Annotated in this window: 39 protein-coding genes and 1 pseudogene; 10 read left to right on the top strand and 30 right to left on the bottom strand. The window is 70.4% G+C overall.

Annotated elements, in window-relative coordinates:
* Positions 1 to 352: 352 nt before the first annotated feature.
* Positions 353 to 1,432 carry an LLM class flavin-dependent oxidoreductase gene (locus tag EAO75_RS32390; protein WP_147998737.1) on the top strand — a complete coding sequence of 360 codons (1,080 nt, stop codon included), beginning with the start codon at positions 353 to 355 and terminating at the stop codon, positions 1,430 to 1,432.
* 204 nt (positions 1,433 to 1,636) lie between these two features.
* Here EAO75_RS32390 and EAO75_RS32385 read toward each other — a convergent pair whose 3' ends face one another.
* A complete protein-coding gene (locus tag EAO75_RS32385; protein ID WP_261989504.1) occupies positions 1,637 to 3,706 on the bottom strand; it encodes a S8 family serine peptidase in 2,070 nt (689 codons plus the stop codon).
* A gap of 508 nt (positions 3,707 to 4,214) precedes the next feature.
* On the opposite strand from EAO75_RS32385, the gene EAO75_RS32380 reads away from it, so the two are divergent.
* Positions 4,215 to 5,006 carry a hypothetical protein gene (locus EAO75_RS32380; protein ID WP_187284666.1) on the top strand — a complete coding sequence of 264 codons (792 nt, stop codon included), beginning with the start codon at positions 4,215 to 4,217 and terminating at the stop codon, positions 5,004 to 5,006.
* Between the two features lie 196 nt (positions 5,007 to 5,202).
* Positions 5,203 to 6,738 carry a tyrosinase family protein gene (locus tag EAO75_RS32375; protein WP_187284665.1) on the top strand — a complete coding sequence of 512 codons (1,536 nt, stop codon included), beginning with the start codon at positions 5,203 to 5,205 and terminating at the stop codon, positions 6,736 to 6,738.
* A 330-nt stretch (positions 6,739 to 7,068) separates the two neighbouring features.
* On the opposite strand, the gene EAO75_RS46140 is transcribed toward EAO75_RS32375, so the two are convergent.
* The 6 genes from EAO75_RS46140 to EAO75_RS32350 form a co-directional block, all read right to left on the bottom strand.
* Complete coding sequence (locus EAO75_RS46140; RefSeq protein ID WP_187284664.1) at positions 7,069 to 7,242, bottom strand: hypothetical protein; 174 nt, start codon at positions 7,240 to 7,242, stop codon at positions 7,069 to 7,071.
* A 251-nt stretch (positions 7,243 to 7,493) separates the two neighbouring features.
* On the bottom strand, positions 7,494 to 8,342 hold the full coding sequence (locus EAO75_RS32370) for an endonuclease/exonuclease/phosphatase family protein (protein ID WP_147998734.1): 849 nt from the start codon (positions 8,340 to 8,342) through the stop codon (positions 7,494 to 7,496).
* A 457-nt stretch (positions 8,343 to 8,799) separates the two neighbouring features.
* Positions 8,800 to 9,735 (bottom strand): GNAT family N-acetyltransferase, encoded by a 936-nt coding sequence (locus EAO75_RS32365; protein ID WP_147998733.1) that lies wholly within the window; start codon positions 9,733 to 9,735, stop codon positions 8,800 to 8,802.
* Between the two features lie 121 nt (positions 9,736 to 9,856).
* Entirely contained in the window at positions 9,857 to 10,204 is a 348-nt protein-coding gene (locus tag EAO75_RS32360; RefSeq protein ID WP_147998732.1) for a YciI family protein, read from the bottom strand.
* Positions 10,201 to 11,124, bottom strand: a complete 924-nt coding sequence (locus EAO75_RS32355) for a virginiamycin B lyase (protein WP_187284663.1) — start codon at positions 11,122 to 11,124, stop codon at positions 10,201 to 10,203. Before EAO75_RS32355 ends, EAO75_RS32360 begins: the two co-directional genes overlap by 4 nt.
* On the bottom strand, positions 11,124 to 11,780 hold the full coding sequence (locus EAO75_RS32350) for a CatB-related O-acetyltransferase (protein WP_147998730.1): 657 nt from the start codon (positions 11,778 to 11,780) through the stop codon (positions 11,124 to 11,126). Before EAO75_RS32350 ends, EAO75_RS32355 begins: the two co-directional genes overlap by 1 nt.
* 272 nt (positions 11,781 to 12,052) lie before the next feature.
* Here EAO75_RS32350 and EAO75_RS32345 point away from each other — a divergent pair, with 272 nt between their 5' ends.
* The 5 genes from EAO75_RS32345 to EAO75_RS32325 all read left to right on the top strand — a co-directional run bounded on the left by EAO75_RS32345 (position 12,053) and on the right by EAO75_RS32325 (position 17,856).
* The gene (locus EAO75_RS32345; protein WP_147998729.1) at positions 12,053 to 12,946 is read left to right on the top strand and encodes a LysR family transcriptional regulator; all 894 of its coding nucleotides are present in this window, start codon (positions 12,053 to 12,055) and stop codon (positions 12,944 to 12,946) included.
* Between the two features lie 457 nt (positions 12,947 to 13,403).
* Positions 13,404 to 13,979: a TetR/AcrR family transcriptional regulator gene (locus tag EAO75_RS32340; protein WP_147998728.1), complete on the top strand. Its 576-nt coding sequence runs from the start codon at positions 13,404 to 13,406 to the stop codon at positions 13,977 to 13,979.
* A gap of 133 nt (positions 13,980 to 14,112) precedes the next feature.
* On the top strand, positions 14,113 to 14,730 hold the full coding sequence (locus EAO75_RS32335; RefSeq protein ID WP_147998727.1) for a (2Fe-2S)-binding protein: 618 nt from the start codon (positions 14,113 to 14,115) through the stop codon (positions 14,728 to 14,730).
* A gap of 4 nt (positions 14,731 to 14,734) precedes the next feature.
* Positions 14,735 to 15,709 (top strand): FAD binding domain-containing protein, encoded by a 975-nt coding sequence (locus tag EAO75_RS32330; RefSeq protein WP_147998726.1) that lies wholly within the window; start codon positions 14,735 to 14,737, stop codon positions 15,707 to 15,709.
* On the top strand, positions 15,709 to 17,856 hold the full coding sequence (locus tag EAO75_RS32325) for a xanthine dehydrogenase family protein molybdopterin-binding subunit (protein WP_147998725.1): 2,148 nt from the start codon (positions 15,709 to 15,711) through the stop codon (positions 17,854 to 17,856). The genes EAO75_RS32330 and EAO75_RS32325 overlap by 1 nt, the downstream gene beginning before the upstream one ends.
* A 130-nt stretch (positions 17,857 to 17,986) precedes the next feature.
* Here the strand turns inward: EAO75_RS32325 and EAO75_RS32320 are convergent, their stop codons facing one another.
* Positions 17,987 to 19,327, bottom strand: a complete 1,341-nt coding sequence (locus EAO75_RS32320; RefSeq protein WP_187284662.1) for a ferric reductase-like transmembrane domain-containing protein — start codon at positions 19,325 to 19,327, stop codon at positions 17,987 to 17,989.
* Positions 19,328 to 19,765: 438 nt separating this feature from the next.
* Here EAO75_RS32320 and EAO75_RS32315 point away from each other — a divergent pair.
* Positions 19,766 to 20,585, top strand: a pseudogene (locus EAO75_RS32315) (SAM-dependent methyltransferase).
* A gap of 94 nt (positions 20,586 to 20,679) precedes the next feature.
* On the opposite strand, the gene EAO75_RS46135 reads toward EAO75_RS32315, so the two are convergent.
* Complete coding sequence (locus tag EAO75_RS46135) at positions 20,680 to 20,817, bottom strand: hypothetical protein (RefSeq protein WP_187284661.1); 138 nt, start codon at positions 20,815 to 20,817, stop codon at positions 20,680 to 20,682.
* Between the two features lie 219 nt (positions 20,818 to 21,036).
* Here EAO75_RS46135 and EAO75_RS32310 point away from each other — a divergent pair, with 219 nt between their 5' ends.
* Positions 21,037 to 21,720, top strand: a complete 684-nt coding sequence (locus tag EAO75_RS32310; RefSeq protein WP_147998724.1) for a phosphatase PAP2 family protein — start codon at positions 21,037 to 21,039, stop codon at positions 21,718 to 21,720.
* 7 nt (positions 21,721 to 21,727) lie between these two features.
* Here the strand turns inward: EAO75_RS32310 and EAO75_RS32305 are convergent, their stop codons facing one another.
* The 21 genes from EAO75_RS32305 to EAO75_RS32205 all read right to left on the bottom strand — a co-directional run bounded on the left by EAO75_RS32305 (position 21,728) and on the right by EAO75_RS32205 (position 49,218).
* Positions 21,728 to 23,053: a glutamate-1-semialdehyde 2,1-aminomutase gene (locus EAO75_RS32305; RefSeq protein WP_147998723.1), complete on the bottom strand. Its 1,326-nt coding sequence runs from the start codon at positions 23,051 to 23,053 to the stop codon at positions 21,728 to 21,730.
* Between the two features lie 7 nt (positions 23,054 to 23,060).
* Positions 23,061 to 23,612 carry a dTDP-4-dehydrorhamnose 3,5-epimerase gene (gene rfbC, locus EAO75_RS32300; RefSeq protein ID WP_147998722.1) on the bottom strand — a complete coding sequence of 184 codons (552 nt, stop codon included), beginning with the start codon at positions 23,610 to 23,612 and terminating at the stop codon, positions 23,061 to 23,063.
* Positions 23,609 to 24,829, bottom strand: coding sequence for a polysaccharide pyruvyl transferase family protein (locus tag EAO75_RS32295; protein ID WP_147998721.1), 1,221 nt, complete (start codon positions 24,827 to 24,829; stop codon positions 23,609 to 23,611). The genes rfbC and EAO75_RS32295 overlap by 4 nt, the downstream gene beginning before the upstream one ends.
* Positions 24,826 to 25,791, bottom strand: coding sequence for a glycosyltransferase family 2 protein (locus tag EAO75_RS32290; RefSeq protein ID WP_147998720.1), 966 nt, complete (start codon positions 25,789 to 25,791; stop codon positions 24,826 to 24,828). Before EAO75_RS32290 ends, EAO75_RS32295 begins: the two co-directional genes overlap by 4 nt.
* On the bottom strand, positions 25,788 to 27,077 hold the full coding sequence (locus EAO75_RS32285) for a hypothetical protein (RefSeq protein WP_410092501.1): 1,290 nt from the start codon (positions 27,075 to 27,077) through the stop codon (positions 25,788 to 25,790). Before EAO75_RS32285 ends, EAO75_RS32290 begins: the two co-directional genes overlap by 4 nt.
* A 5-nt stretch (positions 27,078 to 27,082) precedes the next feature.
* Complete coding sequence (locus EAO75_RS32280; protein WP_147998718.1) at positions 27,083 to 28,366, bottom strand: DUF4910 domain-containing protein; 1,284 nt, start codon at positions 28,364 to 28,366, stop codon at positions 27,083 to 27,085.
* A complete protein-coding gene (locus EAO75_RS32275) occupies positions 28,354 to 29,379 on the bottom strand; it encodes an NAD-dependent epimerase/dehydratase family protein (protein ID WP_147998717.1) in 1,026 nt (341 codons plus the stop codon). The genes EAO75_RS32280 and EAO75_RS32275 overlap by 13 nt, the downstream gene beginning before the upstream one ends.
* 3 nt (positions 29,380 to 29,382) lie before the next feature.
* Entirely contained in the window at positions 29,383 to 30,030 is a 648-nt protein-coding gene (locus EAO75_RS32270; RefSeq protein ID WP_147998716.1) for a PIG-L deacetylase family protein, read from the bottom strand.
* Entirely contained in the window at positions 30,027 to 30,821 is a 795-nt protein-coding gene (locus EAO75_RS32265; protein ID WP_147998715.1) for a glucose-1-phosphate cytidylyltransferase, read from the bottom strand. Before EAO75_RS32265 ends, EAO75_RS32270 begins: the two co-directional genes overlap by 4 nt.
* Entirely contained in the window at positions 30,818 to 32,053 is a 1,236-nt protein-coding gene (locus tag EAO75_RS32260) for a class I SAM-dependent methyltransferase (RefSeq protein WP_147998714.1), read from the bottom strand. Before EAO75_RS32260 ends, EAO75_RS32265 begins: the two co-directional genes overlap by 4 nt.
* On the bottom strand, positions 32,050 to 33,291 hold the full coding sequence (locus EAO75_RS32255) for a glycosyltransferase (protein ID WP_147998713.1): 1,242 nt from the start codon (positions 33,289 to 33,291) through the stop codon (positions 32,050 to 32,052). Before EAO75_RS32255 ends, EAO75_RS32260 begins: the two co-directional genes overlap by 4 nt.
* Before the next feature lie 2 nt (positions 33,292 to 33,293).
* Entirely contained in the window at positions 33,294 to 34,526 is a 1,233-nt protein-coding gene (locus EAO75_RS32250; RefSeq protein WP_147998712.1) for an O-antigen ligase domain-containing protein, read from the bottom strand.
* Position 34,527: 1 nt separating this feature from the next.
* The gene (locus EAO75_RS32245) at positions 34,528 to 36,069 is read right to left on the bottom strand and encodes a right-handed parallel beta-helix repeat-containing protein (protein WP_147998711.1); all 1,542 of its coding nucleotides are present in this window, start codon (positions 36,067 to 36,069) and stop codon (positions 34,528 to 34,530) included.
* A gap of 8 nt (positions 36,070 to 36,077) precedes the next feature.
* Complete coding sequence (locus EAO75_RS32240; protein WP_147998710.1) at positions 36,078 to 38,027, bottom strand: heparinase II/III family protein; 1,950 nt, start codon at positions 38,025 to 38,027, stop codon at positions 36,078 to 36,080.
* Positions 38,024 to 40,204 carry a bi-domain-containing oxidoreductase gene (locus tag EAO75_RS32235; protein ID WP_147998709.1) on the bottom strand — a complete coding sequence of 727 codons (2,181 nt, stop codon included), beginning with the start codon at positions 40,202 to 40,204 and terminating at the stop codon, positions 38,024 to 38,026. The genes EAO75_RS32240 and EAO75_RS32235 overlap by 4 nt, the downstream gene beginning before the upstream one ends.
* 17 nt (positions 40,205 to 40,221) lie before the next feature.
* A complete protein-coding gene (gene asnB, locus EAO75_RS32230) occupies positions 40,222 to 42,156 on the bottom strand; it encodes an asparagine synthase (glutamine-hydrolyzing) (RefSeq protein WP_147998708.1) in 1,935 nt (644 codons plus the stop codon).
* A 3-nt stretch (positions 42,157 to 42,159) separates the two neighbouring features.
* Positions 42,160 to 43,686: a Wzz/FepE/Etk N-terminal domain-containing protein gene (locus tag EAO75_RS32225; RefSeq protein WP_147998707.1), complete on the bottom strand. Its 1,527-nt coding sequence runs from the start codon at positions 43,684 to 43,686 to the stop codon at positions 42,160 to 42,162.
* Entirely contained in the window at positions 43,683 to 45,065 is a 1,383-nt protein-coding gene (locus tag EAO75_RS32220; RefSeq protein WP_147998706.1) for a Wzz/FepE/Etk N-terminal domain-containing protein, read from the bottom strand. The genes EAO75_RS32225 and EAO75_RS32220 overlap by 4 nt, the downstream gene beginning before the upstream one ends.
* Positions 45,062 to 46,327 (bottom strand): glycosyltransferase family 4 protein, encoded by a 1,266-nt coding sequence (locus EAO75_RS32215; RefSeq protein WP_147998705.1) that lies wholly within the window; start codon positions 46,325 to 46,327, stop codon positions 45,062 to 45,064. The genes EAO75_RS32220 and EAO75_RS32215 overlap by 4 nt, the downstream gene beginning before the upstream one ends.
* Complete coding sequence (locus EAO75_RS32210) at positions 46,317 to 47,666, bottom strand: nucleotide sugar dehydrogenase (protein WP_147998704.1); 1,350 nt, start codon at positions 47,664 to 47,666, stop codon at positions 46,317 to 46,319. Before EAO75_RS32210 ends, EAO75_RS32215 begins: the two co-directional genes overlap by 11 nt.
* 73 nt (positions 47,667 to 47,739) lie before the next feature.
* Positions 47,740 to 49,218 (bottom strand): sugar transferase, encoded by a 1,479-nt coding sequence (locus tag EAO75_RS32205; RefSeq protein WP_147998744.1) that lies wholly within the window; start codon positions 49,216 to 49,218, stop codon positions 47,740 to 47,742.
* Between the last annotated feature and the right edge of the window lie 187 nt (positions 49,219 to 49,405).

The raw sequence follows: 49,405 nt of genomic DNA, 5'->3' as shown, positions 1-49,405 counted from the left end.
CCCCGGCCGCGGCCCTTCGGGCCGCCGTCGCCCGCGCGCTCCTGCCCTGGCACGCCGCCCCCAACCCACCGGCCGCCGCCACGGCTCCGCGTTACGGGACCGCCAAGGAGACAGAGGACGGGTCCGCGGTACCGCCGACCCGAGCGGACGAGGCTCTCTCTCCCCCCCGGCCTGACGGCACAGTTCGCGACCCTGGCCGCCCCAAGGTCATCTGCATCAACGGGGTTCGTTGCGTCAGGCACGGCCACCCTGCCCTGCGACGCTACAAGATCACGCAACTCCACAACGGCCCTGCGCCGGGACCTGCCATGCTGAGCAGGTTCGAATCGATCCTCACGCCTTGGAGGTTTTGATGCGTGCAGGCGTCGTTGTCGCCGCGCAGCCCGGTGTGGAGGACCTCGCCGTACGGGCCGAGGAGTTGGGCTTGCACAGCTTCTGGGTCAACGACACCCCGATGGTCCACGGCGACCCCTTCGTCGCCCTGAGCCTGTGTGCGAAGGCCACCAGCCGCATCAGGCTCGGCATCGGCGTGACCTCACCGGCGCTGCGCTCGGCCCCGGCCGCCGCGAGCGGGCTCGCCAGCCTCAACGCCCTGGCACCGGGCCGGATCATCTGCGCAGTCGGCACCGGAAACACCGCCCGGCGCACCCTGGGCATGCGGCCGACCACGGCGGCCAGGCTGGAGAACTTCACCGTCGCACTGCAAGACCTGTGCGCCGGACGCTCGACCGAGTACCGCGAAGGTGACCGGGTCCGCGACATCCGGTTCCTGCACGCAGGGGCACACGTGAACACCGCCGACCCGATCGAGTTCGTCGTGGCCGCGCTGCTCGGACCGAAGGCCGCCGCCGTAGCCGGCCGCCGCGGCACCGGCCTGATCTCCTTCGGCCTGCTGGACCCCACCGCCTGGCACGCGCTGCACGACACCCGCCGCCACGCCGCCCAGAGCACACCCCGCGACCCCGACTCCCACACGGACTCCCGGGCGGACTCCTACGTGGTCACCTCGCTCCACCTACTCGACGAGGACGAGGACCCCCACGGCGACGCGGCCCGGGACGCGACGGGCCACCTCATCCTGTCGCTGCTGGCCTTCGCCGCCGACACAGCCGCCGACACACCCGCCTTCGCCGAGCAACTCGGCCCCGAAGAACGCGAGGCGGTGCGGCGGCTCCTCGACCGGCGCGGCACCACCGCCAACGCGCCGGACCGGCACACCAAGCTCTACCCCAACCACCTCGGACGCATCGCACCGCAGGACCGGGACCTGGTTCTGCCCTCGCTGATGAACACCCTGGCCCTGGTCGGCACCCGCGACGACCTCCTCACCCGCATCACCACCCTGGAACAGGCCGGCGTCGACGAACTCCTCATCCAGCCAGTGATCGACCCACCCACCGAGATGGCCCAGCTCGCGAAACTCCTCACCTGAGCCGACCCGACCGCCGCACGTCCATGACCCACACACCCACAAGACCACCAAGACATTACAATCGCCCTGCCCTGGAGTTCCCATCGTGGTCGGTGACGGCAGTTGAAGTCTCGTGATGGTGCTGTCGGCGGAATGCCAGCAGCACGTCGAACCACGGGCCTGTCCCGGCCTTTGTGACCGGGACGGGACACTCCTGCGCACGCCTCAGAGGATGCGCCAGGCGACTGCGTATGGCTGGGCGAACCGGGTGATCCGGTGGGCGCTGACGACGACCTCCACATCGCCGGCGGGGATGTCCTGCCACAGCACCTGCTCGACGTTGTTGACACGGTCGAATCCGGGGTCCGTGCCCATGTTGCCGTGGCGCTCCTGACCGGCCGCCCGGACGATCAGGTCGAGGTCGTTCTGCAGGGCCGCGCCAGGGGGGTCCGTCCACACGAGGGTGACCTTCAGGGTGCGGGCCGCCCCCGCCGGGATCGTGATGGCGAATGCACGCTCTTCTCCCTGGTCCAGCTCCTTGGCATCGGCGAAGCCCGCCCGGCCGACGTCGGTCGGCAGGACGACGGCACGCTGGAGGTTGACGATGCCGAAACCGGAGCTGTTGTTCGGGGAAGCGCCCGCCTCGGTGGGGCTGTACTGGCCGGGGAGTTCCTCGGCGCCGTTGATCAGCATGGCCTTGATGAGCGCGGCGCTGGGCTTCGGCGTGCCGTTCTCCACCAGCGTCTCGCGCAGCACCGCCACACAGCCGGCGACCAGCGGGGTGGCCATGCTGGTGCCGCTATCGAACATGTATGCGGGATCCGCGGAGACACCGAAGAGGTGGCCGTCGGCAGCCACGCGCGAGCGGGTTGACAGGATCGACGTACCGGGGGCTACGACATCCGGACAGTACCGGCCCTCCTGGGTCGGGCCGCGGCTGCTGAAGGCCGCCAACCCGGCCGGGTTGTCCGCCATCCGGTTGCCGTGGATCGGCGGGGCGGGGAACGAGAGCGGCCTCAGCTCGTCATAGGTGCGGGAGATCTCGGGGCGATTGCTTTCACTGGCGCCAACGGTGATGACGTTCTTGGCTCCGGTCTCCCCGCTGACGGACCGCAGGTTGACGCGGCCGTCACCATCGCGGTCCGTGCCGTCGTTGCCCGCAGCGAAGCAGATGACGAAGTCCTTGTTCTCCCAGACCATCTGATCGGCTTCGGCGGCGCTCTGGTTGTAGGGAAGCCCCGGGGTGATCGGGCCCCACGAGTTGGTGTGGATCCGCGCCCCGTCCTCCAGGTAGGGCGGCCTGAACAGATCGAGCAGGTTGTCCGGGATGCCGGTGAGAGAGCCGTCCTCGTCGATCAGGGACTGGAGGACCAGTCGCGCCTCGGGAGCCGTGCCGGTGACGGCGCCGCCCATCGACGCCGACGTCCCGTCGCCGAGGACCGAGCCCGCCACGTGGGTGCCGTGCCCGTCGGGGTCGTCCGTCCGCGAGGGGCTCTTACGTCCCAGGGCGATCAGGCGCTTGACCCGGCCTTTGAAGGCGGGGTGCACATCGGTGATCGACCCCTTGTCAAAGCCGGTGTCGGCGACGCACACGATCTGGCCCTCGCCGCGGAACTGCGTGCCGTTGAGTGACACGTGGGCGTGCATCAACGTCCCTGCGACGGTGTTGTACAGCACCCTCTCGGGGACTTCCTCGATGGTCCGCACCTCGTCGAGCGCGGCCAGTGCGGCCAGGTCCTCCTCACGGACCGTCACGCGCAGCTTGCCGTGGTCGGGCCGAACGTCGCCGCGGCTGACTCCGGCTGCCGCAGTGATCCGGTCCCGTACCCCGTCCGTACTCGCGTCGACGTCCTCGTGGAGGACGATGTCGACGGTACGGGTCCGGGTGCCTGCCGTCTCGAGGGGCTCGGCCAGCACGGCGAGACCCGGGCGGAGTCGGGTTGACCGGAGCGACTGGGCGATCTTGAAGCCCCTGAGGTACACATCCGCCCAGGCCACGAAGGGCAGTGCGCGCACGGCGGCCAGATCCGTGGGCCGGTAGCCGCACAGGTAGGTGTCGTCGGGAACGTATTCCTGGATCACCACGCCGAGTGCAGCGAGTTGCTCCTTCTCCTCGGGCGTAGGCGGGTGCGTGGTCTGGACGAGCAGGTAGTTGGACTCGGTGGCGTCCTCGGACGTCAGCGAGTGGGTGGCCATCTCATCGGCCTGGGCCAGCGGGTCCACCGTGACGCCGTTGATGGTGATACGGGACATACCGAACTCCCGGAGGGTGCGGGTGAGGGTGAAGACGCTCACCGGGCAGCCATGGCTCTCTCCACCAAGGCCCGGGCTGGCGCCCACCCGACCGGAGCCCGTCCGGGACGGCGGCACGCCCGGCTGCGCGGTCACTTCCGTTCAGCGCACACGCTAGGCGGGCGACTGCCCTTCGGCACGTGGAGCCCCGGGGAAGGCCCCCATCCGGGCCCGATGTTGCTCCGAGGGGGGCGTTCCCGCCGACAGGTGGTTTTCAGGTGCGCGTACTGGCAACGGGCTACGGACCTCCGCCGCCGGCTCGCGGGCGTGTGCCGGGCCGCAGTACGGGTCGCGCAGCAGCTCGCGGCCTGGTTGGCAAACCCGCCCGGTGAATTCTCGTGCAGGAGCAGACCGTCAGGTGCGGTCATTCCCTTCACCCGAATGCCCCTTGGAGCAGGCCGACAGCATGTGACCGGGCAGGAGATGTGGCAGCGTCACGAAAGCCTGGCCCCGTGCCGCACCTGGCGGTGCAGCTCTTCCTCTCTTCCTCGCAGGGCTCCGAGGCCACGGCTTGTCGACGTTCCTGGTGCCCTTGCTTCATGGAAGGCGAACGGTGGTTGGTGCGGTTGTCGAGGCAGGAGCGCAGTTCGCACTGTCATGGGGAGAGTTCGATCTGGGGCAGTACTTGGGGCTGGTGCTGATCGCGGCGGGAACGCTGGTCGGGGCCTGGTCCGGGCGACGTTGGTCGCATCACTCGACGATGCTGCTGGGGGCCGCGTCGGGAGTGCTGCTGGCAGTAGCCGGAGTCGACGTCGTGCCGCATGCGCTTCATGAGGCGAACGAGGCGGGGCTGTCCGGCTGGGTGGTGCCGGTCACCGTGCTGACGGCTTTCATCCTTGCCTCAGCGGGACGCCTGATACACAAGCGGGGTGAGCCGGGGCGTCTTGTGAGTGCCGGGACAGCGGTGGCCCTCGTGGTGCACCGGCTGGTGGAGGGCATGACGGTGGTCCTGCTGACCTCGGTGCCCGTGGTGGCCGCGCTGGTCGTGCACTCCATCAGTGAAGGGCTCGCGCTGACGGCGGTCCTCGATGCACGGAGCCGACGGCGCCTGACCCCGTGGCTGATCGCCGTCTGCCTGAGCCCGCTCGTGGGCGGCTGGATCACCGAGATGGCTCCCGTTCCAGAGTGGGTGCATGTGCTGCTGCTGGCAGCGGTCGCGGGGGTGCTGCTGCGGGGTGCGACCACGGCCCTGGCCCTGGCCCAGCGCCAAGGCCTGACCGGGGAGTTGGCGGGGCCGCCGGTGCTGCTGGCGCTCGGGTCGGCCGGCATCGTCACCATGACGGCCGTACTGGTCCTGCGCTGACTGCGCCCCCTGCTTCCGCGACAGGCTCCGGCCGGTTCACAAAACTCCGGCCCTGGTCCGCCTGTGCCCCTCGGCTGGATGGCACGGCGGGTTCACCTCTCTGAAGGTTTCTGAACCGAACGCGATGGGGCGGCCGCCGACGCCGGTACGGATCAGGAGCCCCCTACTCGGGCGTCCCGACCAAGCTAGGAGCAACATGGCGAACGGTGTCGCGTTTGTACGGCGAGACGCGAGCAACATGAGGGACTGGGATCCGGCGCTGTACTGGTATGCCCGGGCTGTGGGGAGGATGCAGCAGCGGCCGGGCACGGATCCGACCAGCTGGGTCTTCCAGGGGTGCATCCACGGCGTCCCACCCACCATCACGGAGACGAACGAGGCCTTCAGCCAGTGTCCGCACGGTGGCTGGTTCTTCCTGCCGTGGCACCGGGGCTACCTGTGGTACTTCGAGCGGATCGTCCGGGCGACCATCAAGGAGATCGCCGCCGAGGAGAACATCACCCCCGACCCCTCCACCGGCTGGGCCCTGCCCTACTGGGACTACGCGCTGGACACGCCCACCTCGGACCCGATCGAGGACTTCACCTCGCGCGCCCTTCCGGCGGCATTCCGCAGCCCGAAAATGCCGGACAGCCCGAACGGCACCAAACTGACGGTCGACAACCCGCTCTTTCTACCGGAGAAGCAGGCGACATCCACAGCGGACTTCTGGCAGACCCCGCACCGCAGCCCGGGCACGAATTCGGCCTTCGAGGTGCTCCCCTACACCGACATCAATCCCTTCACCGCCATCAGCCAGACGGTCTTCGCCGCCACGCACACACGTCAGACGGACCAGCCGAGCTTCGGCAGTGAGATCAGCTACACCTCCATGGACCACTTCCGCCGCGGCTTCGGTGAGCTGGAGAACGTCCCGCACAACCAGGTCCACGGTGGTGTCGGCGGCTGGATGGGGTCCGTTGCGGGCGCCGCCCGTGATCCGATCTTCTGGCTGCACCACAGCAACATCGACCGGCTCTGGTCCAGTTGGCTGAGCAAGGACAACCTCAACCCGGACCACACGTCCTGGCTGGACCAGACGTTCATCTTCTTCGACGAGAACGGACAGATCCAGAAGCCCACGAGCAGGGAGTTCCTCGGCATCGATCCGCGCGACTACGGATACGAGTCGCTGACTGACGGGAATGGGACGCGGCCCGTGGTCGTGCCGCCTGCCCAGGTTCCCGAAGCGGGCGAACGGGTCCTGGCGACCGCCGCCGGCAACCCCCGCCAGCTCCTCAGCCTCCACGAGCCGACCGAGGTGTCCCTCGAACCGGCCGACGCCGTCAGCCGGGCCATGCGGTCCATGACCGCCCCCAGCACGCCGCAGAACCTGATCCTCACCGTGCACAATGTGCGCACCGACGTGCCGCCCGGAACGCCGTTCCACGTCTTCCTCAACGGCCCCAGCGGCGAACTCGACCCGGCGGGCCCCTACTTCGTCGGCTGGATCTCCTTCTTCGGCGCGGCCGACGTCGACGGTGCGCTTCACGACCACGGCGGCCACGACGTGAGCTTCGATGTCACCGAGCAGGTCCTCCGCCTGCAGGAGCAAGGTCTGCTGCCGGACGGGCCGGCCACGATCTCCATCGTGCCGTCCGTCCCCCAGCCGGTGGCGGGTGCCGCCGACGCCGCCGCCAAGGCGACCGCACCGCAGCCCAGCTTCGGAAGCATCAGCCTCACCACCGTGTAGCCGTCCAGCTGCCGCGGCACACCCACCGGTCGGCGGCGCCCCGGCGGTACTTGCTGCCCGGACGTGCTCGGTCGACCGGGCTGGGTCGGCTTTTGGACCCCGCCGCCACCCTGACATGCGTGCCCTGGTCGGCTACCGATATCGGCGTGGGCGCGGGTGGCCAGCCACTCGTCCACGGGATGATCCGTGACGGGGATGTCCCCCGGCCAGCCCCGCACCAGCGGCGCGGGGAGCTCAGGCCCTCGTTGACCGGGGCACCGTGCGGACAGATGGATCGCGACGGACGGCGATCATCATGCGGCTGCGGCCGGGCTTGCTCGGGTCATCGACCTACCGGACGTCGAAGGTGGGCAGCAGGTGGTCCAGGTCGGCCACGATGCTGCGGATCCGCAGTGCCTCGGCGTCACTGAGGGCGACTGGAGGGAGCCGTGCGGCCCGGGCCTGGTCGCCCTCGGTAATCCCGGGCAGCAGAACGCCGCCGGCGGTGCTGGCCGGAGCCGCCACGTCACCCGGCCAGGTCCCGCTTGGACTTGTCGCTACCGCCGTAAAGCTGGCCTTGGACTCCGGGTCGCGGGTCCCGGACAGGCCGCTGCCGTCTTCTGGGTGGCAGTCTGGGCATTCGAGGCCGCGTCCAGCCGGGCGCCAGAGCGCTTCCAGCCAGCGGGCACGAACAGCAGCCATGACACCCGATGCTGCCCGGACCGTCCCTGTCTTTCCCAGGATCAAGCAGGTCGCTGGCCCCAGGCGCGGCACTGTCACGCCCGTTGGGTTGGGGCCAGGTCGGTGTGCAGCAGGTGGTGGTCCGAGTACGGGGTGGGCTGCACGCGGTGCCTGAGCGAGGTGATGCCCCGCAGGAAGATGTAGTCGAACCTGGTGTGCCAGTCGGTGGTCGGCGTGCAGGTGCCGGCGTCCGAGGGACGGCAGCGGGGGTCCGCGTCCGCGGCCAGTGCCCACATCGGGGCGAGTTCGCCGGCGTCCGGCATGGCGTTGAAGTCGCCTATCACGATCGCACGGTCGTACCGGGCGACGTCTGCGGCCAGAACGCCCGTCTGACCCGCCCGGACCGTCTCTTGACGCCGATGGGCGAGGTGGGTGTTGAAGACCCGCACCGACCGGCCGCCCACCAGGGTGGTGACGGCCATGTACCCACGGTCCTCGGATCCGCCGTCGGGGTACTCCACGCTGACACGGTCCGTCATCGGTGCCGCCGACAGGACCGCCTGACCGAAGGCGCCCGGACTCCACGGCACTCCCCCGCACCGGCCCCAACTGCGCAGAACCGTCCCGTACTCGACGTGGTAGACCAGCCCGTGGAGGTGCTCCAGATAGTCGCGGATCTGTTCGACGTCCCGCCCGCACGCTTCCTGCAGGCCGATCACCTGGGGCGCATACGAGGCGATCTGCGCTGCCCGGTCAACGTTGCTTGTCTCGCACGGGTTGCAGATATTCCAGGTCATGACCCGGTTCGGTACCACTTCCCGGACAGCACCGGCGGGCAGTGGCCCAGGGAACAGAGCATCGCCTGGCGCGCTGGGCCCGAGGAGCACCATGCAGGCCACCACCACGGCACCCGCGAACAACCGCGTGCCCCTTGCCAGCACCATCACCCTCCCGAAGCGGATATCGCCCGGCTTCCGACATCTGTGAGCACGAGGTTATGCGACCCAGGCGCCGACACCCCATGTTGTGATCCTCAACCAGGATCCCTGCCGCTGCCCCGGGAGGGGCCGACAGCCCCCGCCGACCCTGACCTGAACCTGAACCCGACCCGTCCCCGGCCACCGCCCACAGAGCGGGCGCCCAGCGGTGGGCTTCGACGATGACACCGTCTTCGCCTTCCAGGGCGCGATCGCCCGAACCTGGGGGGACCTCGACCGCTGAGCCCACCGCCCGGGATGCCGGCCCGTCCCTACCGATGACGGCCTCCTCACCAGGCTCCGGGCCGTACGCAATCCCGAGAAGCCGTCCTGCATCGAGCGGGAGACCACGATCGGTCGTTGAGTCCGTGATGGCCTTCGGGCAGGGGGCTGATCCGCATCGCGTGTCCGACTTGTGGCAGGGTCAGTCCCATACCAGGTTGAGGGAGCGTTCGAAGTTGACGTATCCGGCGCGGGCGAAGGACTTCGCCATGGGGACGTTGCCGAGGTCCGTCGATGCCCTTATCCGGTCGACACCCTCGGCGGCCAGGATGCGGGTGCCTTCGGCGAGGATCTCGTCGATGTAGCCGTTGCCGCGATGTGCGGGCAGGACACCGATGTACGCAATGATCGGGTGGTAGCTGTTGCGGGCCGGGACCACGAAGCCCACCGGACCGCGCCCGCCGGGGAGTTCGGCGATGCGCCACCACTCGTGCGGGCTCTTGAACCCGGCAAACTCTCCGTCGTAGTGGCGTTCCGCCGCTTCGCGCGGGCTCAGTCCGGATGACAGGTCCGCCTGGCCGTGGGCATCGAGGGTGCCCTCCATCACCGGGGTCATCAGGGCGAGGAGGTCCTCACGGTGGGCCACCGGGCGGAAGACGAGACGTCCCCTGGGCTCCGGGAGCGGGGACGACGGGGTCCACTGCAGCCGCAGCCGCTCGACCAGCAGCCGTGCGCCGGTGCTCTCCAGCACGCGAGTGCGGGAGTCGACCACCTCGCGCGCCGCGGGGTCCTCGTGCCAGTCGGGCGGGACGAAGCGGCAGTACTCCGGCAGCTTCGCGCCCGCCGGGAAGACGGTCGCCGTCGCCGTCTCGAACAGCCGCAGGCCGATCTCGTCGCGGTCGGCCCGGGGCAGCGTGTCGTCGATGTCGAAGAAGTCGAACTGCAGCGGGACGTCACCGCCCGGGGTGGTCCACCAGGCGAGCCGGGCGAGGAGGCGGTCGCCGTCGAGGGCCACCCATGACCACTCGGGGCGGCGGCGGCCGGCTGCGAAGTCGTCGGGCAGTTCGTGGTCGAGGACGTAGGAGAGTCGGCAGAAGAGATCGATCTCCTCGGGGCCGGTCAGAGGTCGGTAGCTCACCGATGTGAGTTTCAAGTCAGCTCCTGTGAAGGGAGACAGCGCTCCGGGCCCGGTAGGTCGTGCTGGTCAGGCACGCCGAGTGTCCGGGCACGGGCAGAGGGCGTCGCGGGCCGCATGGCGCTCAGGCCGATTCGAGTATCGGGCGGACTTCGAGCGCCTCCGGGGTGGGGAAGCCGCGGGCCAGCTCGATGGCCTCGGCGTGGTCGGCGACTTCCAGTACGAACCAGCCGCCGAGGGTCTCCTCGCCGCTGTGCACGGGCCCCTCGGTCACCGCTGCGGACCCGTCCGCCGTCTTGCGCACAGTGACGGGGCCCCGGTGCTCGGTGTCGAGGGCGTCTCCGCCCACCAGTTTGCCCGCTGCCGCGAGTTCGCCGATCCAGGTCTGGTAAGCCTTGCGGTAGCCGTCGCGGTCGGCCTGGATCCGGGCGCGTGAGGCATGCGTCTCGAAGATCACGAGGGCGTATTTCATGAGGCGTTCCTCTGTTCGGTGTTCTTGGTGGTTCTGGTGGTGTCCGGTTCGATGCGGGCCAGCGCACCCATCTCCAAGGCCGTCCACAGGGCGCCGTCCGGGCCCACTGTGATCCCGTGCGGCTCGGAGGCCGGGGTGGGTAGGTCATGGACGGCGATCCTGCCGTCCGAGGTGACGGAGCCGACGCGGTTGCCGCCCCACTCGGTGAACCACGCCGTGCCGTCGGCGTCGGTGGTGACGGCGTGCGGCCGGGCGGAACGGTCGGGCAGCGGGTACTCGGTGATCCGCCCGCCGGGTGCCATCCGGCCGATCTGACCGGCCGCGATCTCGGTGAACCAGACACTTCCGTCCGGGCCCACGGCGATACCCACCGGCCCGGCCGCCTCGGTGGGCAGCTCGTGCACCGTGATGCGGCCGTCCATGCCGATACGGCCGATGGCGTTGGCCTGGTTCATCGTGAACCACATCGCGTCCTCGGCCGCGGCGATCGCGGAGGGGAACGCTCCGGTGCGCGGCAGCGGGTACTCGGTGGCCACTCCGTCGGTGGTGAGGCGGCCGATGCGGTCGGCGGCGGTCTCGGTGAACCACAGCGCGCCGTCCAGCCCTGCGGCGATACCGAAAGGCCCGCACTCCGCGGTCGGCAGCGTGAACCCGGTCACCCGGCCGGCCAGCGTGATCCGCCCGATCCGGTGCGCCCGGTACTCCGTGAACCACAGCGCGCCGTCCGGCCCGTTGCTGATGACCGTCGGGCCGCTGTCCGGGGCGAGTTGATGACTCGTCGGCTCCTGTCCCGGGACCAACCGGCCGATCCTGCCGCTGTGCACCATGGTGAACCACAGCGCGCCGTCCGGGCCGGTGGTGATCGCATACGGGCCGCTGTCGCGACCGGACACCGCGTACTCCTCGATGGCCGGGGGCATCACCGCTGCTGCCCCAGACCTTCGGCGACGGCGATGCGCTCGATGTCCTGCGGGGATCCGGCCATGATGGTCCGGGCGTGCGCGGTCACCAGTTCAACGGGCCAGTCCCACCAGGCGCTGCGCACCAGCCGTTCGATGTCGCTGTCGCCGAAGCGCTGCCTGATCGTCCGGGCCGGGTTTCCGCCCACGATGGTGTACGGCGGCACATCGGCGGTGACCACCGCTCCGGCCGCGATCACTGCGCCGTCGCCGATCCGCACCCCCGGCATCAGGGTGGCTCCGTATCCGAACCACACGTCGTTGCCGACCACCGTGTCCCCGCGGCTGGGCATGCCGGTGACGAGGTCGAGGGTCTGCTCGGCCCACTCCCCGCCGAACATGGCGAAGGGGAAGGTGGACACCCCCWTCGACGGGTGGTCCGCGCCCGCCATCAGGAACCGGGTGCCCGTCGCGATCGCGCAGTACTTGCCGATGATCAGCCGTTCCGGACCGTAGGCGTACAGCACATTTCGCTGCGCGAAGTCCGTCGCCCCGTCGGGGTCGTCGTAGTAGGTGAAGTCACCCACCACGACGTTTGTTCCGGCAACCAGTGGCTTGAGGAAGACGACCCGCTCATGGGCGGGCAGGGGATGGACGGTGCTCGGGTCAGGTGTCACGCAGCAATCTCTCCGTGGGGGTTGGTACTCGGGGGGCGGAGCGCAGGGCAGCGAGGTCTCACGCCCGACGAGGTACGCGCCCCCCAGACCGTCGGCCGACTTGAGCGGGCCGGTCCTGCCACCTCGCGCCGGCTCATGTCACCGGCGGGAGGCCTCCCGGCCTGCTCCCCAGCATGCATACCGGAGCAGCCCAGGAGCAACAACCGATCTTGTTAGGGTCGTTAACCCAGAGGTTCACGACTCGGGGAACCAGAACGGAATCGGGGGACGGAATGGAACTGCGGGACATAGAGATCTTCCTGACGCTCGCGGAAGAGCTCCACTTCGGCCGCAGCGCCGAACGCCTGCATGTCTCCCCGGCCCGTGTCAGCCAGGCGATCAAGAAACAGGAACGCGCCATCGGCGCCCAACTCTTCGAGCGCACCAGCCGCCACGTACGGATGACCCCCATCGGAGAGGTGTTGCTCCAACGGCTCAAGCCGGCATATGAAGCCATCCAGGACGCCATAGCGGAGGTGACAACCGTCGACCGCCACTCGGCCGGCACCCTGACACTGGGGGTCATGGGCGCACAGATGCACGACATGGCCCCGCTCCTGACCCGCTTCCGGGCCCGGCACCCGTCCGTCGAACTCCGTTTCCGGGAAGTGTTCTTCAGCGATCCATTCGGAGCCCTGCGGGCCGGCGAGGTCGACGCGGTGACCACTTGGCTGCCGGTTCGCGAGCCGGACCTGACCGTCGGAGTGGTGCTGCGCGAGGAACCTCTGCACCTGATGGTGTGCGCGGATCATCCGCTCGCCCGGCAGGAGTCGGTGAGCATGGAGGTGCTCGGCGATCACATCGTGCCGCGCCTGAGTGGCCCCATACCCGCCTACTGGGAGGCCGCCGTCCTGCCGGCCCGCACTCCGGCCGGACGCCCCGTCCGCCGCGGCCCGGCCGTCACCACCTTCAACGAGATCCTTGCACTCGTCGCGGCAGGCGACGCAGTCTGCACGGTCCCCGACGAGGGACGGCGTTACAACGCGCAGACGGACGTCGTCTACCTCCCCCTCCACGATGCCCCGCCCGTCCAGTGGGCCCTGATCTGGCGCACGGACCGCGCGACCCCGCTGGTACGCGCACTCACCCAGGCGGCGACGGACTACGCGGACCCAACCACGCGTTAGAGATGTGCGGGGCGTCGGTGTCTGTGTCCCCTGGTCTCCATCCGGCCCGTCCGCGAGGTCGCTCCGGGGACGGCCGCCACGGTCCGACTGGATCGTCGAACTCGGCATCGGCTCCGGCAGCCCACCCCACCCAGTTCCACGAGGGCGACCGCTACGCCGCTGGCAAGCAACAACGCCCCGTCGACCGGGACGAAGCCCGCCGCCTCCTCAAGACCTGCTTCTGATGCGCTCGTGGCAGAGGGGCACGTCGGAGTGGGTGCAGTCATCGGACAAGTCGCGCCCAACGGTGCTGACCTGGAAGCCGAAAGACGCAGGCACCCACCCGCATTTTGCGCGGCTCAACCCCGAGGATGCGAGACGAGCTTCTCGCTCACCTGCACGGCCAACTGCACCAACGGGCTCAGTCGCCATCGCCGAATATTCGATGACATTGAGTGCCATCACTAGGATGAGTGACATGGGTCGATGGATGCCGGACGCAGCGGGCCGACTGTCGCGGGCCGCGCTTGAGCTGTACGAGGAGCGCGGCTTCGAGGACACCACGGTCGCCGAGATCGCCGAGCGGGCCGGTCTGACGAAGCGGACGTTCTTCCGTCACTTCCCCGACAAGCGCGAGGTGCTGTTCCCGCTCTCGGCCCGGATCCACCAGGTGATCGTCGACGCCATGGCCGCCGCGCCTGCCGACCTCTCGCCGCTCGCCGTCGTCCTGGAGGGGTACGGCGCCGCTGTGGACATGGTGAACACGGCGCATGCGCACGCACGGCGTCGCCGAGCCGTCATCGTGGCCAACCCGGAGCTTCGGGAACGAGAGCTGACCAAGTTCGCCGCGACCAGTGCGGCCGTGACCGAGGCGTTGTGCGAGCGCGGTGTCGCGCCGCAGGCCGCCTTCCTGACCGCCGCGGCGGGTGCCGCCGCATGGAGAGCCGCGCGCGAATGCTGGATCGAGGGTCCGGAGACACAGGACCTGCACGCCCTGCTGCGTGAATCCGTGGAGGAGCTCAGGGCCGCGGTCGCCGCCCCCCTCGCGCCGTAAGCCACAGGCACAACAGCCGCAGCCACGCCTCTCCTTGCCGCTCTCGTTTTCCATGACACCTGGTGTCATCACTGTTACGATGACACCTGGTGTCATCACATGCCACATGTTCGACCGGGAGGGTGCATCGCGCATGTCGGAAACGTTCGACGAGGCAACCACGCTCAAACGACGAACCTTCGTCGCGGCGTCGACAGCGGCGGCCGGTCTGCCCCTGCTGACCTCGGATCGCCTGCCCACATCCACATCCACATCCACATCCACATCCACACCCGCGCCGGCCGACCGGCTCTCCACCGTCCGTCTGACGGTCAACGGCGAGCAGCGCACCGCCCAGGTCGACAACCGCACCTCACTCCTCGACCTCCTCCGCGAGCACCTGGACCTCCCCGGCACGAAGAAGGGCTGCGACCAGGGCGCCTGCGGAGCCTGCACGGTGCTCGTGGACGACCGGAGGGTGAACGCCTGTCTCACCTTCGCCGTGATGCACCAGGGCGCTCGCGTCACCACGATCGAGGGACTCGCCCGGGGCGAGCAACTGCACCCGCTGCAACAGGCGTTCATCGACCACGACGGCCTTCAGTGCGGCTACTGCACGCCGGGGCAGGTCATGTCGGGCGTCGCCTGTATCGCCGAGGGCCACACCGGATCCCGGGAGGAGATCCGCGAGTGGATGAGCGGCAACCTGTGCCGGTRCGGGGCGTACACGAACATCGTCTCCGCCATCGAGCAGACGGCCAAGGAGGCATGACCGCGTGCATCCCTTCGCCTTCAGCCGAGTCTCCACCGTCACCGCCGCGCTCAACGCCGGTGCCCGCGAGGGCCGTTACATCGCCGGCGGGACCACACTGGTCGACCTCATGCGGGAGACCGTCGAGCGCCCCGCGCACGTGGTCGACATCAACGGGCTGCCGTACAAGGACATCACCGTCACCCGACGAGGGTTGCACGTCGGTTCCCTGGTCCGGATGAGCGAGCTGGCCGCGCATCCGGAGGTGCGCGCCGCGTACCCCCTCCTCTCGCAGGCCCTCGAACTCGGCGCCTCGGCTCAGCTGCGCAACATGGCCTCCATCGGGGGCAACATCATGCAGCGGCCCCGCTGTCCGTACTTCCGGGACGTCCACTCCGCGTGCAACCGCCGTGACCCGGGCTCGGGTTGCGACGCCCGGCACGGTGACAACCGTATGCAGGCGATCCTGGGCACGAGCTCCCACTGCGTGGCAACTCACCCCTCCGACCTGGCAGTCGCCCTCGTGGCGCTGGACGCCGTGGTCGAGGTGCGAGGCCTCGACGGCCCTCGCTCCATCCCGGTCCAGGACTTCTTCCTCCGCCCCGGAGACACACCGCAGAAGGAACACTCGCTCAGGTCCGGCGAACTCATCACCTCCCTCACCGTCCCCGCGGGAGCGCACACGCGCCGCTCGGGCTATCTGAAGGTCCGCGACCGACAGTCGTACGAGTTCGCCCTCGCGTCCGCGGCGGTGGCGCTGGACATCAGGGGCGGTGTGGTGCGGGGTGCCAGGGTGGCCGTCGGCGGTGTGGGGACCGTGCCGTGGCGGCTGCCCAAGGTGGAGGAGGCGCTCGTCGGCAAGCGGCCGGGGCGCCGGACGTGGACGGAGGCCGCGGCCCTCGCGGCCGAGGGCGCCGTACCACTGTCCGAGAACGCCTTCAAGGTGCGGCTGGTCGAACGGACCGTACGCCGCCAGCTCATGACGATCGGAGGACAGTGATGGCGACGACCGTCGTCGGGCAGCCGCTCTCCCGTGTGGACGCCCGCCGCAAGGTGACCGGAACGGCCACCTACTCGGCCGAGCACCGCGTCGAAGGCCTGTTGTACGGCGTGATCGTCAACGGCACGGTGGCCCGTGGCACGGTGAGCCGGATCTCGGTGGACGCGGCGCTCGGCCACCCGGGCGTCCTGCGAGTCCTGACCGACTTCGGCAGCCTGCGGCTGGCCCACCCGGTCGATCAACTCGCCTTCTACGGCCAGCCCATCGCGGTCGTCGTCGCGGAGACCCTGGAGGCGGCGACCCATGGCGCCTCGCTGGTCGAGGCGACGTACGAACGGCAGGACGCGGTCACCGACTTCGACGATCCGGACGCCCCGTCGCAGACACCGGAGGACGAGCCCGACTACAGCCGCGGCGACCCCGCGGGCGCGCTGGCTTCGGCGCAGGTGAAGGTGGACCTGGAACTCACCAGCGCCCGGGAGAACCACAACCCCATCGAACTGCCCTCGACCATCGCCCGGTGGCAGGACGCACGGTTGACACTCTGGGACAAGTCCCAGTGGGCACAGGGCGCCGCGCGCACGGTGGCCGGCGCGCTCGGCATCGCCGTCGGCGACGTACGCGTGCACAACGAGTTCCTGGGCGGAGGGTTCGGCAGCGGAATCCAGACCTACGACCATGTCATCCTGGCCGCGTTCGCCGCGCGCGAGGTCGGCAGGCCCGTCAAGGTGGTGCTGACCAGGCGTCAGTTCTACTACGGCACCGGGTTCCGGCCGGCCAGCCGGCACCGGATGGCCCTCGGCAGCAGTGCGGCCGGGCGCGTCAGCGCTCTCGTCTACGAGGTCCGTATCGAGAACGCGCGTTACCGGACCTACACGGACGGCCTGACCGACCTGCCGAAGTTCCTCTACGGCGTCCCCAACACCCGTACCGCCTACCGGGTCACGCCTGTCGACGTCCACTCTCCGGCCTCCATGCGAGGCCCGGGCGTGGTGCTCGGAAACTTCGCCCTGGAAACCGCGATGGACCAGCTCGCGCACGAACTGGCCGTGGATCCCGTCGAATTGCGGCTGCGCAACGAGCCGACGCGGGACGAGGTGTCGCAACTGCCCTTCTCCACGCGGAAGTTGCGCGAGTGCTACGAGACCGGTGCGCGCCGCTTCGGCTGGTCCCGCAGGCACGCCGAGCCGGGCTCGCGCACGGACGGCGACCTCCTCATCGGCATGGGGATGGCCACCGCGAGCTACCACAACAACCGACGCGACTCCAGCGCACGGGCCCGGATCAACGCCGACGGCACCGCCGACGTCTTCGCGGCCACCGCGGACATGGGCCCCGGCACCACCACCTCGGTCATGCAGGTAGCCGCGGACGCCCTGGGGCTGCCCGCCTCGGCGGTCACCTTCAGGCTGGGCGACTCCAGCTACCCCACCGCGCCCCTGCACGCGGCGGCCTGCACCATGGCGAGCGTGGGCTCGGCCGCGCACACCACCTGCAACGCGCTGAAGACGGAGTTCATCCGCAGGGCGGTGGCGGACCCCGACTCCCCTCTCCACGGCGCGAATCCGGCGGATGTGCACGCCCGCGACGGCTACTTGTCGGCCGCCGACGCAGGAGCCCGGGACAGCTACCGGGACATCCTGCGCCGCGCCGGTCTGCCCAGCCTCGAAACCACCGGCAACTGGGGCCCGGGCGACGCCGATTCAAAAATCTCCACCTACGGCTACGGAGCCGTCTTCGCCGAAGTCTCCGTCGATCCCCTGCTGGGCCTCGTCCGCGTACGGCGGATCTTCGCGGCGTACGACGTAGGGCGGGTGATCAGCCCCAAACTCGCCCACAGCCAGGCCATCGGCGGCATGGTCGGCGGCATCGGAATGGCCCTCCTCGAAGGCACCGTCACCGACCACCGCGACGGCCGCATCGTCAACGCGAGCCTCGCCGACTATCTGGTGCCGGTGAACGCGGACGTCCTCGACCTCGACGCCGCCTTCATCAACACCGAGGACCCGCAGGCCGATCCGATCGGTGTGAAGGGACTCGGTGAGATCACCATCGTCGGGGTGGCACCTGCCATCGGCAACGCGGTGTTCAACGCGACAGGCAAACGCCTGACGGACCTGCCGATCCGTCCTGAGGCACTACTTTGACCCGCACGGACGACCTCGCGACGCTGTGGCGCGAGCGGCACCCGGAAGGGCCGCCCCGCGCGCACAGGTTCCGCAGTACAGACGAACTCGCCCCGCATCTGGCCGTATCGACGCGCGGCCCCTTTCCGGGTCAGGCCAGACCGAACTTCTCGGCATGCACCTGCCGCGCGGGGACCTGCAACTCCCGCAGACCGGAAAGCACGGCCCCGGTCATGGCAGGCGGACCGCAGACATACACATCCCGTTCGGTGATGTCAGGGACCAACTGGTGCAGGCTGCCCGCGCCGAACGGCGGGGCGCCGCCCTCGCCGGTCCTGCCGGTGAGCAAGTGCAACCGTCCACCCCGAAGCGCCACCAAGTGGCGCACCTCGTCCAGCAGCACGGCCTCGGCCTCGCTACGAACCCGGTACAGCACCACAACGTCGCCGGCCGACTGCTCCTCCAGCATGGCCCGAACGGGCGTGATCCCCACACCGCCGGCGATCAGCAGGACGCCGGGCCGGCTCCGGTGCAACGACGTGAACGCCCCGTACGGCCCCTCGACGAAGGCACGGCTGCCCACGGGGACATGGCGCAGGCCGGCGCTGGCGCTGCCCACCGCCTTCGCCGTCAGGCGCAGCCCCTGCCCGTCCGGCGCCGCCGACAGCGAGAAGGGATTGGCCAGCCACCAGTGGTGGTGCCCGGGGAACCGCCAGATACAGAACTGACCCGCCCGGGCAGGGAGTTTGTCGAGACGGCGGCCGGTGACATACACAGACACCACGTTGTCCGACTCCGGCACCACGGCCGCGACGCGGAACCGGTGGTAGGCGTTGCGCCACACCGGCATGACGACCCGACCCGTCAGCAGCGCGCCGAACGCGAACAGCCACAGGATCCACCAGTAGGCCGTGGCGAACGCCGAGGACGTGAACGTCGTCGTCTCCTGCAACTGGTGGACGAACGACAGGCCCAGAGCCACGTAGAGCAGCAGGTGCAGACCGTGCCACACCTCGTAGGGCAGCCGACGCCGCAGCGGCCGGATGGAGATCGTAGCGATCCCGACGATGACGGCCGCGGCAAGCATGCCCAGCAGGGAGGCGGGCACCCCGCTCAGAGCGACGAACGTCTTCCCCATGGACGTGTCGTCGAGTGTGGCGTAGCCGAGCACCACCAGCGTGGCGTGAGTGAGGACCGTCCACAGCAGGGAGAAGCCGACCCAGCGGTGCCACACCGTGAGCCGGTCCATTCCGATACGGCCATCCAGCCACGGCAGCCGGGCCACCAGCAGCAGTTGGAACAACAGCAGCAAGGCCGCGTGCAGCCCGAAGAACTTGGCGACCGTGAGTATCCCGTTCTTGCCCGACCCGGCACTGAGGAACAGCGCCTCCACGATCACCACGTTGACGATGACGAATGCCCACATCGTCCAGCGCGCCGCGTCCACTGGTAGTACGGCGCCTGTGCGCACCGTGTTACTCGCCGTCGCCATTGGTTGCCCCCATCCCCCGTCGCCGCGGTACTCGCGGCCCGTGTGCACAAACCCCATTGAGACCGAGGAATCCGGCCGGATACCCACCTCATACACGCCTCGATCGGGTAAGAATACGGCCCGCAGACCCTGTCCGTTCATGCGTGGAACCACCCAATCTGGGGGCTATTCGACGGCTGCTTCCCGGCAGTCCGACGCTTCGACGGCGGCGGTGGGAGGCCGGCCGCGTGAAAGGGACGCTGCTGACGTGGTCCGCCCGAGGCCGGCCAGGTCGTCTCGCCGTGTCGCCACAGGAGCCCTCCTCGGCGGATGCGCCTGGTGAGCGTCATACTGCTCGCTTCCTGCGCCGAGCCCCACCTCGGGAGAGTCGCCTTCCCCCAACTCCTGCCGCTAGGTTGCTCCTTGCAGGCTGAATCGGGCTGATCTGGAGGACACCGCGTGACCGAGATTCCCGCCGCCGCGACCGAGGCGCGCAAGCGAATCAAGACCGACCAGCCGCACACGGCCCGAATCTGGAACTACTGGCTGGGCGGCAAGGACAACTACGAGGTCGACCAGGCCGCCGGAGACCAGATCCGCACGTTGCACCCCGGCATCGGCGACTACGCCCTCGCAGATCGGCAGTTCCTCGGACGCGCCGTTCAGTACCTCGCCGGCGAACGCGGGATACGGCAGTTCCTCGACATCGGCACCGGCCTGCCCACGGCCGACAACACGCACGAGGTCGCTCAGCGCATCGCGCCCGGAGTCCCGCATCGTCTACGTCGACAACGACCCCATCGTGCTGGCCCACGCCGAAGCCTTGCTGACCAGCACGCCAGAGGGACGCACCGACTACCTCGACGAAGATCTGCGCAACGTCGACACCATCCTGGAGCAGGCCGAGCGAATCCTGGACTTCAGTGAGCCCGTGGCACTGATGCTGCTCGGCGTCGTCATCTTCATCGAGGACGACGATGAGGCGTCCGGGATCGTGCGCCGCCTGATGGACCGACTGCCCGCAGGAAGCCACCTCGTCCTCTCGCATACGATCACGCGGCCTGACATGCCCGACGTCGACGCCGCGGTGGCGTTCTGGAACGAACACGGCACACCGAAGCTGACCCAGCGCACACCAGCCGACGTCGCCGGATTCTTCAACGGGCTGGAGCTCCTCGAACCGGGCATCGTGTCCTGCAACCGCTGGCGACTGGACGACGGCGAGAGCGGTCTGCCCGCCGAAGTAGCCATGTTCGGCGGCGTGGGACGCAAAGCCTGATCGCCTTCCGCCGGGGAGGACGGTGATGCAGCACACGACGCAGGCTACGGGCGCAGCGCCGGCCGACGACGGTTTGCCGCGACCGGATTGTTGGTTAGGGTGACAAGTGGACGCTGATCCCGATGCCCCTGACCAGGGCGATCGCCGGGTCGGCGAGTTCGGGGCTGGACAGGCTTGCGGCTTCTGCCGGGTCGTAGAGGCCAGGAGCGGGTGTCCGCAGGGCAGTTGTCATCGCTGGAGCGTGGGTCGGACACGACGGGGGGCTCGCGTTGGATCGCCTGGCCGGAGCGGAAGTGGAAGTCGGCCCAGTCCAGTGCGTGCCTGCCTGGTGGGGAAGCTTGCTCGATCCAGCGGCCCAGCCCGTATTGGATGACGATCCCAGTCGTGTCGGCGAGTGGCAGCGCGCAGACAAGAAGGTCACCACCGCAGGTCGACAAGACGCGGTGAGCGTGTGAGCGGGCGGTCGGCGCCCGCGGTGCTGCCCTCGTCGCTGCGCGTGTGGCTCGGGCTGATTGCGGCCCTCGCCGCGCTGGTGGTCGTCGTGCTCGGGGTCGTGTATGCCGACGCCGGCCGGGCCGGCAGGGTGGACGCGCGGATCTGGGCGGCGGTGGAGGGTGTGGGGCCGCTGTGGCGGCACGTCGCTCTGGCCACGGACTTCTTGGGCGAGCCTGTCGGGGCGGCGACGCTGGTCGTGGCCACCGTGACGGGCTGCCTGCTGCTTCGGCGACCTCGCGCAGCCGTGCTCGTCGTTGCCGGCGTCGGCATCACCGTGGCGACGGCGACGCTGCTCAAGCACCTGGTGGGACGCACCATCCACGGCGACGACAACCTGTCCTACCCGAGCGGGCACACCGCCTTCCTCACCGCGCTCGCCTTCGCGGTGGCGCTGCTCGTGACCGGGCGGTTCGGCCTCGGCAGGACGGCCGGCACCTCACTCGTGCTCGCCGCGGGGCTCGTCGCCGGCGCCGCCATGGGCTGGGCGCAGGTCGCCCTGGGCGCGCACTACCCGACCGACGTCCTCGGCGGCTGGTGCACCGCGCTGGCGGTGACACCGGCGACCGCGTGGCTGGTCGACCGGACCGCCGACCGGCTGGGCGATCGGACGGCCGACGCCGGTCGGCGGGAGCGTCGCTGACGTCCCGTCACGCCAAGCGGCGGAAGACCGGCTTCACCGGCCGCCCGGCCAGCCAGGGGGTGGGATCACCCGCATCCAGCGCCTTCCGGTACACCGCACATGCCTGAGCCACCACGTCGACGGTGTGATCGATGTCGGCGTCGTCGAGCGCGCTGCTCACCACGAACGACGGGGCCAGCACTCCGCCCGCAAGGAGCCGGCGCAGGAACAGGGTGCGGTACTCCTGCGACGGCTGCCCCTTCTCGTCAAGGGTGGCGAAGACCAAGTTGCTGGCCCGGCCCCGGACGACGATGTGGTCGCCGACGCCCATGCCGGCCGCGGCCTCGCGAACACCGGCGGCCAACCGCTCGCCGAGGGCGTGCAGCCGCGCGGTGATGCCCTCCTCGACGTACGTGGTCTGCACGGCCATCGCGGCTGCCAGCGAGTGCGTTTCCGCACCGTGCGTGGTCGACAGCAGGAACACCCGCTCGCCGGAATGGCGAAGGCCGCCCCGCTCCATCAGATCGCGGCGCCCGGCCAGCGCGGAGACGGCGAAGCCGTTGCCCAGCGCCTTGCCGAACGTGGAGAGGTCGGGGACGACGCCGTACAGGCCCTGGGCGCCCGCCTCGGACCAGCGCAAGCCGGTGATCATCTCGTCGAAGATCAGTACGCAGCCGTGCCGGTCGGCCAGCTCGCGCAGGCCGGTCAGGTACCCGGGCGGCGGCTCGGTGTGGGTGGCGGGTTCGAGGATCAGGCAGGCGACCTCGTCCCGATACCGGGTGAGCAGCTCCTCCGTCGCGGCCAGGTCGCCGTAAGGAAACGCCACCGTGAGCTCGTCGGTCGCCGCCGGAATGCCGGCGGACATCGGCGTCGTAGCGATGAACCAGTCGTCGACGGAGAAGAACGGATGGTCCGCGCAGATGGCCACCCGTGGGCGCCCGGTGGCGGCGCGGGCCAGGCGCACCGCGGCGGTGGTGGCGTCGGAGCCGTTCTTCGCGAACTTCACCATCTCGGCGGTCGGCACCGTGGCCAGGAAGCGCTCCGCGGCCTCGACCTCCACGATGGACGGCCGCACGAAGTTGCTGCCGCGGTCGAGTTCCCGCCGCACCGCCTCGATCACGCGTGGGTGCGCGTGGCCGAGGCTGACCGAGCGCAGACCGGAGCCGTACTCGATGTAGCGATTGCCGTCGACGTCCCACACGTGGGCACCCTGGCCGTGGCTGATGACCGGGGCCAGGTTCTCGGGGTACTGGTCGTCGCCCTTGGCGTAGGTGTGCGCGCCCCCGGGGACCAGGGCGTGCAGCCGCTCGTTCGCCATCCGCGACCGGGGCAGTTGGAACTCTTCGGTGTCCACGCCGACCTCAACTCTCTGTGTGCTTCAGGACCTCGGCGAGGCTCGGCGCCTCCCGGTCCCGCTGGGACATCGATGTGACCGGCAACGGCCAGGGGATGGCGAGCTCCGGGTCGTCGAAGGCGATCGTCACGTCCTCGGCCGGATCGTGCGGACGGTCGATCCGGTACGAGGTGTCGGCGGTTTCGGTCWGCGCCTGGAAGCCGTGCGCGCAGCCCGCCGGGATGTAGAGGGTCGTCTGCGTCTCACCGGACAGTTGGAAGGTGGCGACGTTGCGGTAGGTCGGCGAGTCCGCCCTCAGGTCCACGACGACGTCGAAGATCCTCCCGTACGAGCACCGCACCAGCTTGGCCTCACCGGCGCCGGAGCGCAGGTGCAGGCCGCGCAGCACGCCCCGGGCCGAGCGGGACACGCTGTCCTGGATGAAGGCGTTCGGGTCGAGGCCCGCCGAGCGGACGACGTCGGCGTCGAAGGTGCGGCAGAAGAAGCCGCGTTCGTCGGCGTACGGGGTTGACTCGAAGAGGTACGCGTCCGCGATCTCCGGGACCTTGGTCGCTTTCATTGGGCCTCCCGCAGAACGTGGGCGTGGTCGGTTGTCGGGAACAGGACCGCGGTCAAGGCGGTGAACTGATCCTCAAGTTGCCCAGCGGCAACCAGGTTCCGCTCGGTGAGGGTCCGCCGTAGCTCCGCCGATCGCTGCTCCAGCTCCCGGAACTGCTCGTGCAGCCGGTCGGCGTCGACCTCGCGAGCCGGGTGGCAGTACGCGCCCAGACCCATCCGAGCCATGAGCGCGTCGCTCTTCGCCGCATAGCTGAGCGCGAGCGTCGGCACGCCGACCTTCAACGCGCAGACCAGGTTGTGGTACCGGGTCGCCACCACGGCGTCGGCCGCCGCCATCTCCTTCATCAGGTCGGCCAGCGAGGCCGCTTCGGCCGCGGTGACCAGCGGTGAGTCCACCGCGTCGAGGATCGCGGCGACCACCGGCACATCGCACTCGTCGCCGGTGAGCAGCCGGACCGGCCTGCCGTCCTCGACCAGAGCGCGGACGAACCGGGTCGTCCCGTCGACGTAGCGCCGGTGGATCTCCTCGGCCCCGGCGCGGTCGTCGTCACTGCCGTGGAAGTCCATGACGCCGACGCAGACCGGGCCGTCCGGCGGGTCCGAGGGCGCACTCGCCGGCAGCGTCGGCAGGGCGAAGGCGAGGTCCGGGTAGACCTCGTCGTGCGCGGTGTTCACGCCCATCGCCCGCATCGCGTCGCGGGATGGGGTGTCCCGGTACGAGCGGTACGCGGCCAGCCGCGCCGACCAGCGCACCAGGGCCCGGGTCAGCCGGTTGCCGATCGGGGCGGCGCCGACGCCGACCAGCGCGACCCGGGTGCGCAGCAGCCGGCCGGACGCGCAGAGCAGGAACAGCGAGTACGGGAAGCCCCACGGCCGCAGCGGCAGTGTGGCCTCCAGGACGCCCATGCCCGGCACGATCACCACGTCGTGCCGGCGCACCCAGGCGGCGGTGCGGACGGCGTCGACGATTTTGCCCAGACCCTTCGCCGCGATCGCGCGCGCACGCGACGCGGTCCGGTACTCCCCGCGGTACCAGTGCAGCCGCGACGCGGGGATCCGGTACCGGGCCGCGACGACCTCGGGTCCGCCGCACAGCGCGTCCACGACCGCGTCGGGGTGYTCGGCGCGGAGGTAGCCGAGCACGGCCTCGAGCGACCCGTCGTTGCCGAGGTTGCCGGAGCCGAGCAGGCCGAACACCCCGACGCGCACAGGCGTCACCCCTGCCTCCCTTCACGACCTTCGCGGCCTTCGCGGCCGGCGACGAGGGCGTCGACGGAGACGGTGAGCCGGTCCGGGTCGACCGGGGCGCGGTCCTCGACCCGCTCGCCGGCGCCGGGCCGGACCCGGCTGGTCATCCACGCGGCCAGGTGGCGGAAGCACGCGCGCCGGTCGGCCGGGGACAGCGGCGCCCGCCGGATCGCCGCGACGAAGCCCCAGACGTACTCGGCGAGCAGCCGGGGCGTCGGGTGCAGCGGGCCTGCCCGGCGCGGGTCCAGGTTGACGCACCGGGAGCGCTTGGACGGGTTCGCCCGCTCGGCGCGGGTGGGGTGGTCGCGGCGGAAGTACAGCAGTTCCGGCACCTGGTGGAAGGGCCCGTTCAGGACGATCTCGGCGACGAACGTCCGGTCCGCGTGGTGGTAGCTGTTGTGCGGCCTCACCCGGCGCAGCATGTCGGCACGCATCACCCCGTAGAAGTCGTCGCCACCGGGCTCGAACAGGAAACTGCGGAAGCGCTCCGGCGCGTGCGGCGAGTCGGTGGCGAGCCCGTACTCGTACGGGACCTTCACCTGTCCTTCGCCGTCGATGACCGCCTGGTCGGAGTGCGCGAGGATCACGTCCGGCCGCTCGTCCAGCGCGGATACGCAGCGTCGCAGCAGGTCGCGCGCGTAAAGGTCGTCGTGCGAGGCCCACTTGAACAGCTCGCCGCGGCATTCGGTGAACACGTAGTTGTGGTTCGGCGCGGCGCCGATGTTCCGCAGCAGCCGGATGTACCGGATGCGCGAGTCCTGCGCGGCGTACTTGCGGCAGATTTCCTCGGTCCCGTCGGTCGAGGCGTTGTCGGAGATGACCAGCTCGAAGTCCTCATAGGTCTGGCCGAGCAGGGCGTCGAGCGATTCGGCGAGGTACTCCTCACCGTTGTACACGGGCAGGCCGATGCTCAGCCTGGGTCGCGCGGTCATGGCGTCCTCACTTCGGGAATGGAGTGCTGGTGGTGCTCGCGCAGGGCGGAGCGCAGCTGGAGCCACCACACGGCGGAAGCGGCGAGGGTCGCGGCGGCGACGCCCCAGGCCGAGCCGACCGTGCCGGCCAGGGCCGCCCCGCCGAGCCCGCCTGTCACGTAGCAGGCGGAGGCGAACAGCTGGCAGCGAAGGCTGCGCCGGGCCGCGGCGAGGGCGCGCAGCCCGGCCGCCGCGCCGGTGCCGAGGCCCGCGCCCGCGACGCCGAGGGTGACCGGCACGATGAGCTGTGCGGCGGAGTGCCAGACGTCGCCGAGCACGAGTTCGCCGGCCCGGTCCGGGATCAGGAGCAGCGCCCCGCCCCAGAGCAGCGCGGCGGCGGCCTGCCCGCCTCCCAGCAGGAGGCAGAACTTGCCGAGGCGGTGCGGGGCCTGGCGCAGCACGCGTGCCGCCTCCGCGACGGTGACCAGCGAGAGCCCCATCAGCACGGCGAGGAACGGGCCGAGCAGGAGCTCGGCGCCGCGGACCGCGCCCACCGCGCCGACCCCGACGATCGCGCCGAGCCCGTACGCCCGCAGCTGGCTCGCGCCGCTGAGGCTGACGTTCTCGACCAGGTACCGGTAGCCGAGGTCGCGTTGCTCGCGAAGCCACGCGCGTGCCCGGGTCATCCGGGGCCGGATGCCGGACTGGATGCAGCCGTACCCCGCGGCCACCGTGGCGGACGCGCCCCAGGCGAGCACGAAAGCGGCCACGCTGCCCACGCGGGCCGCCACGACCATGGCCGGGACGAGCGCGACGCCCCAGACGAGGTCGTTGACGAACGCCTTCCGTCCGACGCCCGCGGCGAAGAACGAGTACCGCCAGGCGTCTTGGAGCAGCAGCCCCGGCAGCATGACGCCGAGACAGGCGAACGCAGGTCCCACGCGGCCGCCGAGAGCGAGGCCGACCACCAGGCACGCGGCACCGATGGCCGCACCTACGCCGAGCGCGGTACCCGACGACCGGGCCACCGCCCGGCGCCAGGACGCGTCCGACACGCCGCTGAAGCGCACCACGAGCGGATCGGTGGCAAGGCCGCGGGAGACGTTGAGCACCACGCCGTAGGTCACCCAGGCGAGGCTGAACACGCCGAACGCGGTCACGCCCAGCGAGCGCGCCACGTAGATCCCCACCGCGAAGTTGCTGATGCTGGAGGCCGCCTGGTCGGCCAGTCCCCAGGACAGCCGGCCGGCGAAGGCCCGCCGGGCGGATCCGGCCGGTGCCGTCGTCTTCTCCTCCTCGGTGGTCATCGGTGTCATGCCTTGATCAGCCCGGCGCCGTGCAGGGCGTCGGCCGCGGCGGCGACGGTGTCGAACGGCAGCCCGGACCGCTCGGTGACGTCCAGCAGACTGTGCTCGCCGTCGGAGAGGCTGAGCACCCAGAGCATGGCCATCTGGGCCTGCTTGGTGTCGCTGCGGCCGCCGAGCGCGTCGTACAACCCGCGCCGGCCCAGCTGTGGTTCGCCGTAGGGGCTGAGGTTGACGTAGCTCCGGTTGCGGTCGAGGACGGCGAATGCCTCGCGGCAGACGGCAAGGGTGTCCGCCATCGCCTCCGGGAAGACGAAGTCCGGGTTGTCCGCCGAGGTGTGGTACTCGGGGTAGCCGGCGTACGGGGTCCGGCTGAGGGAGCCCACGCCGAGGTTGAACCCGGGTGAGCAGAACTGCCGCTCGTCGTAGCCGTACGGAGTGAACTCGGTGACGCGGTGCGGGCGTTCGGAGGCGGCCAGTACGTGCCCCATCACCCGGTCGATCTCCGCGTCGCCGCGTCTGCTCTGCTTGTACGTCAGTTGGCCCGAGTCGCCGGCGCAGGCCAGCACCAGCCCGTGCTTGACCCGTTCCACTCGCTCCGCGTTGCGGGCCAGCCAGGTGATCGCCCCGATGGTGCCGGGCGCGAACAGGAACCGGTAGGTGTACCACGGCGTCTCCTGCGCCAGCGCCCGTGCCAGGAACGTGGCCACCGCGATGCCGGCCAGGTTGTCGTTGGCCAGCGACGGGTGGCAGACATGGCAGGAGACGATCACCTCGTCGGGGACCTGCCCGGGGACGACGTACTCGGCGTAGGTGAGGTGGCCATCGGCGAGGGTGGAGTCGATGCGCACCTCGTACTCGCCGTCCGGCAGCGCGTCCAAGGTCTCCTGGGCCAGGCAGAACCCCCATTCCGGCTTGTAGTAGCTGGTGCGGTACGGCACCCAGCTCGGGTGGTCCGGAAGCGTGTGCAGGTGCGCGCGCACCTCGGTCAGCGGCATGGTCGCCGACACCGGCACGCTGTAGCCGAGCACGTGCAGGCTGGACGCGGCGAAGTCGACGACCCGGTTGCCGGCCGCGTCGGCGATGTACGCGTCCCGGATGTTCCACTCCTGCGGCACCGTCCAGTCGAGTACCTGGGTCCCGGTCGGCACCTCGTGCGTCTGGAGCGGGATGTACTCGCCGACGATGTCCAGGGTGGCGCGCACGCCGTCGCCGGTGATGCTCCGGCACAGCGGGTACAGCCGCTCCACCAGCGCGTGCATCTCTGCGCCGGGCTGGGTCATCGGCGCCACCGCAGGGTGTCGTCGACGGTGCCGGCGTCGGACGCCGCGCGCAGCACGGCAAGACGGGTGAAGCGTCGCTCGAAGTCGTCCCGGGTCAGCCCGAACTTCCGGTAGGCGTCGGCGAGTTCGAGCGCGCCCTGCTTCACCGTCCACTCGCAGTCGAAGCCGGGAATCGCTGCACGGAACCGGGAGAAGTCCACCCGGTACGACCGCGGATCGGCGCCCGTCTCCCCGGTGATCACCACCTTCGAGCCGGACACCGCCTCGGCGACCTGCTCGGCGATCTCGGCGACCGTGACGTTGTTGATCTCGCTGCCGATGTTGAACGCCCGGTCGTGCACCGCGTCGCGCGGCGCGGTCAGCGCTGCCGTGAAGGCCCGTGCGATGTCCGCGGCGTGGACGAGCGGGCGCCATGGGGTGCCGTCGGACATCACCAGGACTTCGCCGGACAGGAGCGCGTGGCCCACCAGGTTGTTCAGCACGATGTCGGCGCGCAGCCGGGGCGAGTAGCCGAAGGCGGTGGCGTTGCGCATGAACACCGGGCTGAAGTCGCCGTCGGCGAGCGCGTGCAGGTCGTCCTCCACCCGCACCTTGGACTCCGCGTACGGCGTCACGGGGCGCAGCGGGGCGTCCTCGGTCACCAGGTCGTCTCCGCCGGAGGCGCCGTAGACCGAGCAGGTGGACGCGTACAGGAAGCGCTGCACCCCGGCCTCGCGGGCGAGGCGGGCCAGCCGTACGGAGGCGTGGTGGTTGATGTCGTAGGTGAGCTCCGGCGCCAGCGATCCCAGCGGGTCGTTGGAGAGCGCGGCCAGGTGGATCACGGCGTCGACTCCGGCCACGTGGTCGGCCGTGACGTCGCGCAGGTCCACGCGGGGCCCTGGCGGGTCCTCGGGAAGCGGGCCAAGGACGCAGTCCGCGAACAGGCCGGCGTCGAGGCCGACGACCTCGTGACCGGCGGCCTCAAGGACCGGGGCCATCACGGTGCCCAGGTAGCCCTGGTGTCCGGTGAGCAGTACGCGCAAGTTTCAGTCCCCCAGATCGAGCGTGAGTTTGGTGACGGCGAACGCCTCGGCGTAGCGCGCGTGGCATTCGATGCCGCGGATGCGGGCAAGCCCGAGGAAGGCCTCCCGGTCGTACCAGGGCCGGTGCCGCTGCGAGGGATAGTGCTCCTGCAGCAGCCGCACCTTCTGTTCGGCGATCTCCGGCGACAGCGGCTGGTACGCCGACGGACGGCCGAGGTCGCCGTCCCACTTGACGATCTCGTAGCCGAGCACGAGGTGGTCACGGAAGGCGGTGGGTATCAGCTGCGCCAGGCCGCGGTGGTCCTGGTGCGCGTCGTCGGTGCGCGGTGCCAGGACCAGATCCGGCTCGGTCTGTCCGCGCAGTTCCTCGACCGCGGACTTGGCCTCTTCCCAGTACGCGGGCAGCCGGCCGTCCGGCAGCTTGTGCACGGTGAGCCGCAGGTCGGCGCCGGGGCAGAAGGCGGCCAGCGCGGCCCGCTCCTCCTGCTCCCGGTCGCTGCCACCGCCGGAGAGCACCAGTGCGTCGATGCGGATGCCCGGCCGTGCGAGGCACATCGTCAGCAGGGTGCCGCCGGCGCCGATGGCGATGTCGTCGCAGTGCGCCCCTACCGCGGCGATCCGGTCCAGGCGCCCGGCCTCGAGCCGGATCACGCGGTCGCCCCCGCGCTGTCCCGTTCCCACACGGCCCACGGGCGGTCGCCCTGGGCGTAGGCGGCGTCGAGCGCGGCCCGCTCCTTCACGGTGTCGGTCGGCTTCCAGAAGCCGCGGTGCTGGTGCGCCACCAGCCGGCCGCGCTTGGCCAGTTGGGCACAGCCGTCGGCGACCAGGTCCCCGTTCTCCGGGATGTGGTCGAAGACCTCCTGGCGGAGCACGAAGTAGCCGCCGTTCTCCCACAGCGGCATGTCGCTCACCGCGGTGATGCCCCCCACCAGGCCGTCCTCGCCCAGATCCACGCAGTGGAACGACGACTGCGGCGGCACCACCATCATCGACGCACCGGCGTCGCGCCGGGCGAACCGGTCGATCATCTCGGGCAGCGGGGCGTCGGTGAGGACGTCGGCGTAGTTGGCGAGGAACATCTCGTCGCCGTCCAGGTGGTGCCGTACCCGGCGCAGCCGCTCCCCGATCGGCGACTCGATGCCGGTCTGCGCGAACGTGATCGTCCAGTCGGCTATGTCGGTGGACAGCAGCTCGGTCCGACCGCCCCGCAGCACGAAGTCGTTGGACGTCGTCTCCTCGTAGTTGAGGAAGAAGTCCTTGATGTGGTGCGCCCCGTACCCGAGGCACAGGATGAACTCCTTGTGCCCGTAGTGCGCGTAGTAGCGCATGACGTGCCAGATCAGCGGGCGGGGGCCGACCATCGCCATCGGTTTGGGCACGTCGTCGGAGGAACCGCTGCGCATCCGCATCCCGTAACCGCCGCAGAACAGGACGACCTTCATGACTTGACCTCGACAATGCTCAGTTCCGGGATGGGGAAGACGAGACAGCCGCCCCATTCGTGGATGAAGGACAGCTGCTCGATCAGCTCGTCCCGCAGGTTCCACGGGAGGACGAGCACGTAGTCGGGCTTGTCCGCGGCGATCTGCTCGGGCGGCAGGATCGGGATACGGGTGCCCGGGGTGAACCTGCCGTGCTTGTAGGGGTTGCGGTCGACCGTGTACGCGAGCAGGTCGGGCCGGACGCCGCAGTGGTTGAGCAGGGTGTTGCCCTTGCCGGGGGCGCCGTAGCCGACGACCGTCTCGCCGCGCTCGGCCGCCTCGATGAGGAACTTCAGCAGGTCCCTGCGCACCTTGGCGACGCGGGCGGAGAACTCGGTGTACCCGGACAGTTCCTGAAGACCGGCGGCCTTCTCCCGGTCGAGCACGTCGGCCACCCGCTGGGAGGGCTCGCCGGCCACCTCGGCCGGCCGGGCCCACAGCCGGATGGAGCCGCCGTGCGTGGGCAGCAACTCGACGTCCACGAGCGCGAGTCCGCCGCTCGCCAGCGCCCGGATCGCGGACGCGACCGTGTAGTACTGGAAGTGCTCGTGGTAGATCGTGTCGTACTGGTTCTCCTCGATCAGGGTCAGCAGGTGCTGCACCTCGATGGAGACCCAGCCGTCGTCGGCGACCAGGGCGCGCAGGCCCTCGGTGAACCCGACCACGTCGGGGATGTGCGCGTACACGTTGTTCGCCACGACCAGGTCCGCCGGGCCGTGTTCGGCGCGGACGGCCGAGCCGGTGTCCGGGGACAGGAACTCCGTGAGCGTGGGCACACCCGCATCGCGCGCCGCGGCGCCGACGTTGACCGACGGCTCGATGCCCAGGCAGCGGATCCCCCGGTCCACCACGTGCTTCAGCAAGTACCCGTCGTTGCTCGCCACTTCGACCACGAAGGCGTCGGGACCGAGACCCACCCGCTGCACGGTGTCGGCGACGAACGTGCGCGCGTGCTCCACCCAGGAAGTCGAGTACGAGGAGAAGTACGCGTACTCCTTGAACGTCTCCTCCGGCGTGATCAGCGGCGGGATCTGCGCCAGCCAGCAGTCGGTGCAGACCCGCAGGTGCAGCGGGTACGCCGGTTCCGGTTGATCCAGTTGATCCGCGGCGAGAAAGCTCTCACATGGCGGCGTCGCCCCAAGATCGACGACGCTCGCCATCGCTTCCGAGCCGCAGAGTCTGCATCGTGTCATTTACTTTCCCCATCCCCCCTGCTCGCGCGGGTGTCTCCGCCGCGAACCAGTGCTGACCGTCCCGCGATCGCGGTGCGGTACCCCTCCACCAGGCGCTCAAGGCCTACGGCCGGGCTGAACCCCTGCTCGTAGCTCCTCCGGGCCGCCTGGCCCATCTCTTGGTTGCGGGCCGGCTCGGCCGTGATCCGGCGCATGCAGTCCGCGAGCGAGGCGACCTCGCCCGGCCGGTGCAACAGCCCGGTCACCCCGTCCTCGACGAGTTCGACGAAAGCGCCGTGACCGGCGGCGACGGTCGGGACCCCCGCTGCCATTGCCTCCACGACCACCAGGCCGAACGCCTCCAGCCACGTCGAGGGAGCCACCACGGCGACCGACCGTGCGATGGCCTTTTGGCACTCCGCCGTGTCGTACAGGCCGACGTAGCGCACGTCGTCCCTGCCCGCCGCCCACGCGGTCACCTCTCGCTCCAGTGGCCCCGTGCCGGCGATCACGAGTGGCACGCCCACACCGCCGCTCGCTGCGAGTTCGTCCCACGCGGCCATGAGCAGCCGCACGCCCTTGGCCTCCGCGAGGCGGCCGAGGTAGAGCAGGTGCTCACCGGCGCTCTCTCGGCGGGCTCCCGGGTCGGGCACGAAGTTGTGCTTCACCGCCAGCAGCTCGGCCGGCATGCCGGCCCGCACCAGGACGTCGCGCTGCGCGGCGGATATGCAGAAGAACCGCTCCACGCCGGACCACCACCGCCGCCGGTTGACCGACAGGCTGAGCGCGAGCGGCACCGTCGCGAGCCGGGAGTTGCGGTAGCAGCCGTGCCGGACGGCGGGCAGCGGCGTGGACCCGACGCACTCGGTGCACGGCCGGCCGTCCCGCTGCAGCGTGCCGGGCGGACAGACCTGGGTGTAGTTGTGCAGCGTGGCGACAGCGGGCACGCCGGCGTCGGCGCAGGCGGCCAGCACGGCGGGCGACAGAAGCGGGAAGACGTTGTGGACGTGCACCACGTCCGGTCGCTCGGTGCGAAGCCGGGCGGCGAGTTCCGCGCGGACCGCCGGGTTCCACGGCACAAGGAGCGGCACCGCGACCTTGCCCATCAGGGACCGGGTGGCGATGGTGTCGCTGCGCCGCTCGAACATCCCGACCCGGTGGCCGGCCGCGCGCAGCAGCTCCACCTCCTGGTCGACGACCTTGTTCTCCCCGCTCGGCTGTGCCGAGGCGTAGCGGTTGTGCACCACGAGGACGTGCATGCTCAGGTCACCTCCGATTTCCGGGCCCATCGCGGGACATGGCGTCGAGGGGCTGCGGGTGTGGGGACAGGCGTGGCCGCGGCAGGTGCCGCAAGAAGTGAGGCGGCCACGGCCAGATGCAGCAGATACGGCGAGGCGTCGCCCAGGCCGGCCTCGGTGTACGACGCGATGGCGCAGTAGCTGATGAGGAAGATCGCGCAGGCCCTCGCCAGCGACGGTGGGCGCAGCAACGCGACGCCGCCCAGCACGATGAGGATCGCTGCCACGATGGCGACGCCGGTCAGACCCTGCTCCTCGTAGACGGCCAGCCAGCTGTTGTCGATCGGCAGCCCGCCGAACGACTTGTCGCCGAGGCCCATGCCGAACAGCTGCTCCGAGGTCGTCCGGGGCGCTGCCAGCAGGGCGTCCCAGACCTTGGCCCGACCGGTGAGGTTGGAGAAGTTCTCCTGGCTCTGTCCGCGCAGGAACCATGCCTGGAGGGCGGAGCTGAACGCCACCGCGGCCACCGTGGCGCACAGCACCGCCCAGGCGAAGAACCGGCGGGCGGCGGCGCTGGTCAGGATGAGCGAGCCGATCGCCAACACCAGCCCGATGAGCAGGCCGAGCGTGGCCGTCCGGGTGTGGGTCAGGGCGAGCAGGACGAGTGACGGCACGATGACCACGGCTGCGCTGGTCCTGTCGGTCCGGCGGCCCAGCAGGAGCAGCACGGTGAGCCCAATGATGACCGCGGCGTACTGTCCGATCTGCGGCGGGGTGAGCGGCCACAACGCGCCGACGAGGCGTCCGCCGTAGAGATCGGGCAGGGCCGCGCCCGGTGAGATGACCAGGCCGGCGGCCACCGACCCGAGCACCACGAAATACATCCGGATGTGATGCCGGACGAACGTCGGGCTGCCGTCCCACCAGCGGCTGAGCAGCCACAGCGTGCCGATGAAGAGAGTCAGCCGGGCGCAGCGGAACAGCGCACCGAACCCGGACTCCAGGTTCACGCTGGAGATCACGCTCGGCACCAGCAGCAGGCTGAGCAGGAACAGGAAGGCGCTGGCCCGGATGCGCAGCCGGAGATTGACTGCGAGCGCCAGCGCGAACGCGGCGACCAGCGCGCCCATGGTGGCCATCTGGATGAGGGACCGGGGCAGCGGGATGATGGTCTTCGCCCCGGCGGAGCCGAGCGTGTTGAGGATCAGCAGCCCCCAGGCCGTCCCGACGATCTTCGACGTGTGGTCCGCGGCCATCTCAACCACCGCCCCGTGCGCGGAAGGTGCTGCCCGCATCCTGCTGGTACGGCATGCCCTGCCACTGCCGGGAGTCGAGCTCTCGGCTCGGGTCGTGGGCGATGAAGCTCCATGGTCCGAGGTAGACGTTGTCGTGCCAGCGGTTGTGCTGCTTGCGGGTGATCGCCTCGGCCACCCGTTCGCCCTGGTACGGCGACCAGTCCGGATAGGTGCCGTAGTTGGCCAGCACCGCCATTCGGCCGCACTTCACCGTGCACTTGACGACGGACGTGTCCAGCACGAAGCGGTTGTGGTGGATGTCGACCCGCTGCGTCTTCCACCGGCAGTCGGCGTAGAGCGGTGCGGTGGCGATCGCCGGCTGTGCGCAGCGGTCGGTGTTCTTCACCAGCAACGTGCAGTCACCGGACGAGGTGTTGGCCGGGCTGTTGCAGAACCGGTCGGCGTTTTCCCACAGGGTGATCCCGGACCAGTTGTTCTCCAGCACGTTCCGGTAGATCTCGATCTTGTTGGTGCGGGCTCGGATCCTTGGTTCGCCGCCGGACTCGGACAGGTAGACGGTCGCGAACGGGAAGTTGTCGCCGCGGTCGGCTTCCCTGCGGCCCTCGACCCAGTTGTTCCGCCGGATCGTGTTCTTCCGGATGACCGCGTTGTAGCTGGTCTCGTAGATCAGCGCGGCACCGTCGTTGGCCTCGAGCACGTTGTTCTCGATGCGGAAGTCGTTGTTGTTGGTGTCCGCCCACAACCCGGTTCCGCGGTTGTCGTGCACCCAGTTGCCGCGTACGTCGGCGCCGTTGACGGCCCAGAACTTGATGCCTCCGGTGCAGCCGCAGCCCTCCCGCCGCCGCTCCCAGTCGCCGGTGTTGTTGCCCACGATCTCGTTGCCCTCGACCACCAGGTCCCTGATGCGGCCGCCGGACTTGTACGCGTTCATTCCGTACTGGCCGTTCTCACGCAGGCAGTTGGCGCGGACCTGCTGGCGGGCGCCGGCCATCAGGCCGGCGCCCGAGTTGTGCTGGATGGTCGCGTGCTCGATGACCCAGCCGTCGGCCGAGTCGTGGTTGACCACGCCCTCGTCCGGCGGGGCCACGAAACGTTGCACGGTCAGGTAGCGGATGGTGACGTCGCGGGCGGTGCCGCCGAACGCGTACTGGTTCTTCTTTCCGCCGTCGAGCACCGCACCCGGCGCACCGAGGTAGCGGTTCCCCTCCTTGGGGATGACCTGGGCGTAGCGGTCCGGGTCGAGCCTGTGCTTGCCCGGTCGAAGCCAGAACGTGGTGTTCGCAGGGCTGCTCTTGGTCTTGGCCGCCAGGTCACCGACCACCCCGGGGTCGACCGTCACCGCGCCCGCGGGCGCCTTCGCGGGCCCGGCCGCGGGCTTGGCGCACACCCGGGCCACGGGCGTGGACGGCGTATCGGTCGGCATTGCGCGGGCGTCCGGCGTGTTCGCCCCGCCGCCCGTCGTGCTGTCACAGCCGGTCGCCGCCAGCAGGGCCAGCGCCAGCGGTGCCGCCGCCAACGCCCAGTGCCGCCCCTTGATCCCCACGCGTCCCCCTAGCCCCGGAACCTGAGCACGGTGGTGAACCCCTGCGCGCCGTCGGCGAAGCCGGTGCCGACCAGCGTGGTGGTGGGTTCCTTGCGCCCGAAGCCGGCGGAGTACCAGCCCAGCGGCGGGTCGCTCTCGCCACGGTGCGCCCGCCAGGACAGCTGCCCGGGCAGGGCGAGCACCGCGGAGCGGTCCTCGCCGTCCCGGGTCCAGGTGAGCATGGCCCGGTCCCCCACCAGGTCCGCGGCGATCTCCGGGCCGAGGTGGAACGCCAGGCGTACGGCCCGGCGGGGGCCGCTCACCTCGTCGACCACCTTCAACTCCTGGCTCGCGGCGGTCAGTTCCACCCGGCGCCGGTGCACGGAGCCCTGGTAACCGTCGTGCTCGGCGCACCAGCGGGCCACACCCTCGCCGGAGGTCTCCGTGGCCAGGACGCGGCTGCGGGCGTGCCGGGTCCACAGGAACGGGCCGCCGGAGACGGACTGGTCACCGCCGTCCAGTTCAAGGGTGTTGTGGCCGAGGGTCGACCGGAAGTACTGCCGCCACTCGGGCTGCCCGTGGTAGCAGAACGTCCCCGGGTCGGCGAGCACATCGACGCCGTCGTGCCGGACCTCCACGGACAGTGCGTCCGCGTGAGCATGCGCGGCGATGGACAGGAAGCCGTGCGGACCACCGTCGCAGCGGCACCAGATCTCCTCCGGGCCGCGCAGGATGGTAAGCCCCGCGTCGGCGAAGTGGGCCGGTCGGCTTGCCGGGCGCGTGACGGCGCCGTCTTTCGCGTACGGCCGGATGAGCGCGGCAAGCAGCGGGGTGCGCACATCGGTGCCGGTCACCGTCGGCCACCACTCGAGCCGGCCGAACACGGCGTCCCCGGTGGCCAGGAGCGAGGCCCAGCGGTCGGTGCCCGCGCCGTCCACGACCAGACCGTGCCCGTCGTCCGCGTCCCCTTGGCGCGGCGGCCGTAGCCGGTTGTCCACGACGGCCGCGAGCGCGTCGGTCATCCGCAGCAGCACCAGCCGGATCGACGCGGGGACCGGCACGCCTGCGGCATCCGCCTCGGCCACCGCGGCCAGGCCGAGCTCAAGGACGAGTCCGTGGTACTCGGTGGCCAACTCGCGGTTGAGGCCGGAGCCGAAGGTGTTGCTCTGCAGATGCCGCTGCAGCGACCGCAGCGCGTCGGCTCGCCAACGCTCCGAGGCGGGGAACCATCCGAACGCGCAGGCCCCGGCGAACTGCCCGGCGGCCTCGGCGATGATGTGGTTGTTCGCCGAGGACCCCCGGCTGGGGAAGGCGGCCAGCCAGCGCTGGTGGTGCCAGATCTGGTTCAGCGCCACCGGGTTGTCCTCGAACAGCCCGGCCGCGCCCGGCCAGCCGTCGAGCAGCCGGCGGATCCACACCCAGGACAGCAGTCGGATCCCCAACTCGATGCCGCTGATCCAGTGCACTCCGTGCAGCGGCGCGTTGGCCGCCCACCACAACCGCAGGTGCTCGGCCACGCGCTCGGCGTACCGCTCGTTCCCGGTGATCGCGTAGGCGGCGGCGAGCACGGTGAGGTACTGGTGCCGGGACGGCTCCCAGATCTGCTTGATGTCCCCGACCACGTCCTCGTTGCGGTACGGCACGTCGAAGGCGTACCCCCACGGTGCCCGGCGCCCGGTCTTCGGGTCGTACCACCAGTCCGGGTCGACCAGGTCGTCGCGGTCCACCCCGAAGAACTCGGCGTGTCCGGCCATCAGCCGGTCCGCCTCGGCGATGAGACGTTTCGCGGCGTCCGGTGGCACCGCGGCGATCGTCCCGGCGGGCAGCACCGCCGTGAACCGGGCGCCGGTCACGCTCGGGCAGTCCGGCGGCGCCGACCGCCACCGTCGTCTGCGCACCGCGTCGCCCGCCCGCCCGCCGACCTCCCGCGGTCCCATCCGGGACAGCCGACGCAGGTACCAGCCCGCGCTCATGGTCATCGAGCGCCCGCCAGCATCACCGGCGCGCCGCCGGCCAGGCCCGCCTGCACGGCGAGGGTGGCCGCCGTGGTGGCGACCAGCGACTCCAGCGGCACCGGCATCGGCCCACCGGTCCGCACGGCCTTGATGAACGCGGCCAGCTCGGCGTTCTGGCCCTTGTCCCGGGCCTTGGGCAGCCGCGAACTGACCCATCGTTTGGGGCCGTAGACCGAGGCACGGACGAAGTCGTCGAGCCGCAGCACCTTGCCGTCCGCGACGAGGTCCAGCGTCTCCTTGGGGAAGCCGGCCGCGCCGGTGGTGACGTAGCTGATGGTGGCGGTGGACCCGTCCGGGTAGCGCAGCACGACCTGCAGGTCCTCGTTGCCGGACGTGGCGACCGCGTACACCGAGACCGGGTCGGCGTCGAGCAGCCAGCTCGCGGTGTCGATGAAGTGTCCGCCCTCGCCGGCGAACCGCGAGCCCTCGGTGCCCTGTTGGAGGTACCAGCTGCCTTGCTGCAGCCGGCCCGCGTTGACCAGGTAGCGCAGGCTCGCCGGACCGGTCCGGGCGCCGAACCGCTTCCTGGCCTCCTGGAGCAGCGGCGCGAACCGGCGGTTGAAGCCCACCTGCAGCCGGTCGTTGCCGGACTCCTCGACCGCCGCGAGCACGCCGGCCAGCTCGTCCTCGGTGAGGGCCAGGGGCTTCTCCACGAAGACCGTCTTGCCGGCGAGGAGGGCCTTCCGGGTCAGTTCGGCGTGCGAGCTGTGCCGGGTGACCACGAACACCGCGTCGATGGACTTGTCGCCGAGCACGGCGTCGAGATCGGTCGTCGCCTCGGCGAAGCCGAACTTGCGCTGCGCGTTGGCCGCGGACAGCGCCGTCGTGGTGACGACCGTGGACAGCACGACGCCGTCGCGCGGTGCCAGATGCGGCAGCAGCATCGACGTCGCGTAGTTTCCCGCGCCGACGAACGCCAGCCGCACCGGCGAATTGGCCGACCGGGCAGGGGCGGACGCTTGGCCGCCGCGTCGCACCGCGGGCACCGCCACCTCCGGTGCCTGCGCTTCCCCCTTGTGTTCGGGGTACCGGAAGAGCACGGCCACGGCCTTCAAGTCGCCGTCCTTCAGTCGCTGGTAGGTCTCGACGGCGTCGTCGAAGTCGGCGATGTGGGAGACCAGCGGCTCCACGTCGACGCTGCCGCGGGCGAGGAGATCGAGGAAGCAGGCCAGGTTGCGGCGCTCGGTCCAGCGCACGTAGCCGATCGGGTAGTCGCGCCCCTCGAGCTCGTACTCCGGGTCGTAGCGCCCGGGACCGTAACTGCGGGAGAACCGGACGTCGAGCTCTTTCTCGTAGTACGCGTTCCACGGCAGGTCGAGGCGGCACTTGCCGATGTCGACGACCCGGCCGCGGTCCCGGCAGAGCCGGGCGGCCAGCTCGACGGGCTGGTTGCTGCCGCCGCCGGCCGCCAGGTACACCTGGTCCACGCCGTGGCCGTCGGTGAGTTCGGCGACGGCGGCTTCCACCGCCGCGGACGCGGGGTCGCCGCAGGCCGCGGCGCCCAGGCGCTCGGCGAGCTCGCAGCGCACCGGGTCGGGGTCGACCCCGACGACACGGACCCCCGAGGCGGTGAGGAGCTGCACCACCAACTGCCCGATCAGACCGAGGCCGATGACCAGCGCCACTTCGCCGAGCTGTGGCTCGCCCTGGCGGACGCCCTGCAGCGCGATCGAACCGACCGTGCCGAAGGCCGCATGCCGGGGCGCGAGGCCGTCCGGCACCGGGGCGTAGAGGTTCTTCGGCACCCAGTTCAGCTCGGCGTGCAGCGCGTGCTCGTTGCCGGCGCAGGCCACGAGGTCGCCGACCTTCACATCGTCGATCCCGGCGCCGACCTGCTCGACCACCCCGCACAGCGAGTAGCCGAGCGGTGTGTAGGAGTCCAGCTTGCCCATCACCTTGCGGTACGTGGCGGGCACCCCGTTGGTGGCCACGCTCTGCATGACCTTGGCCACCTGGTCCGGACGGGAGCGGGCCTTGCCGAGCATCGACATGCCGGCCTCGGACACCTTCATGAGCTCGGTCCCGGTGGATATCAGCGAGTAGGCGCTGCGGACCAGCACCCCGCCCGGCTTGCACCCCGGTACCGGAACGTCGAGCACCGCCAACTCGCCGCTCTTGTAGTTCTGTACAACCTGCTTCACCCGAACTCCTCTGATTCCTAAGCCGTTAACCGAGCGCTGTCGCCGGACCCAGAGGTCGCGTCGCGATACCAGTACTCGAGGGTCAGCACATGCCACAGATGCTTGGAGAAGTCCCGCTGCCCGGCGGCGTCCTCGGCGACCATGCGGGCCAGTGCGTCGCGGCGCAGGAACCCGGACTTGACGAGCACGCCGTCGTTCACGACCTCGCGCACCAGCGGTGCCAGATCCCTGCTCATCCAGGCCCTCAGCGGGGCGCTGAACAGACCCTTGGGCCGGTAGACGATCTCCCGGGGCAGGATCGAGGTGGCCGCCTCCTTGAGGACGGCCTTGCCCTGCCGTCCGGCGATCTTGCGATCGCCGGGCACGGCGAACGCCGCCTTGACCACCTCGACGTCCACGTACGGCACCCGCACCTCGGTCGAGGCGGCCATGCTGGCGCGGTCCGTGTACGCGAGGTTCAGGCCCGGCAGGAACATCCGGGCGTCGCCCAGGCACATGCGGTTGACGAAGTCGTCGAGTTCGTTGTCCTCGTAGATGTCCGCATGCTCGCTCAGCACGTCGTCGACCGTCCCGGCCAGGTCCGGGTCGACCAGGGCGAGCAGCTCGTCCTGGTCGTACATGGTGTAGCTGCGCCGGAACGCGGTCTCCTCCGGCAGGTCGGCGAAGGAGAGGAACCGCTTCGCGAAGCGCACGGACCGGTACCCGCGGCGGCTCGTCGCGACCGGCAGCCGGTCCACGGCCCTGGACAGCCCGCGCCGCAGGGGCCGCGGGATGCGCTGGTAGCGCAGCGCGAGCAGGTTGGCCAGGTGCTTGCGGTACCCGGCGAACAGCTCGTCGGCGCCCATCCCCGAGAGCATCACCTTGACCCCGGCCTCGCGGGCGGCCGAGCAGATCAGGAAGGTGTTGATCGCGGCGGGGTCGCCGATCGGCTCGTCCAGGTGGTACGTCATCTGCGGCAGCAGGTCGAGCACGTTCGGGGCGATCTCGATCTCGTGCAGGTCGACGCCGAACCGCTCGGCGACCTGCCGGGCATAGCGCAGGTCGTCCGGCATCGCCTCGAACTTGGCGTCCTCGGCGCGGAATCCGATCGTGTAAGCGGAGATCCCGGGTTGGTCGCGGGCCGCCAGCGCGGTCAGGTAGCTAGAGTCGAGACCGCCGGAGAGGAAGGTCGCCACGGGTACGTCGGAGAGCAGGTGCTGCCGGGTCGACTCCTCGACGATGGCCGCGAGGTCCGGCTGCTCACCGCTGCGGGCCCGCTCCCGGCCCTCGGCGGCGACGTCCTTCAGGTTCCAGTACCGGCCGCGCTCCACCCGGCCGTCGGGCCGGCACCGCAGCCAGCTCCCCGGCGGCAGCTTCTCCGCCTCGCGGAACGCGCAGCGCGAGTCCGGCACCCAGTAGTAGAGCAGCGAGGCCACCAGCGCCGCATGGTCGACTTCCAGCGATCCACCGGTCACCGCGGCGAGCGCCTTGAGCTCGGAGGCGAACACCAGGCCCTCGCCGCGGCGGAGCAGGAACAGCGGCTTGATGCCCAACTGGTCGCGGGCGAGCACCAGTTCACCGGTTCGTTCGTCGAAGATCCCGAACGCGAACATGCCGCGCAGCCGGGGCAGGCAGTCGGTGCCCCAGCGCCGCCAGGCCTCCAGGAGCACCTCGGTGTCGGAGGTACCGCGAAAGCGCACCCCGGCGGCTGCCAGTTCGGCCCGCAACTGCGGCGCGTTGTACAGCTCGCCGTTGTACGTCAGGACGAGGCCGCCCGAAACCATCGGCTGGGCGCCGGTCTCGGTGAGGTCGATGATGCTCAACCGGCGGTGCCCGAGGTGCACTTCGCCGTCAGCGACGGGGTGGCTGTACCGGCCCGCCCCGTCCGGACCGCGGTGGGCGAGGGTCTCGGTGAGCCGGTCGGTCACGACCTTGCCGTCCGGCCATCGATAAGTGCCTGCGATGCCACACATGTGCTAGCGCGCCTCCTGGTCGCTGTCCGGGACTCGAACCGCCCATGACGGCCGCTCAGTCCGCAGCCGGCCCGTCACGTTCTCCCGGGCCAGCCGCTCGTTGTGGCCGCGCAGCGCGGTGTGCAGGCCGTCCCACAGGGTGCCGTCGGTCCGGTCCCGCGGATCGGGGTCGATCAGCACCACACCGATCACCGGAATGAGCAGGTCGGCGAGCTGCCGCGCCACGGTGTGCAGCCATGCGGCGCCGGCGTGCCCGGCACGCACGACGAGCACGGTCTGGGTACCGAGGTCCGGGAGGCCGGTCCACGCCGTGCCGGGCGCGACCGAGCCGACGCCGAGCCGGCGCACCTCATGCGGCACGGCCGCGGCACGCTCTACGCCGACCACGTCCGGGCCTCCTGGCTTCTGGCCGCGGTGGGCGCGCTGCAGGCCCGGCAGATCATCGATGACGACCACCGGTCCCTCCGCCGCCAGTGCCCTGGCGAGGTCCAGGGCGATCACGCTCGTGCTGCGCGCACAGCCCAGTTCCAGCAGCGACACCGGTTCCGCGGAGCCGCGCACGGTGCGGGCCAGGGACGCGGTGAGTCGTGCGCGTGCCGCCCGGATCCGTCGGCGCTGCCACAGCCTGGCCGACCAGCGGGGCGTGCGGGGCAGCTCCGCGATGACCGAGGCGCCGAGGTTGCCTGCGATCTCCCGGCGCAGCACGGGGCGGTCCGCCACCACGGTGCCGACCGCGGCCACCGCGAGCCCGAGGACGAGTCCGAGGACGAGACCGATCGCGGCGTTGGTGGCGGCGGCCTTGGGCAGGGAGTGCTTCACCGCGCGCGGGGCGTCCACGATCTGCGTACCGGCGACGATCCGGGGAGTGCCCATGCGCGCCTCCTCGGCGCGCTGGTCGAAATCGGCGATCCGCGAGTTGAGCTCCGCCCGGCGGGCGAAGAGCGACTCGATGCTCGCCGACGCCTTCGGTTCGCTCTCCGGCGATCTGTCCCCGATCGCCTCGTTGACCTGGGCGAGTTCGTCCCGCATACGGTCGGCCTGGTCGCTCAGGGCCTTGGTCTCGGCCCCCGCGGCTGCCCGCATCCGCCGCACATGGTCGGCGACGAACGCATCCGCCAGCGCCTTGGCCCGGGCCACCGCTTCCGCGTCGGTGTCACCTGTCACATCGATCTGCAGCAGGTTGTTGGTCAAGCCGGTGCCCCGGTAGTCCTTCATGAAGTCTTCCGGCGGTTCCGCGGACTTGAGGGACTGCAATGCCTTGGCCGCGATCCGTGTGGTCCCCAGCAGTTCCACGTCGGTGCGGATCAGCGTTCCGGTGTCGTTCGGCTGGTCCTCCTTGTGCGCGACCAGCACCTTGGTCACCGCGGCGGGCGCCGGCGGCCGCAGGACCGCGAGCGCGGCGCCGAGCAGCAGCCCGAGCAGCGCAAGGGAGCACCAGAGGCGGCGGCGCCTGCGCACCGACACCACCAGTGCCTGCAGGTCCAGTAGGTGAGTGACCGCCGACGACTCCGAAGTCGTGCTCGTCGTCATGCGGAACCTCCCCTCGCGTGGCCGGGAACCGCGAGCGCCAAAGTGGCGTCGTCCGGAGGCTGGTCGGCAGACCGCGTCGGCAGGACCTGGACCGGGCCGGCGACGACGATGCCGACGACCTCGTGTCCGCCGTCCGCACACGCCTCGGCGATGCCGGCGAGCTCCCCTGCGGTCCAGGTGCCCGCGCTGAGGATGACCAGGGCGCCGGACTCGGTGCCGCGGTCCGGCACCAGCGGCCGGTCCACCGACACTTCCACCACCCGCAGCATGGGGTATCCCCCGCTCGAAGAGCTCGGGGAAGGATCGCTCTTGGCCTCCAACACCAGCTGCCCGGCGGCCCGGCGGGCGATGTCGTCGCCCTCCGGGACGACAACGAGCAGCCGCCGAGGGGCGGGCAGCCGGTCCCGGAGTCGAGCGCACACCCGTCGGTAGCGGATCCGTCTGCCGGCCTCGTCGCCGGACCTCTGCGGGGTCGGTATGTCCCACCGGGTGTCGACGCCCAGCAGTCGGCTGATCCGGGCTCGCGGGCCACGGCCTTGGGGCCGTTCACCAGGCACGTCGACGGTACCCAGCAGCGTCGAGCCCAGCGCCGCGGCGATCTCCGGTTCGGTGCGCAGTCGGCGGTTCACCCGTGCCGCGGTGAGATGGCCGATGACGGCGAGCAGGAAGAACAGCAGCGCCCCGGCGACGATGAGTTGCATCCTCGTCGGCGGTGCCTCGCCGGTCGGTCGGGCCGCCGGCCCCATGACGACCATGCCGGCCTTGTTGGTCGCCAGGTCGGCCTCGTCGAGCTTCGTCATGGCCTCTTCCAGCGAGGTGCGCAGTTTCTCGAGAGCGGTGCGGGCCTGCACGCTCTCCACGGTCCTGCCCGGATCGGCCGCGTTGGCCAGGTCGGTGATGCGACGGTTGGTCTCCACGACCTGCTCCCGCAGTGCTTCGGGCGCCGTGGCCGCGTCGGTGCTGCCGCCTGCGATCCGCGCGGCGAAGGTGACGAACTCCTGGGCCACGCGGTCGGAGAACTGTTGCGCGCGCTCCGGGGTGTCGGCCGTTCCCGAGATCTTGATGATGTTCCCGTCGGCGGCCTTGGCGCTCACTCGATCCCGCAGCTCGGCGGCGCTGACGCCGCTCCAGCCGAGCTTGTCGGCCACGGGGTCGACCACCGACGAACTGGTCGCGATGTCCACCTGGGTCAGCAGTTCGCGCTCTTCCCACTGTCCCGGCAGCAGTACGGACGTCGACGCCGTGTAGCGCGGCGGGAACAGCACCACCGAGGCGCCGTAGCCGACGAGGGCGCCCACCACGGTGAGGACGGCGAGCAGCCGCCAGCGCCGACGGAGAATCCGTCCGATCGTGACCAGGCGAATCGTGTCATCGCTCAAGGGCGCTGCCTCCCCCGTGCCCGGGACGGGTCGCCCGCCGACACCGGACTGTGGTCACGGCACGCGGCGGCGTAGGCGGCGAGCAGGGACGCTTGCGAGTTCCGCCAGGAGAGCTGCCCGTTGATCCGCTCCTGGCCGATCTTGCCCATCCGGGACCGCTGTTCCGGATCGTCGAGGAGCTGCGTGATGAGCCCCGCGAACTCGGCCTCGTCGTTGGCGGGCGCGTAGACGGCGGCGTCGCCGGCGGAGACTCTTGCCTCCCGGAGGTCGAACGAGACGATCGGCCGGCCCATCACCATGTACTCCAGAACCTTGTTCATGGTCGACACGTCGTTGAGCGGATTGCGCGGGTCGGGGGAAAGGCACACGTCCGCGGTGGACAGGTAGCGCACCAGGTCGGCGTCCGGAATGCGCCCGGTGAACTGCACCTGCTCCGAGAGCCCGAGCTRCCGGGACAGGTCCACCATCGCGTCGAAGGCGTCGCCGGCGCCGACGAACACCGCATGCCAGTCGGTCCGTCCGAGGTCGTCGCGCAGCTTCGCGAGGGCCCGCAAGGCGTAGTCCACGCCGTCCTGCGGTCCCATGACGCCGAGGTAGCACAGCAGATGAGGCTTGCCTCGCTTCAACTCCGGCTCGGGCGGCACCGGATGGAACCGGTCGGTGTCGGGCGCGCTGCGCACCACGAAGACGTCCTCCGGGCGTCGGCCGCCGCGGCGCACCGCGACGTCCCGGTAGCTCTCGTTCGTGGCGAGCACGATGTCCGCGGCCCGGTAGGTCCGCCGTTCCAGCGCGCACACGGCGCGGTAGAGCAGGTCCTTGCCGCGGTCGAACCGGGAGAGGTACAGCTCCGGCACCAGGTCGTGCTGGTCGAAGACGAACCGCGCGCCGCGCCGCTTCAGCCACCGTGCCGGCAGGAAGAGCAGGTCGGGTGGGTTGCAGGCGTGGACCACGTCGACCGGGCCGACCTTGCGGGCCAGCCGGAACGTGTGCCACAACGCCGATCCGTACTCCCGCAGGTAGCCGGCAGGACCTCCGGTGGCCGCGCGCAACGGGTAGCGGTGGATCCGCACCCCGTCGATCTCCGCCTCCGGCTCCGTGTCCCGCTTCTCCCCCTGGGGACAGATGACGTGCACCTCCCAGCCCGCGTCGCGCAGTGTCGTGCACTCCTGCCACACGCGCCGGTCGAACGGCACCGACAGGTTCTCCACCAGGATCAGCGCGCGCCGGTCCGGCCGCTCGCCTCTGGCTATGTCACCAAGCAAGGCCCACGTATCCCGGTTCGGCCCGGCGCGCCTCGGCGTCGGGAAGGCGGATGAGGTCGACGATCACCGAGCCGTCGCCATGGGGCAGCGCCGAAAGGACGGCCGGCTCCCTGGTCCCGACCAGGTACACCTCGGCATGTTCGAGCACCTCGTCGAGGGAGCCCGCGAGCAGCTGTGCGAGGTGCGGCAACCGGGTCTCGATGTACTCGCGGTTCGCGCCGAGCAGCCGGGAGAGGTTCACGTTGGGGTCGTAGATCCGCAGGTCGTACCCAGGACCGCCTGGAGCTCGTCCAGCATGGCGATGTCGTGCACGGAGAGGCCGTCCCGCTTGAGCGAGCGGGCTCTCGCGGAGGTCGTCGGTGCCGGGTTTGAAGGACAACCCGAACAGGCCCACCCGGCGCTTGCCGGTGCGCTCGACCAGCTCCACCGCGCGCTGCAGATGCGCGGAGTTGGAGGGCAGCACGTGGGAGAGGATGGGCACCGAGACGTCGGCCCGCTGGGCCGCGTGGACCAGGCTGCGCAGGTCCTTGGGCAGGCAGGAGCCACCGAAGGCGAAGCCGGGACGCAGGTAGGCGGGGCTGATGTTCAGCTTGCGGTCGGCCAGGAACACGTCGATCACCTGGTGCGAGTCCACCCCGAGTGCCTGGCATATCGCGCCCAGTTCGTTCGCGAAGCCGATCTTGAGGCCGTGGAACGCGTTGTCGGCGTACTTGATCGCCTCGGCCGTCGGGATCGGCACCCGGAAGACCTCGCCGGGCAGTCCCTCGTACAGCGCAGCCACCATGTCGCCGCTTGCCGCGTCGAGTTCACCGATGACGGTCTTGGGCGGGTCGAAGAAGTCCCGCACGCTGGTGCCCTCGCGCAGGAACTCCGGGTTGACCGCGACCCCGATGTCCACCCCGGCCGTGCCGCCGACGTACTTCTCCAGGATCGGTACAAGGAGGTTCAGGCAGGTGCCCGGGAGCATGGTGCTGCGGAACACGACGGTGTGCCGCCCACCCCGCTCGGCCACCGCGGCACCGATCTGCTCGGTGACCCTCTCCAAGTACGTAGTGCACAGGCTGCCGTTGGGCTCCGACGGCGTGCCCACGCAGACCAGCGACACGTCGCTTCCCATGATCGCCTCGCGGACGTCGGCGGTGGCGCGCAACGCCCCGGTCCGCACGACCTCGGCGATGAGCTCGCCGATCCGCTCCTCGACCACCGGCGCCTTGCCGTCGTTGACCAGGTCGACCTTCACCTGGTTGACGTCCACGCCGATGACTTCGTGACCCAGGCTGGCCAGGCACGCGGCCGACACGCAGCCCACGTAGCCGAGCCCTAAGACGCTGACTCTCATATCCCGTCCCTCCCCCCAGGCATGCCCTTGCGGCCTGCCTTCCGTTCGCCTGCCGGACTGCGCCCCCCGCGCATCAGTAGGCCCCCTGTCCCTGGAGCACCGCACGCAGCGTCTTCCACAAGATCACTGTGTCGAGGGCGAGCGACCAGTCCTCCACGTAGCGAAGGTCGAGCCGGACCGCCTCCTCCCAGGGCAGGTCGCTGCGTCCGCTGATCTGCCACAGGCCGGTGAGACCGGGCTTGACCAGCAGCCGCCGCCGGATGTCCGGGCCGTACGCGGCGGACTCCTCCGGCAACGGAGGCCTCGGACCGACGAGCGACATCGATCCGGTGAGTACGTTGAAAAGCTGTGGGAGCTCGTCGATCGAGTAGCGGCGCAGCACTGCTCCCACCCGGGTGACCCGTGGATCCCGGCGGAGCTTGAACAGCAGGCCGGCGCCCTCGTTGAGATCGGCCAGCGCGGCCCGGGCTCCGTGAGCCCCGGAGACCATGGTGCGGAACTTGAAGAGGGTGAACTCGCGGCCGTCCTTGCCGACTCTGCGCTGGCGGTAGAACGCCCCGCCCGGGCTGTTCACCACCACGAGCAGCCCGACGAGCACCATCAGCGGCGAGAACAGGATCAGCAGGATCGCCGCGCCCATCCGGTCGACGACCTCTTTGACCGCCCGGCGGCCCCCGGTGAAGGTCGGCATGCTGACCCGCAGCAGCGGGATCCCGAGCACCGCGTCGACGTGCAGCCGCGGGCCGGCCACCTCCATCAGCACGGGGGCCACGACCATCTCGGCATCGCTGCCTTCGAGGTTCCACGCCAGCCGCTGCAGCCGGTCCGGTGACCAGTGCGGGTCCGGTGTGACCGCGACGACGCGGTAGCCGTCGTGGCGGACATGCTTGGCGACGTCCTCCAGCAGGCCGATGACCGGCACTCCGTCCAGCTGGTCACCGTCGAGCCCGCGACCGTCCGTCGTGCACACCGCATCCACCCGCCAGCCGAGGTGCGGGAACTTGCGAGTCCGGCTGATCAGGTCGCGCACGGTGGCCGGGCTCCCGGCAGCGAGCACCGGTCTCAGGCACTGTCCTTCCTTTCGCTGTTTGTGCAGCGAAAGGCGGAGCAGATACCGCTCGGTCATGGTGATGAGCGCGATCGCGGGGATCGCTACGAAGATCCAGAGCTTGATGTTGCGTGAGGTGAGGGCGATCCCGCCGAGCGCCAGCACGACGGTCGCCGTGAACAGTGAGCGTCCGAGCCGGCGGAATTCCTCGGCGCCCTGGCCGAGCACCGCCGGAGCCCACGACCGGCTCACCGCAAGCGCGCCCAGCACCAGCAGCTCGGTGCCGAATGCGAGAATTCCCCACTTCTCGTGCCAGTTGGCCGCGTCCCGGGACCCGAAGAAGTTGCCTATCGCCGCCACCACCAAGGCGGTGGCCACGGTATCGCTGGCGATCACGGTACGGCGGTACCGCTGCTCCCAATCGTTGGCCGGCTGTCTCAGTGCCCCGTTCGTCAGACGCCCACGCGCCGACGGAAAAGGGCCTACTAATCCCCCCTGCCGCACAGAACCCCCCCGGTCCGTGGATCCGGCTTCAAATCTTGAGCACATTTTCCACACACCCCTCTCTTCAGGCGGGCCCCGATGGTCTAGATTGACCGTGCTTCGCATGCTGGGACACGAGGCAACAAATGGTGATCTATCGGTCAGGTGTCACGGACGGCCAGTAGTACGTCTCTTGGACGTCTCTTGG

Origin of the sequence: Streptomyces sp. UW30, assembly GCF_008042075.1 — a bacterium.
Lineage (GTDB): Bacteria > Actinomycetota > Actinomycetes > Streptomycetales > Streptomycetaceae > Streptomyces.
Note: the sequence above shows the minus strand (reverse complement) of the source record. Positions and strands in the feature narration are given on the sequence as shown.

Bases quoted from the DNA above. Each gene is read 5' to 3' on its own strand.
- EAO75_RS32390 (WP_147998737.1), top strand. From the start codon at position 353: ATGCGTGCAGGCGTCGTTGTCGCCGCGCAGCCCGGTGTGGAGGACCTC.
- EAO75_RS32375 (WP_187284665.1), top strand. From the start codon at position 5,203: ATGGCGAACGGTGTCGCGTTTGTACGGCGAGACGCGAGCAACATGAGG.
- EAO75_RS32370 (WP_147998734.1), bottom strand. From the start codon at position 8,342: ATGGTGCTGGCAAGGGGCACGCGGTTGTTCGCGGGTGCCGTGGTGGTG.
- EAO75_RS32360 (WP_147998732.1), bottom strand. From the start codon at position 10,204: ATGAAATACGCCCTCGTGATCTTCGAGACGCATGCCTCACGCGCCCGG.
- EAO75_RS32355 (WP_187284663.1), bottom strand. From the start codon at position 11,124: ATGCCCCCGGCCATCGAGGAGTACGCGGTGTCCGGTCGCGACAGCGGC.
- EAO75_RS32345 (WP_147998729.1), top strand. From the start codon at position 12,053: ATGGAACTGCGGGACATAGAGATCTTCCTGACGCTCGCGGAAGAGCTC.
- EAO75_RS32340 (WP_147998728.1), top strand. From the start codon at position 13,404: ATGGGTCGATGGATGCCGGACGCAGCGGGCCGACTGTCGCGGGCCGCG.
- EAO75_RS32325 (WP_147998725.1), top strand. From the start codon at position 15,709: ATGGCGACGACCGTCGTCGGGCAGCCGCTCTCCCGTGTGGACGCCCGC.
- EAO75_RS32320 (WP_187284662.1), bottom strand. From the start codon at position 19,327: ATGGCGACGGCGAGTAACACGGTGCGCACAGGCGCCGTACTACCAGTG.
- EAO75_RS46135 (WP_187284661.1), bottom strand. From the start codon at position 20,817: ATGACAACTGCCCTGCGGACACCCGCTCCTGGCCTCTACGACCCGGCA.
- EAO75_RS32290 (WP_147998720.1), bottom strand. From the start codon at position 25,791: ATGACCGCGCGACCCAGGCTGAGCATCGGCCTGCCCGTGTACAACGGT.
- EAO75_RS32285 (WP_410092501.1), bottom strand. From the start codon at position 27,077: ATGACCACCGAGGAGGAGAAGACGACGGCACCGGCCGGATCCGCCCGG.
- EAO75_RS32265 (WP_147998715.1), bottom strand. From the start codon at position 30,821: ATGAAGGTCGTCCTGTTCTGCGGCGGTTACGGGATGCGGATGCGCAGC.
- EAO75_RS32260 (WP_147998714.1), bottom strand. From the start codon at position 32,053: ATGACACGATGCAGACTCTGCGGCTCGGAAGCGATGGCGAGCGTCGTC.
- EAO75_RS32255 (WP_147998713.1), bottom strand. From the start codon at position 33,291: ATGCACGTCCTCGTGGTGCACAACCGCTACGCCTCGGCACAGCCGAGC.
- EAO75_RS32250 (WP_147998712.1), bottom strand. From the start codon at position 34,526: ATGGCCGCGGACCACACGTCGAAGATCGTCGGGACGGCCTGGGGGCTG.
- EAO75_RS32240 (WP_147998710.1), bottom strand. From the start codon at position 38,027: ATGACCATGAGCGCGGGCTGGTACCTGCGTCGGCTGTCCCGGATGGGA.
- asnB (WP_147998708.1), bottom strand. From the start codon at position 42,156: ATGTGTGGCATCGCAGGCACTTATCGATGGCCGGACGGCAAGGTCGTG.
- EAO75_RS32225 (WP_147998707.1), bottom strand. From the start codon at position 43,686: ATGACGACGAGCACGACTTCGGAGTCGTCGGCGGTCACTCACCTACTG.
- EAO75_RS32210 (WP_147998704.1), bottom strand. From the start codon at position 47,666: ATGAGAGTCAGCGTCTTAGGGCTCGGCTACGTGGGCTGCGTGTCGGCC.